Below are 57671 nucleotides of genomic sequence, written 5' to 3' on the forward strand. Positions count from 1 at the left end.
AACGAATAACGAATAACGAATAACGAATAACGAATAACGAATAACGAATAACGAAATTTAAAAAATCGCCCGCTAAAAAGACTGATTACCGCTATTATTTATGAATAGTTATAACCTAATTTCAACAACTCACAATTCTTACCTCGTAGAAACAAACAACTTAACAACAAACAACAAACGCCTACTTCAGTTTCTCATTATTGTGATGCCTGTCGTGATCGCGATTTGTTTTCAGATCCATTTTTTTGTCAAATGCAGCTTGAAGATCAATTCCGGTTTGGTTGGCCAAGCATAAAACGACAAAGACCACATCAGCAAGTTCCTCGCCCAAATCCTTGTCTTTATCACTTTCCTTTTCACTTTGTTCGCCGTAACGACGTGCAATAATTCGGGCAACTTCGCCAACTTCCTCAGTAAGCTGCGCCATATTGGTCAACTCATTAAAGTATCGGACACCATGGGCTTTGATCCAGTCGTCTACGGTTTTTTGCGCGTTTTGAAGTTTCATTTTATATTTTTTTAAGGACTATTTTTTTATCTAACTTATAATCATCAATCTTATATGAAAAAATTAATGTAACTATTCTACATTTTTGGAATCTATAATGATGGTCACCGGACCATCATTTATAAGTTCAACTTTCATATCTGCACCAAACTGGCCTGTTTGTATTTTCTTACATAATTCTACTTCCAATTGCATTATGAAACTTTCATATAAAGGAATGGCAATATCTGGTTTTGCCGCTTTTATATAACTTGGTCGATTGCCTTTTTTGGTCGAAGCGTGAAGGGTAAACTGACTGACCACAATAGCATCACCGTTAGTGTCAAGAAGTGAAAGGTTCATGACGTCACTGTCATCTTCAAAAATACGAAGATTGGCAATCTTTCTTGCAAGCCATTGGATGTCCTCTTGAGTATCTTCATTAACAATGCCCAACAGAATGAGCAATCCTGAGCCAATAGCTGCGACTTTTTTATGGTCAATGATAACACTTGCTTTTGAAACTCTCTGGATGACTGCTTTCATGATCTTTCCCCTAAATCCCCGAAGGGGACCTTTAAATTGTTAATATTTTTTTAAAATCTGAATGAATCTCCCTAATATCGTTGACTTTTTTTAGGTTAATTATTCATTATTAAATCTAAGATCGATGTCCTTTGTGGCGCTTTGTTTCTCCTTTGCGTAACTTTGCGTCACAGCCTTTTTGAGTGTGGAGCTATTCTCACTTCATGTTTTTTCTCGCAGATATTAACCTGACCGTTTTATAACACGCTCTCCCTCATTTATGGAACGCAGATGACGCTGATTCTGCTGATTTTCACTGATTTTTCACCTTCATATCAATTCACATTTGCGTACAGATGACTACTACCCACTAAAAACTCCCTATTACTAACTGCTTGCCCGTCCGAAACTATTGCGGAGGCGGGAAGACTGCCGACTGATGACTGCCAACTGATGACTGCCAACTGATGACTGCCAACTGAACACTTACTTAACCCACTCCTCTGTTCTGTAATGCTCATCGTCGCCTTCTAAGATTTGCAGATAGCTTCGATAGCGTGAAAAAGAAACTTCATCCTTTTCCAAGGCGTCTTTAACCGCGCATTGAGGCTCTTCAACGTGTATACAATTATTGAATTTACAGTTTTGTTTTAGAGCGAAAAACTCTGGGAAATAATCGCCAATTTCTTCCTTATCCATGTCTACGACTCCAAATCCTTTAATACCTGGAGTATCGACTATTCTTGCACCAAAGCTCAAATCGAACATTTCGGCAAAGGTCGTGGTGTGCTGTCCTTGCATATGTTGCATGGAAATCTCTTTTGTTTTTAAGTCCAATCCAGGTTCAATGGCATTGACCAAAGTAGATTTCCCAACTCCCGAATGTCCAGCGAACATACTCGTTTTATCTTTCATCAAAACTTTTAAGTGATCAATATTTTGCCCAGTAAGCGCCGAAACCTCAACACACTCATATCCTATTTTTCGATAAATAGAAGCCAAATATTTTACTTCCATCGCATTTTCGTCGTCGTAAGTATCCATTTTATTGAATACCAAGACGGTTTTAATCCTATAGGCTTTGGTAGATACTAAAAACCGATCAATAAAACTCGTCAATGTTGGCGGATTATTAATGGTAATGAGCAAAAAAACGGTATCGATATTAGAGGCAATAATATGGGTTTGCTTGGATAAATTAACCGATTTACGGACAATATAATTTTCCCGATCCTGAATGTTATGAATGATTCCATTGGTCACATTATCCAATGTTTCGACATCAAAATCGACCACATCGCCAACAGCAATCGGATTGGTGCTTTTAATGTCTTTTATTCTGAATTTTCCTTTTATACGGCAATCGTACACGGCACCTAAGTCGGTTTTCACGGTGTACCAGCTTCCTGTAGATTTATAAACGGTTCCTGTCATTGATTAAATTTAAGCAACAAAATAACGATTTTTTGGTGTTTAAAAAATGTATATTGGCTTATTAATTTTAAAAACAACCTAACTATATGAAAAAATTATTACTTACAGGTTTGTTATTTACATTTATTGTAAATTTAAATGCCCAAACCAATCTTTATGAACATCCGCAATTTGACCAAATTTCTAAAGACCACAGAACCATCGCTATTGTTCCATTCAAGACAAAAGTTAAGCTAAGACCAAAGCAAATGAAGGACATTTCGAGCGAACAATTAGATCGCATAGAAAAAGCAGAAGGCGAAGGCATCCAAACGGCATTATACTCTTGGTTTTTAAAACGTAAAAAAAGAGGAGATATGAAAACTGTAGAAATTCAAGATTCACGTACAACTACAGCCATATTAAGTAAAAATGATATTAACTATAATAATATAACTAATTACACACCGCAAGAATTAGCTAAAATTCTAGGTGTCGATTCAGTCATTTCTGGTAACTTTGAAACCAACAAACCCATGTCAGAAGGCGCTTCGATTGCACTGGCATTTTTAGGAGCTTGGGGTTCAACAAACAGTGCTGTAATTAACATGAGTGTCCATAATGCAGAAGATGGCACCTTATTATGGAATTACAATAAAAAGGTAAAAGGAGGACTCGGAAGCAGCTCAGAAGACTTAATAAATGTCCTTATGAGAAAAGCCTCTCGAAGATTAAGTTATACTAAAAGTTAGTAGTTAATGAACTCCTTAAACTTATAAAATTAGTCTTATAATTTTCTGGAATATTTTATTGAAATAAAAAAAGAGGCTGCCTTAGTAAGATAGCCTCTTTTAAATTAACCGTTAATAATTCTCTCTTGATGGTTGATAGATTCTTGGTGAATCGCTTTAAACATTTTAAGGATAAACTCTTCGCTCAATCCGTTGCGCTCGCCTTCTAAAACCATACTCCCTAAGATTTCATTCCAACGTTTACTTTGTAAAACGGCTACGTTTTTCTGCTTTTTAAGGGCGCCAATACCGTCAGCAAATTTCATGCGTTTTCCAATCATTTCAATCAATTGATTGTCCACAATATCAATTTGCGCTCTCAAATTACTCAAGTTGGTGTTGTATTCCGCTTCAGGATCAGATTCTTTTCTGATGCGTAAATCCTTCATGATTTGAATCAAAGTCTGAGGCGTCACTTGTTGTGAAGCATCACTCCAAGCGGCGTCTGGATTGGTATGCGTCTCAATCATGAGGCCGTCAAAATTCAAGTCTAAAGCCGTTTGTGATACGTCAAAAATCATATCACGTTTTCCAGTAATATGGGATGGATCATTGATTAATGGCAAGTCTGGAAATTTGGTCTGCAATTCAATCGCCAATTGCCATTCTGGATTGTTTCTGTATTTCGTTTTTTCATAGGTCGAAAATCCACGGTGGATAGCGCCTAGTTTTTTGATATCGGCCGTAGCCAAACGCTCAATCGCACCTAACCACAATGGTAAATCTGGATTTACAGGATTTTTAACCAAGACGATTTTGTCGGTTCCTTTTAAAGCATCAGCAATTTCCTGAATAATAAATGGGCTTACGGTTGAACGGGCACCAATCCAAAGCAAATCAATATCATGCTCCAATGCCAACTCAACGTGTGCTCTATTCGCCACTTCAGTAGCGGTTTTCATACCGGTTTCTTCCTTAACTCTTTGTAACCATTTTAATCCCAAAGCTCCAACACCTTCAAACATTCCCGGACGTGTACGTGGTTTCCAAATTCCTGCTCTGTAATAACTGACGTCAGTATCTTTTAATTGGTGGGCGATGCCTAATACCTGCTCTTCTGTTTCCGCACTGCATGGACCTGCAATGACCAAGGGATGATCCAACTTTAAATCATCTAACCATGTTCTCAATTCTTTCTTGTTCTCCATAATTGTTTAAAATTTCCAAGTTTAAAATTCCAAATTCCAATCTTTAGACTACAGTTCCAAAACTATTGGAATTTGGAATTTTATTTTTTTGGTATTTGTTGTTATTGTATTCCGTTTAAAATTTCTTTGATATAATTCGTGTTTTTCATTTCTAAATAGATGGCGTCAAAGTCATCGTCATGCATAAAGCCTCTAAATTTTATCAGATTTTCAATGTATTCATCCAAGGTTTCGAGGACGTTGATTTTATTCTGTTTAAAAATTGGCGTCCACATTTCTGGCGAACTTTTAGCCAAACGAACGGTTGATGCGAATCCACTTCCCGCCATATCAAAAATATCACGTTCGTTACGCTCTTTGTCAATCACTGTTTTTCCCAACATAAAGGAACTGATATGTGATAAGTGCGACACATAGGCAATATGCTTGTCGTGTGCTTCAGGGTTCATATAGCGAATGCGCATGCCTATATCTGTAAACAATTTAAGTGCTTTTTCCTGAAGCTTGAAGGCCGTTTTTTCAACCTCGCAAATGATATTGGTTTTATTTTGGTACAGTCCTAAAATGGCCGCTTTGGGCCCAGAAAACTCCGTTCCCGCAATAGGATGGGCTGCCAAAAAATTACGACGCTTTGGATGATCCTCTATCGCTTTGCAAATTACCGCTTTAGTTGAACCGACATCCATAACCAAGGCATCGTCAGAAACCAGGTCCAATACTTTGACCACTTCATTAACTGCCGCGTCAACAGGAATGGATAAAATGACCAAATCAGCATTTTTTAAATCTTCATATGTGGCTTTAGCATCAATAACATGAAGTTCTATGGCTTCGTTCAAATGATTTTCATTATGATCAATTCCGAAAATCTTTACTTTAGGGTCGTGTTTTTTAATGTCAAGAGCCAAACTCCCACCAATCAATCCAACCCCTATGATGTATATATTTTTCATTCTATTAATATATCGCCCTCCTGGGGCTTTTCGTTTAAAACGAATTATTTTATAAATATGTGGCTACGAATATGTCGTTCAAATGGATGCTATAAAGATGTCGCCCTGATGGGGCTTTCTTACTTACTATAAATCCTACTGTTTACTGTTACTGCAAACTGTTACTGAACACTGCAAACTCAATTGACTCTAGATATCGCGTCTTGCAACTCTTCCAATGGCGCACATAACGAAAATCGGATATAACCTTCGCCGTTGCTACCAAATATGGTGCCTGGCGCAATGAAAATGGAATGTTCCTTCAACACTTTGTCAATAAAGATCTCTGAGGTTAAATGCGCTGGTAATTTTGCCCACACGAATAATCCTGTCGCGTTTTCATCATAAGTACAGTTTAAGGCACTTGCTAATTCCCATACTTTTTGACGACGTTCTTCGTAAACGCTGTTCAAACTGGTAAACCACATTTTTGAACATTTCAACGCTTCAATCGCTCCTTTTTGAATTCCGTAAAACATCCCGGAATCCATATTGCTTTTCACTTTTAAAATCGCATTGATATATTCTGTATTTCCCAACACCATACCAACGCGCCATCCTGCCATATTAAAGGTTTTGCTTAACGAATTAAGTTCCAAACAAACATCTTTTGCGCCTTTGTATTTCAAAATACTTCGCGGATATTCGTTCAAAACAAAACTGTACGGATTATCGTTGACGATTAAAATGTTATGACGTTTTGCAAAGGCGATAATAGACTCAAAAACCTTATTGCTGGCCGTTGCTCCCGTCGGCATATGTGGATAACTAACCCACATCAATTTAACTTTTGACAAGTCACTTTTTTCTAAAGTTACCAAATCCGGACACCAATCATTCTCCGCCACCAAATCATAAAAAACAGGCTTTGCACCTACTAATTTCGTGACTGAAGCATAGGTTGGATAACCAGGATTTGGAATCAACACCTCATCCCCCGGATTTAAAAATGCCATAGAAATATGCATAATCCCTTCCTTACTTCCCATTAATGGCAGCACTTCCGTCAATGGACTTAAGGCGACGCCATAATGTTCCTTATAAAAATCGGTCATGGCTTCCCTTAACTCTGGCAAGCCTTGATAACTTTGATACTTATGCGCAACGGCATCATTCATGCTTTCTTTAATAGCTGAAATGACACGCGCCGGCGGTTCCAAATCTGGGCTCCCAATTCCTAAATTGATGATAGGTTTTCCTTGGGATTTTAGCAAGTTCACTTCTCGCAATTTTTGGGAGAAGTAGTACTCTTCAACAGTGTTTAATCTATCTGCAAAAGTGATCATTGTCGTGAATTTTTATATTCGCCCAGAACTTTAAATTCTTGAGCCATTATTTCCATTATTGATTTTGCTTTTTTATAATCTTGGTAATCTTCAAAAGTAATATCCACAAAAAAGGCATACTTCCAAGGCGTTTCTATTTTTGGTAAGGATTGGATTTTAGTAAGATTCATTCGGCAATCACTCATCACATTTAAAATAGACGCCAAACTGCCACGTTTATGATCCAATGTAAATTTTAGTGATGCTTTATTGATTTCATTTTCAGGTAAAACGCCATTGCTTGTTTTTGCAATGACAAAACGAGTTTCATTCTGTTTGATGGTTTGGATACTCTCTGAAATGATTTCCAATTCGAACAGTTCTGAAGCCAATCGGCTTGCGATGGCACCGACGTTTTTTAATTGTTTTTGCTGAATGCGTCGTGCTACCTCAGCCGTATCTTTATCTTCCACCAACTTAATGTGCGGGTATTTTTTAAAAAACTGCTTACACTGCAACAAAGCCATAGGATGCGAATATACTTCGTGAATATCCTCCATGGACTGCCCTGGCAATCCCATCAAATGATGCTGAATATCCAAATAATGCTCGCCAATAATGTGCAATTGATTATCGTCAATTAAGGCATAATTAGGGATGATGGAACCAGCAATAGAGTTCTCAATCGCCATAATAACGGCATCCGTTTTATGCGTTAGAACACTCTGTACAGCGCCATCAAACGTCATACACTCATCAATTTCATCTAGCAAATCATTAAAATACTCGAGGGCGACGATATGATGAAACGACCCTTTAACTCCTTGTATGGCAACAGATTTTATCATGTTATATCTTTGGAATTTCCGTCGAAACGGAACTAATTTTAAATGTTATTATTCATTTTCACAAACTCTCAAAACCTATTAAAACAAAAAAGTCCCGATTTTCATCGAGACCTTTATATTAAATTTATAGTGAATAAATTATACATACGAAGCCTCGTTCCCTTTGCTAAAAAAGAAATAAAAAAAGCTGTGATATGTGTAATTGATTGTTTTCATAATTTGATTTCGCTAAAGTAAATAATAAATTGGATAAACAAAATGTTTTTTCAATTCTTTTTTCATTACAACGATTTCGTTAATTCATTGCATGACTAAAATGCTTACTTTTGAGCAAAAATCTTGAATCATGTCAATTGAAGTCAATCATCTTACCAAGTTTTATGGGGATCAAAAAGCGCTGAATGCTATTTCTTTTAAAATTAATAAAGGAGAAATTGTAGGGTTTTTAGGTCCGAATGGCGCAGGAAAATCGACCATGATAAAAATTTTGACTACTTATATTGATGCTTCTGAAGGCGTAGCCAAAGTCAATGATTTTGATGTTCATAAAAATGCTTTAGACGTTCAGAAACTGGTAGGCTATTTACCGGAACACAATCCGTTGTATTTAGACATGTATGTGAAGGAGTATTTAGCATTCAATGCCAATGTTTATAAAGTTGGTAAAACACGGATTGATGAAGTGATTGAGCTTACAGGCCTCACGCCAGAAGCACATAAAAAAATTGGGCAACTTTCCAAAGGCTATCGCCAACGCGTGGGATTGGCCACGGCATTGTTGCACGATCCAGAAGTGTTGATTTTGGATGAACCAACTACGGGATTGGATCCAAATCAGTTGGTTGATATCCGAAATTTGATCAAATCCTTAGGAAAAGAAAAAACGGTTTTTTTGTCTACTCATATCATGCAAGAAGTCGAAGCCATTTGTGACCGCGTCATCATTATCAATAAAGGTCAAATTGTTGCCGATAAAAAACTATCAGAATTAAAAGCCGATCAGGAACAGATTATTGAAGTCGAATTTGATTATCGCGTGGAAGATGCTTTTTTGAATCGTTTAAAGCATATCCAAACCGTCAAAAATACACATGATTTCATCTACGAATTAACGTTTTCTACCAAAGAAGACATGCGTCCATCCGTGTTTGATTTCGCGCACGATAATGGTTTGAAAATCCTCCAACTGAATCAAAAGAACAAAAACCTAGAAAGTCTTTTTAGAGAATTAACGGCAAAATAAGAATCACTCCACAATTAATCGTCCCGAGTAAAACGTTTGCACATCAACAACAGGCGGTTGATTTACCAAAATGACATTCCCTGTACTTCTGATTTCTCCGATTAATGAAACCTGCGGATTCAGTATCATATCATTACTACTCCTTTGAAAAATACTGATGTTTTGGGCAATTAGATGCCGTCCTTCAAAGCGGGAATTTCCGGAATAAAATCCGATGGTCAAATTCTCAACCGCTCCACTCAAAAATATATGAGACAAGTTGTTAGTGGTTACTTTCAAATTCGTGCAATTGACTTCCAATCGAAAATCGCCAACGGTATGATATAGTCCTTCTGCCCCAAAATCTTCTGAAATTAAAGATAGATTAGGATAATTTAATACACCATCACTTAAAATTGGCAATCCTGTGCTCGACCTGATGCTGGTCATATTGGGCGCACTGACGTAAATTTTAGTAATTCCATAATCTCTAGTAAGATTGCATCCATTTTCATCTTTCAAAATGAGTTGTCCATTTTCTACTTTGACCACAATCTCATCCATTAAATACTCGCCCGTTTCTACGATAATCTTTTGCTCTGGCGCATCCTTGAGAATGAGCTGTACACGTTCAAAAACAATAATTTCATTGAAGTCTGCCACCGTAAATTCCTTTTGAACAATAGCTCCGGAATTCTGAAAACAATCGGGCACATTCTTGCCATTGCAGGATAGCAATACCGTGGCAATAAGGATGTATATAAATTTTTTCATTCTAAATTTTTTGGATAATTTTTAAACCCTTAGCTTAAAGCATTAATTTCCAAAACTTACAGTGATTTGAAAACCTTCAACAATTTTGAAGAATAAAGGATACTAAATAATTTTTGAAAGTTAATCTCAGAAAGCATTTTATGATTCTGTTCGAATTTTAGAAATAACATCGGTCGATAAAATCCAATCTATTCCTTTTTTCGCTAACCCTGTGATTAGCTTCTTATCTCCTGTCCAAAGTGGCGCATCTAATTCTAGCGCTAGAGCAATGAACGGCGCATCAAATTCGTCCACATTTTCAGTCAGTTAGATGGCCTTTCGCCAAGTAGTTTCTTTAATGAATTCCAAATTAATCAAATCTATCTTTTTAAAAATATTGCGCTGAAGAAACTCCAAATCACTCTCCGAAAACCCGCTGATTCTCAAGAATTTATCCTTGTGATTTTCAAGTTCATCTATGAGATAAGTTGGTGTGTAAAAGTTAAATATCTCTGAAGAATTTAGCAAAAGATCGCTTATCGTCCCGTTGGGGCTTAAAAGTCCACTAAAAATGATATTAGTATCAACTACGATGTTCACTTTACAAACCGACTTTTATTTTTATTCCACCAAGAAGATTTAGATTCGGAGGAAAGTTCGTCAATTTGCTTTTGGGAGACCTTACTTTTTGATGCGATTTCGCGGAACTTTAGATAATCTATAATCCACTGAAGCCCAATCAAGTCGATTTCAGAAGATAACCGAATTAAAATTTCCTTATTTGTTCTTTCAATTTGCATATTTAAATGTAGTCAAAATTTTCAATCACTCCAAAATTTTATCTCAAAATGCACACTTATGTCTTTGCGCCATCAAAACGACATTTCGATAGCATTTGAAACATGTTCTTCAACTTCATGCTTCCAACTCCGTGCTCCATGCTTCCTAAAGCCTCACGCCCACACCAAACTCTACGGCCTCCGCTTTCGCACCATGCGCTTTAAGCGTTAGCGCACTAAAAAAGGTATCTCCAAAATAGCGCTTTAAACCTATTCTTTCATACACGCGACCTTCAAAATCGTATGGATAATAAGCGTAATAGCCCAATTGGGTAATAAAAGACATCTTATTAATGAACAATTCATGTCCAACAAAAATACCCACACGCTTATAATCGGTATCAGGATCCACATGGCGCTCAGGATAAGCTACCGAATAATAATAAATCAATTCCTTTAAAAAATGTGCAAAAAACACATCGGCTCCCACCTGAAAGGCACTTTTTCTATTGATGCGCTTATCGGCATAAATGGAGAAATTATAAAACGGATATTGCCCCATGCCCACAATATCACTTTCATTGACACCCGTTCTAAACGCAATATTATATTTGATTTTTTCTGTGAATTTTTTATTTTCGGTAGAAGGCTGAAAGTCGGGCTCGCTCTTATAATCGAACATATAATTGGCACCTACATTAAAAACAAAAGTATTTGTAGAGTTATTTGGCGCTTTCACATTGGCGTTTGAATAATGAATCACAGAAATGCCTGCCTGAAACCCCAATCCTTTATAAACATTCTCCTTTTTATAATTGAGCATGAAATAGGTACTACTCAATAAATCGGAGCCGTAGGCACCATTCGTATAATTGGTCTCTTTATGATATGGATTTGTCGTGTAGGCAAGACCTTGACCAATTCTGAAATTTAGGTTACGATTCAGAAAATAGAAATTGTAATGCGCATATAAACCGTAGTTTTTACCCAAATACTCGTTTTTCATGTCTTGATAAACAAAAGAAAATCCCCAATCTGGATAGTTGAAACGACTTTCCCACGGCTGAAACCCGTAAGTTTTTTTGTTGTAACTTAAGATTAAGCCCGTGGGATGGTCCGTGATCAAATGTGCAATATCAGGATTGTGCTCCAATAAGGTTCCGTAGAAATAATTGGAATCTACAGTGAACAAATTTGGATCTTCCTCTTGAGCGAACAGAAACGAACTCGTTAAACACAGTAAACCTATTATTAATTGCTTCATCCCGTTTAGTTATTCAGCAAATTTAACAGAATAATCAAAACTCCAACCTTTGTAGGAATCTATCTTGATAAATTAACGATCTGATTATCTTTCCGCAAATTTTAAAAAACCTGTGAAGCAATGGTTTGAATATTGTCACTTTTTCCCATAGAATAATAATGCAATACTGGAATTCCAGCTTTTTGTAACTCTTTTGACTGCTGAATACACCATTCAATGCCCACTTGTTTGACCTCAGCATTATCCTTGCATTTAATGACTTCGGCAATTAAAGCCTCAGGCAAATCAACATGAAAGCGATGTGGCAATAAATTCAGTTGTTTTTTAGTGGCAATAGGTTTTAAGCCCGGAATAATAGGAATGGAAATGCCTTCTTTTCGGCATTTTTCAACAAAATCAAAATATTTCTGATTATCAAAAAACATTTGGGTCACAATATATTCTGCTCCACTTTTGATTTTCTTTTTCAGAAAATGGATGTCACTATCCAAACTTGGTGCTTCCATGTGTTTTTCAGGATAGCCTGCAATACCAATACAGAAATTGGTTTTTGAAGTATTCAGGAGTTCATCGTCTAAATAATGGCCATCATTTAGTGCTTTAATCTGTTTTACCAAACCTTCGGCATATTCATGGCCATCCTTTTCTGGTGTGAAGTACGTCTCCGTTTTAACCGCATCGCCTCTCAAAGCCACGACATTTTGAATGCCCAAAAAGTCAAGATCAATCAAGAAGTTCTCAGTATCTTCCTTTGTAAAGCCACCACATAATATATGCGGAATGGCATCCACTTTATAGCGGTTTTGTATCGCCGCACAAATCCCTACCGTTCCCGGACGTTTCTTGACCACCTGTCTTTTAAGCAGGCCGTTGGCTTGCTCTTTATAAACGTATTCCTCACGATGGTAAGTGACGTCAATAAAAGGTGGTTTAAACTCCATCAACGGATCAATATTATCAAAAATAGATTTGATATGCTGTCCCTTTAATGGTGGTAATATTTCAAACGAAAACTGTGTATTTCCGTTGGCTTGTGCGATATGTTCTGTTACTTTCATGTTTACTCCCCCTAAAGTGGAAATCTCTTTTTGCCACGAATACACGAATGTATTCTATGACATCATATTAATATTTATTTTATTTTGGCGTTACCTAAAGGTCGCGCTGTCACTACTCGCTCTCTTCGAGGAGCTCAAACAGACCGTTCCATCGCTAACGCAGCTTCCCGATTTCCTATTTATCAAATAAGAATGAATGAGTCATCGCTAACGCAGCTTCGTCAACTTCATAAAGCTTGGTCGTTGATATTTAATTATCGCCTCTAGAAACGTGGGTGAAATAATTTTTTTTAAGTAGCTCGACTACTGTTTTTTATTATTTCTCTGCGTTCCTCTGTGCCAACTCTGTGAAACTCTGCGTCACAGCATATTTCACAGAGACACACCGAAATTCACGGAGAGATATAGAGTAATTTAACTCTAGTCTGCTAGATTAGGACTCAACCATTTTTCCGCTTGTTCATTGCTGACACCACGTCTTTTGGCGTAGTCCTTTAATTGATCATCCGTAATTTTTCCTAATCCGAAATACTTGGCTTGGGGATTTGCAAAATAATAACCAGAAACACTTGCAGCTGGCCACATCGCCAAACTATCAGTTATCTCTAAGCCTATATGTTCTTTGACCTGCATTAATTTCCAAATTGTTTTTTTCTCCAAATGGTCAGGACAGGCTGGATAACCCGGCGCTGGACGAATGCCTATATAGCTTTCTTTTATCAATTCGTCATTGGACAAATTCTCAACGGAGTCATAACCCCAGTAAATTGTTCTCACTTCTTTATGCAAATATTCTGCGAAGGCTTCAGCAAGTCGGTCGGCGATGGCCTTGATCATAATGGAGTTATAATCGTCTAACTTTTCTTCAAAATCCTTTGCCAACTCTGCCGTTCCAAAACCTGTAGTCACAGCAAAACACCCCATATAATCTTGCTTTCCGGAATCTTTCGGCGCTACAAAATCTGCTAGGGCAAAATTGGGGATACCTTCACGTTTATCAAGTTGCTGACGAAGCGTTAAAAACGTAGCTTTTACATTCCCTGATTCATCATAAATTTCGACATCATCATCATTTACGGTATTCGCAGGAAACAATCCAAAAATAGCTTTTGCTCCCAACAGTTTTCCCTCTATCACTATTTTCAGCAAGGCTTTAGCATCTGCAAATAACTCAACAGCTTGTTCGCCTACAACCTCATCGATTAGGATATCAGGATATTTCCCATGTAAATCCCAACTTCTAAAAAACGGACTCCAATCGATAAAATCCACCAATTTTGAAAGGTCAAAATCTTGAATAATCTGAATACCCAATTGGTTGGGTTTGACAATTTCTGAAGTATTCCAATCAATTTTAAATTTCCGTTTCCGAGCTTCTTCAATCGTCACAAAATTCTTGGTCTTGCCACGTTTTAAAAACTGCTCACGGAATTTCTCATATTCTTCACGAATCTGTTCCTTATAAACCTGATTGTCCTTTTTAAGTAAATTCCCTACTACGGTTACCGCTCTTGAAGCATCGTTGACATGCACAACAGTATGGGCATAATTTGGCGCAATCTTCACGGCGGAGTGCGCTCGTGAGGTGGTCGCACCTCCAATAAGCAAAGGAATAGTGATGTTTTTCTTTTCCATTTCTTTGGACACATACACCATTTCATCCAAGGAAGGTGTGATGAGTCCACTCAATCCAATGATATCTACATTTTCCCTGATCGCAGTTTCGATGATTTTTTCTGGTGGCACCATCACGCCCAAATCTATGATTTCGTAGTTATTACAACCTAAAACCACGCTGACGATATTTTTACCTATATCATGCACATCACCTTTTACCGTGGCCATTAACACACGACCAGCAAAGGCTTGCTTGCCATCTTTTTCGGCTTCAATAAATGGTTGAAGATAAGCGACGGCTCTTTTCATCACGCGCGCCGATTTTACCACTTGCGGTAAGAACATTTTTCCACTTCCAAACAAATCGCCAACCACACTCATCCCAATCATTAAATGACCTTCAATGACTTCAATAGGTTTTTGACTTTCTTGACGTGCTTGTTCGACATCTTCAATAATAAAGGTTTCGATACCTTTTACTAAAGCGTGCGTAATGCGTTCTTGAAGTGGATCATTTCGCCATTCTTGCACAGTTTTTTCAGTTACGGACAAGTCGCGACTTGTCCTTACTGTTTCGGCAAAATCCAACAAACGCTCGGTGGCATCCTCTCTTCTGTTGAACAATACATCTTCAACATGCTCCAATAAATCTTTCGGAATTTCATCATAAATCTCCAACATGGTTGGATTGACAATTCCCATCGTCATACCATGCTGAATGGCATGATATAAAAATGAGGAGTTAATGGCTTCACGAACCACATCATTCCCTCTAAAAGAAAAGGACACGTTGCTCACACCGCCAGAAACATTCGCATATGGTAAGTTTTCACGAATCCATTTGGTGGCATTGAAAAAGTCCAAAGCATTCAAACGGTGCTCTTCCATTCCTGTAGCCACAGGGAAAATATTGGGATCAAAAATGATATCCTGAGCTGGAAAGTGGACAATGTCCACCAATATTCTATAGGAGCGCTCACATATCTCAATTCGGCGTTGATAAGTATCGGCTTGTCCGTCTTCATCAAATGCCATGACAATCACAGCCGCACCATAACGTTTTACCAATTTAGCGTGATGAATAAAAGTGGCTTCGCCTTCCTTTAAACTGATGGAGTTAACCACCGATTTCCCTTGCACAACTTTTAAGCCCGCTTCAATGATTTCCCATTTGGAACTATCAATCATGATCGGTAACTTGGCAATATCTGGCTCAGAGGCAATCAAATTCAAAAATTTGGTCATAGCAAAAACGCCATCCAACATGCCTTCATCCATATTGACGTCGATGATTTGGGCACCGCCTTCCACCTGATCACGCGCTACATCTAAGGCTTCACTGTACTTTTCGTCTTTTATAAGACGTAAAAACTTACGTGATCCTGTGACGTTGGTGCGCTCGCCGACGTTTATAAAATTACTCTCAGGAGTGACTATTAATGGCTCGAGACCTGAAAGTGTTAAGTATTTGTTTTGTTTCTTCATTTTCTTTCTATTCATAAGATTTAGCTTCGCTGAAACTAAAGGGTTCCATCTTTCACAGGAACTTTTCAAGACCTAAAGGTGTTAAGAATTATTCATTTTGATCTTTTAAAACAACCCTTCCGTCTTCATCCCGATTTCGCGGGATGAATTCACCTTCCCTTCATTTCGACAAGCTCAATGCAAGAGGGAAGGAATTATTTACGCTAGCACATTGACTCGTCGTGGTTTATAATTCTTAGCGGTATCCGCAATCAGCTTTATATGCTCTGGCGTCGTACCGCAACAACCGCCAATGATATTGATCAAACCATCTTTGAGGTATTCTTCTATCAGCACGTTCATTTCTTTTGCTGTTTGCTCATACTCTCCAAAAGCATTTGGCAAGCCCGCATTGGGATGCGCAGAAGTATAAAATTCGGTTTCGTTGGATAAACGTTGTAAATAAGGTTGTAATTGGTCAGCTCCAAGCGCACAATTAAATCCGACGCTTAATAAAGGAATATGGGAAACGGACATCAAAAAAGCTTCAACAGTTTGCCCAGAAAGTGTTCGTCCTGAGGCATCGGTAATCGTTCCGGAAACCATGATGGGAATGTCAATATTTCGGTCTTCTTTGACTTCTTCGATCGCAAATAAAGCGGCTTTTGCATTTAAGGTATCAAAGATAGTTTCTACCAAAAGCAGATCAACACCACCGTCAATCAGAGCTTCCACTTGCTGTTTGTAAGCAATGCGCAATTCGTCAAACGTAATGGCACGAAATTCCGGCTTATTAACGTCTGGCGATAGACTTGCAGTTTTGTTCGTTGGTCCAATACTTCCCGCCACAAAACGCGATTTTTCAGGATTGGCTTTGGTAAATTCATCTGCAATTTGTTTGGCAATTTTAGCGGATTCAAAATTCAGTTCGTAAACCAAATGCTCCATATTATAATCTGCCATGGCAATGGTAGTACCGGAAAATGTATTAGTTTCCACAATATCAGCACCGGCTTCAAAATATTGACGATGTATATCAGCAATAGCTTGTGGCTGCGTCAATGACAATAAATCATTATTGCCTTTAAGCGAACTTGGATAATCTTTGAAACGCTCCCCGCGAAAATCTTCTTCCGAAAAATTATAGCGTTGTAGCATAGTGCCCATGGCGCCATCTAAAACTAAAATACGATGTTGTAATAAATTTTGTAAATCTGACATTTTGTAAAAAAAATAAAAATGTCATCAGGAAAGTGAGAGGAAAATACACTTTGGTTATCTGTCTAAATCCTGAAATAACTTCAGAATAAAGTAGAATTTAGCACCTTCTTAAAGATTCCCGTCTACGCAGGAATTAAGGGTTGCTAAGGCTTCAATGGGTCTAATCCCTCTGCCTTTCGTGATAACAAATATTAATAATAAGAACTTAGGCGAATTTAGGTCATAAAAAATGGTTCACCAACTTTAATCAAATAAATTTGAAGATAAATAACGGTCCCCAATATCGCAAATAATGGCAACAATAATTCCGTGGTCTAATTTTTCAGCAATTTTCAGAGCCGCTGCCACGCAACCGCCACTGCTCATTCCCGCAAATACACCTTCTTCCTTAGCTAATCTGTTAGTCATGAGCTTTGCCTCCTCTTCGCTCACTTCAATAATTTCATCTACTTTAGACCGGTCAAAAATTTTGGGCAGATAAGCTTCAGGCCATTTTCTAATCCCAGGTATTTTTGCCCCATCTTTTGGTTGTGCACCAACAATGTTGATATTTTTATTATGCTCTTTCAAAAAGGTGGAAACCCCCATGATGGTTCCAGTCGTTCCCATCGCGGATACAAAATGTGTGATTTCGCCATTGGTATCTCGCCATATTTCAGGCCCTGTAGTTTTGTAATGAGCTTTCCAATTGTCGTCATTAGCAAATTGATTCAGCATAAAGTAACCTTTATCATGCTCCAATTGCTCCGCGAGATCGCGAGAGCCTTCAATACCTTCATCAGCCGAAGTCAAAATCAGTTCGGCCCCATAAGCACGCATCGTTTTAATGCGCTCTTCCGTAGAGTTTTCCGGCATAATCAAAACCATTTTCAACTCCAATAATTGAGCAATAAATGCTAAGGCTATTCCCGTATTCCCACTAGTGGCTTCCACCAAAGTATCGCCCTTTTTTATCTCACCACGTGTCAAGGCTTCAGAAATCATGTTAAAAGCAGCTCGATCCTTGACGCTTCCGCCAGGGTTTTTTCCTTCCAACTTCAGGAATAAGCGCACTCCGTTTTTTGAAATTAAGTTTTTAACTTCAATGAGTGGTGTGTTTCCAATTTGATCGATTATTGATTGACTTCTAATCATTTGTTGCGCGTACTAATTTGTATTTCGGTTTGATAGGTGACTAAGGAATTTGCAGGAATAGATTGGGTTATCCAAACATTGGCTCCAATAATACTATTCGCACCGATTACAATATCTCCGCCTAATATGGTTGCATTGGCATAAATAGTGACATTATCTTCAATAGTTGGGTGTCGTTTTGTTGCTGACAAACTTTTTTTAATTTGAAGGCCACCCAAGGTCACACCTTGATAGATTTTTACGTTGTTTTTGATGATTGCAGTTTCGCCGATGACAATCCCAGTACCGTGATCGATATAAAACGAATCACCGATGGTTGCTCCAGGATGAATATCAATACCAGTTAACCCGTGAACATGCTCGCTCATCATCCGAGAAATAACAAATGATTTCAGATTGTATAAAGCATGACTTAATCTATGGATGGCAATGGCATGAAAACCTGGATAAGCCAAATAGACTTCTGTTAAATTCTTTGCCGCTGGATCTCCTTGAAGTATAGCAAGCGCATCTAAATCAAGCTTTTTTCGAATACTGGTAAACTGGCTTTCAAATTGACGCCATAATGCTTCTCCATGATCTAATTGAAGTTTTGAGGTAATCTCAAGAAATGTATCCTCAACAAACTGACTTTTATGCTCTCGATATTCCTCATCGAATAGCATATAAAAAAGAGCTTTGCTAAAGGTTTCTACAGTATCTTTTAGACAAATATTATAACTCGTAAATGAATTTCGATAATTAGATGTTGCGCTCATACCTTCAATATTACGCATTATTAAGGAGTAGCAAAAAGATATTAAAGTAAAATTAACAAGAAAACTCCAACTTAAAAGAACGTCATTACAGAAAGACTCTCTTCAATTCCTTGATGATATTAAGCGCTCTCAAGTGCCTGTTTTAAATCGGCAATAATATCATCAACATGCTCCAATCCAACTGAAATCCGAACTAATCCATCAGAAATTCCAGTTTCCAAACGGTCAGCTTCGCTCAATTTGCTATGGGTTGTACTTGCAGGATGCGTGGCTATGGAACGTGTATCGCCCAAATTGGCAGAAAGCGATAACATTTTCAAATGATTCAGAAATTGACGGCCCGCTTCCATGCCGCCTTTCACTTCAAAGGCCACAACATTGCCACCTTGTTTCATTTGTTTTTTGGCCAACTCATATTGTGGATGCGATTTTAAGAATGGATATTTCACCAAAGCAACCTTATCATGAGCTTCCAAAAACTCAGCAACTTTAAGTGCATTTTCACAATGTCTATCGACGCGAACTCCTAAGGTTTCTAAACTTTTTGAAAGAATCCAAGCGTTGAATGGCGATAAGGCTGGCCCAGTATTTCTTGAAAACAAATAAATTTCTCGCATTAAATCCGCTCTGCCGACAGTCACGCCTCCAAGAACACGGCCTTGCCCATCAATCAATTTTGTAGCCGAATGAATAACCAAGTCCGCACCAAATTTTATAGGGTTTTGCAGATAAGGCGTTGCAAAACAATTGTCAATAATGAAGATAAGATTGTGCTTTTTGGCAATTTTCCCCAATAATTCTAAATCTAAGATATCCACGGCGGGATTTGTCGGACTTTCCACAAACAAAATCTTGGTGTTCGGCTGAATAAGGCTTTCGAGGTGATCGATCTCCTCGACTTTAAAATAACTGGTTTCTATATCCCATTTTGGTAGAAACTTGGTAAATAAGGTATGCGTCGAACCAAAAACACTTCGTGCCGACACAATATGATTGCCCGCATTAAGTAAAGCGGCGAAGGTTGAAAATACCGCAGCCATTCCTGTTGCAAACGCATAACCACTTTCCGCACCTTCAAGCTTGCACATTTTATCGACAAATTCGGAGGTATTCGGGTTTGTAAACCGGCTATAAATATTACGTTCCTTTTCTTCAGCGAAAGACGCTCGCATATCTTCGGCATCTTCAAAAATAAAACTGGAAGTTAAATGTAAGGGCGCGGAATGTTCCATGAATTCTGAACGTTCCATTTGTGTTCTGATGGCGTCGGTTTCGAATTTGTAATTGCTCATCGATTATTTTTTAAGACCTGTCAGGTTTTGAAAACCTGACAGGTCTGGCCTGAAAGTGGCTCTTTTCTAATTAATATGTTTTGATAATCTTAAGATATCTCCAAAAACGCCTCTAGCGGTCACTTCTGCTCCAGCACCTGCACCTTGAATCACGATAGGTTGCTCGCCATAGGACTCTGTGAAAATTTCGAAAATAGCATCGGAACCTTTGATATGACCTAAAGTACTATCTAAAGGAATGGACACTAATTTGACCTCCAAATTTCCTTTGTCCTGTGATAAATCGCCCGACAAATCGCCAACATAGCGCAACACATGGCCTTCTTTCTGTTGGTCTTTTATCGCTTGGAACTTGTCATCTAAAACATCTAATTGCTTTAAAAATTCAGAGGTCGGAATTTCTCTATAAGCTTCTGGAATAAGATTTTCCACAGAAATATCATCAAACTCATTTTGCAAATCGAGTTCTCTTGCTAGAATCAAGAGTTTTCTTGCAACATCATTTCCTGAGAAATCCTCTCGAGGATCTGGTTCTGTAAATCCTTTATCAATGGTTTCTTGAATAATGGTACTAAACAATTGATCCTGAACCGAAAAATTATTGAACAAATAACTGAGGGTTCCAGAGAAAACACCACGAATACGTGTGATATTCTCGCCCGATTCATGTAATAATTTAATCGTATCAATCAACGGTAAACCTGCGCCTACGGTAGTTTCATACAAATAACTCTTTTGGTTATCGTCCAAATTTCGTCTGAGTTCGGTATAAAAATCGTGTGAAATCGTGTTTGCTATTTTATTAGAAGACACCAAGTCAAATCCAGCTTCCACCAACGGAATATAATTTTGATAAAACTCCGAACTTGCCGTATTGTCCACCGCAATTAGGTTTTCTAAATGATGGGTTTTTGCAAAGTCCATAATATCTTGAAGGGCATAGCCTTTCGGGGTGTTTTCTAAAGCGTTCTGCCAATCAGAATCGGCACCTTTTTTATTTAATAGCACTTGTTTTGAATTGGCAATTGCAAAAATATTCAAACTGATACCTTTTCGCTTTTCGATATCGGCCTTCGATTTTAGAATTTGGTTGATTAAAGCACCACCAACTCCGCCATGTCCAAAAATCGCAATATTTATTTTCTTGGAAATTCCGAAGACTTCGCCATGAATCACGTTTACCGCTTTATGAAGCTGATTTTTTCTGACCACCAAACTTACGTTTCGGCCCGTAACCGTATTATTGAATAATAACGGGGTAATCTGATTTTTTATCAACGCATTGAATGGCTTATGAAACGAGCCTAACTCAATTCCGATAATCGAAATTACGGACACGTCATCAATTACGCTAATTTTACTCACGTCTTGTGAGTAAAAGTCATTTTCAAACTCACGCTCCAAAGCAATTACGGCTTGGGTTGCCTTATCGGCATCAATGACCAAACCAATGCCACGCTCGGAAGAACCTTGCGAAACAATGCTTACGCTAATATTATGTTGGCTTAAGGCTTTAAAAATTCGAGCATCGACACCAACTTTCCCTAGCAATCCGCGGCCTTCAAAGTTGATCAACGCCACATTGTCCAAAATGGAAAGCGAGGTCACTTCCTTCGTATTTGCTTTGGCAGAAATTAAAGTGCCTTCATCATCAGGATTAAAGGTGTTTAAAATCCGAAGTTTGATGTTTTTCTCTAATAATGGAATGATGGTTTTAGCATGTAAAACGTTCGTTCCAAAGTTGGCAAGCTCATTGGCTTCAGCAAAAGATAATTCGCGAATTTTTTGAGCATCGGCCACCAAATCAGGATTGGCCGTATAAATTCCGTTGACGTGCGTAAAGTTTTGAAGCTCTTCAGCATCTAAATAATTCGCCAATAAAGAAGCGGAATAATTACTCCCGTTTCTACCTAATAAGGTCGTTTCATTTTTAGAATTCGACCCAATAAAACCTGTAACCACATTCACTGTGGTGCCATTGAAATTCTTGAAATGTGCCAAAACATTTTCACGAGACGCTTTTTCAACAGGTTGTGCATTCAGATAATCGCCTTCTGTTTTAATCAATGTAGTCGCATTGGTTGCATTGGCATTGATATGCTCAGCTTTCAGTAAGGCTGTAATCAATTTAGACGAAATGATTTCGCCAGCGGCCAAAACCTCAGCTTTTATTTTATCGCTGTAATCGCCCAAAAGCGCTACGCCTTTGAATATATTTTCCAACGCTGAAAACTCAGGTGTAAAATCAACAGATTTTAACGGTTCAGATTGATATGTTTTGAACGCTTCAAAATCATCTTGATAAGCTTCTCGATGCGATGCTTTGGTCAAAAGAGCTTCCAATTCATCCGTAGCATTCCCACGTGCCGAAACAACAACGGCAATTTTTTCATGGTCTTCTACTTTTTTCTTTATGATAGATAGGGTTCGTTGTAAACCTTCGCCATTGGCCAAAGATTTCCCCCCAAATTTTAATATTTTCATTTTTTTATGTGCTGTATCTGGTCTAAAAATGGGTTCAATGATTTTTTCTAATTGATCAAATTCAATTAAAAACGCATCGTGACCGTGATCGGAATTGATTTCACTATAGGTTACATTCGGATGGATTAAGGCCAATTGCTTTTGAGTTTCGCGATTTTCTTCCGCCGTAAAAAACAAATCTGAATCGACGCCAACAATGGTAATATTTGAATTGATCGCATTTAAAATGTTAGGATCGTCTCCATTATTTTTGGTAACATCAATGGTTTTCAGCAACTGATTCATCAATTTATAAGCCGATAACTGAAAACGTTCCTGTAATTTATTGCCGTGGTGCAACAACCAACTCTCTACATTAAATATTTCCGAATCGTCCTTTTTACTGCGTTGAAAACGTTCCTTAAAAGATTTTGGCGTTCTGTAGCACAACATGGCGTGCATTCTGGCATCGTGAACTGGATTACTGGAATTGACTAAAAATTGTTCCTGAATTTGACAATTGGCAATCAACCAATCGGTCGATTTCCAATCGGTTGCTACAGGAATAAGGTGTTCTGCTAAAGTTGGTGCTAAAAACGCCATTTCCCAAGCAATTCCACCGCCCAACGAACCACCAATCAAGGCGAAAACTTTCGTGATTTTAAGCTCTTTCAAGCCTTCTAAAAATAATTTGGCAATATCTCTGGCTATGAAATCTTTGTAATTCTCAACAGTAAAACCGTCATAGCCATTCCCTGGAATGTTGAATGACAAAATGGTATACACATTGGTGTCAATCACTTTATCAGCGCCAATAAGATCCAGCCACCAACCACCTTCGCCGGCCACATTGCTATTACCGGTCAACGCATGGTTGACCAACACAATCGGTGCCGTGCCTAAAGGTTTACCAAAAAGTTGGTAAGACAATTTTATAACAATTGTCTTACCACTTTCTAAGGTATAATTCGGAATTTGGATGTAATTTAATTGTGACATCTATTGAACTGCATATTGTTTTTCCACACTCACCTTTACAGGCGTAATGTTGGTTAAATTATCTTTTACTGGACATCTATCTTGAACAATTCGCAGCCATTCGGCTAATTTTTCAATAGAAGCATCGGTCTCAGGAATTAACTTTAAATCTATTTCCTTAAAACCTGCTCTTTCAGCATTTGAAACTCCAAATAATTTATCAGGATTAATGTTTCCTGACACTTCTATATGTAATTTCTTAATTGAGAATCCCAATTCTTTCGCTACCAAATGCCCAACTACGTTGACACAGCCTGCTAAACCAGCCAAAATATATTCAACCAGATTTGCATTTTCATCAGTACCTCCTAAACCTTCAGGTTCATCTACCACCAGTTTAAACTGTCTGGTTTTGGCAATAAATTTGGCCTCAGAAGCACTGTGTCCTTTTACACTAAATGTTAATTCGCTCATGATTTAGGGGTTTATTAGTTAGCTGAATTCTGCAAAACAGATTCACTAACTAGTTTAAACGCCTGTTTTAAATCAGCTTTTAAATCGTCGATATCCTCTAGACCGACCGACAAACGAATTAAATCTTTTGTAACTCCAGTAAGTTCCTGAGCTTCGTCCGGCAACTGTTGGTGCGTGGTGCTTGCTGGATGAATGATGAGTGATTTGGTATCGCCGATATTAGCGAGCAATGAGAACAACTTGGTTTCATCTGCAATTATTTTAGCCGCTTCATAACCTCCAGTAACACCGAAAGTAACCAAGCCACTTTTGCCTTCCGGCAGATATTGATCAGCCAACGCTTTATAAGGACTTGATTCCAAACCTGGATAATTTACCCAAGTGACTTCCTCTTGCTCTTGAAGCCATTTGGCCAATTCCAAAGCATTTTTACTGTGTTGTTTGATACGTAATTCTAAAGTTTCCAAACCTTGAATGATTTGAAACGCATTAAATGGACTTAACGCCGATCCGTAATCACGAAGACCTTCCACACGAACTTTTGCGATAAAAGCCGCATTTTTCAATACTTCTGAATATACTAAACCGTGGTATCCGGCAGATGGCTCTGTAAATTCTGGAAATTTACCATTGGCCCAATCAAAATTACCACCGTCAACAATGGCGCCTCCGATAGCAGTTCCATTACCATTTGCGTATTTTGTTAACGAGTGAATAACGATATCCGCACCATGCGCAATAGGCTTTAGCAAGTAAGATGTTGCTACGGTATTGTCAACAATTAAGGGGATTTTATTCTTTTTTGCAGCATCAGAAATCGCTTTTATATCCAACACATCCAATTTAGGATTTCCTAAAGACTCAATGAAAATAACACGTGTATTTCCCTGTACGGCTTTATCAAAATTATCAGGATCTGACGGATCGACAAATGTGGTGGTAATACCATGTCTTGGCAAAGTCACATTTAACAAATTGTAAGTACCTCCGTACAAACTGCTTGACGCCACAATATGATCGCCCGCTCTTAAAAGCGTGAGCAAAGTCGTAGCAATGGCAGCCATTCCTGAGGCTGTGGCCACTGCTGCAATTCCACCATCAAGTGCTGCTACTCGCTGCTCTAAAATGTCAGTTGTTGGATTGTTGATTCGCGTGTAAATGTTTCCAGGCTCAGCAAGTGCAAATAAGTTTGCAGCATGATCAGAGTTTTTGAAAACAAAAGCTGTGGATTGATAAATTGGCACTGCTCTAGTACCGCCATTGGATTGAACATCGTGTCCTGCGTGCAACGCTTGGGTTGCGAATTTTTGTGTACTCATTTTTCTAGTTTTTTTGAGTTAATAAATGAATTAAAACAAAAGCCAAATACGCCATCACTGACGGACCAAATAGAAAAATGTTAAAAAGAAAAGAGTAATCACAGATGAGTAATTACGTTTAGTTATCTATCCAATTACCTGATAAATGAATCAGTAATTAAGTAGAATTTAGCACCTTCTTAAATGAGATTCCTGTTTGCGCAGGAATTTTAAGGGTTGCCAAGGCTTCATCGGGTCTAATCCCTCCGCCTTTCTTGATAACACTTCAATAAGTTTTTGAACTTTGTGAACGCAAATATTGCAACACAAATGTTACAATTCCAAATAAATTATAAAGTTTTTTAAAAACCAGCTGTTTTACAATTCCAAAAAACCTCACTTTCTTCAAGCAGGCAAAGGATACTTCATTGAAATTTAAGCTCGAAAAAAATCTTGTGAGTTTAATTTCAGACGAAATCAAAATAAAAGGATTTGCCATCCATTTAATTTTTTTACTTTTGCCTATTAATAATTGAGAGGAAAGATTTGACTGATTGCAACCTCTTCTGAATCGGGAAACCCTGAGGATGAGACTCTGTATCAACAACAGAGTTAAAAATGCTAAAGGCAGTGCAAACTACCTTCGACGTTTTCCGTCAAATCTTCCGTAAACCTATAATAAAGAAAAGGTTATGGCATATTTATTTACCTCAGAAAGCGTTTCTGAAGGACATCCAGACAAAGTAGCAGATCAAATCAGTGATGCTTTAATTGACAACTTTTTAGCGTTTGACAAAGACTCTAAAGTGGCTTGTGAGACCTTGGTGACTACTGGACAAGTCGTCCTTGCAGGCGAGGTCAAATCAAAAACCTATTTGGACGTTCAAAAAATAGCAAGAGATACCATCAATAAAATTGGTTACACCAAAAGTGCCTATATGTTCGACGGCAATTCTTGTGGTGTTTTTTCAGCCATCCATGAGCAATCTGAAGATATCAACAGAGGTGTTGACAGAGCTAACAAGGAAGAACAGGGTGCAGGAGATCAAGGGATGATGTTTGGTTACGCCACTAGCGAAACTGAAAATTATATGCCTCTGGCTTTAGATCTTTCACATCGTTTGATGATCGAATTGGCTGCTTTACGCAGAGAAAACAAAGACATCACTTATTTACGACCAGACTCCAAAAGTCAAGTCACTATTGAATACAGTGATGACAACGTACCGCAGCGCATTGATGCCATTGTGATTTCCACACAACATGACGATTTTGTAAAACCAGCATCTAATTCGGCAGAAGATATCATTGCTGCGGATACTGAAATGTTGGAGAAAATCAGAAAAGATATTGTTGCCATTTTGATTCCGCGAGTTGTTGCTGGACTTCCGGAGCAAATTCAGGTGTTGTTCAATGATGACATTACGTACCATATCAACCCAACTGGGAAGTTTGTTATCGGTGGACCACATGGCGACACCGGACTTACTGGACGAAAAATTATAGTAGACACCTATGGTGGTAAAGGAGCCCATGGTGGTGGGGCTTTTTCTGGAAAAGATCCAAGTAAAGTAGATAGAAGTGCTGCCTATGCAACACGTCATATTGCTAAAAACTTAGTCGCAGCAGGCATTTGTTCTGAAGTTTTAGTTCAAGTAAGTTATGCTATTGGCGTGGTGCAACCTACATCCATTTATGTGGACACTTACGGTACGTGTCCATTTAATTTAACGGATGGCGAAATTGCAGATAAGATATTCGAAATTTTTGACATGCGTCCAGCAGCCATTGAAGACCGCTTAAAACTGCGTCAACCGATGTACAGCGAAACTGCAGCTTATGGCCATATGGGAAGAGTTAACGAAACCGTTACAAAAACTTTTGAACAATTCAATGGCACCACTGTAACCCTTGATGTGGAATTGTTCACTTGGGAAAAATTGGATTATGTGGACAAAGTCAGAGCGGCGTTTGAAATTAATTAGAATAAAGACCGCTTCGCTTTTAGAATTAAGTACAAAGACTTTATAAAATACAAAAGAGAACCTTCAGTAGAAATGCTGAAGGTTTTTTGATATCATAATGTATAGTCCTAAAAAATAACCCCGAGCTTTAGCTCGGGGCATGAAAGTGTAGAAAAGCAAAGGGCTTTAGCCCAAACTGTACCCGAGACGACAGTTTGGCTAAAGCCCTTCACTTTTTATCTTTTAACCCCCAGATAAAGCTGGGGTTACTCAAAATTTAATTGTAAGAATAGCGTTGGATTAATCCAATCCACCTTTACGCTCTGGAGAACGTTGTATTGGCCATTCCATTTGCTTGCCAGTTCGCTCGTTAATTGGCAATACTATTTTTTCTTTCGATACTCTCTCAGGATCTTCACTGGCTTCATAGGCTAATATAGCAGTCAAGATCGCATTGCTTCTCACATCGTCAAAAACGATTTTATCATAGGTATCTCTGTTGGTATGCCAAGTATAATTCCAGTAGGACCAGTTTAAAGAGCTCAAGTTAAATGAAGGTGCTCCTGCAGCCACAAAAGAGGCGTTATCTGAACCTCCACCAGCTGGAGAACCAGGGAAATTGGTTTTGATATGACTTGATATATCTTTTGGAACCGCACTTAACCAACGGGTTAAATAGTCATAAGCATGCAAATATCCTGCACCTGATAAATCAACCACACGTCCGGTACCGTTATCTTGATTGAATACCGCTTGAATATTTTTCACAATTTCTGGATGGTCTTCCACAAAAGCACGTGAACCATTCAATCCTTGCTCTTCGCTACCCCAGTGACCTACTAAAATCGTACGTTTTGGGTTTGGATAAAACTTTTTCAACAAACGCATTGCTTCCATCATAACCAAAGTTCCAGTGCCATTATCAGTTGCTCCTGTACCACCATCCCATGAATCGAAATGCGCAGAAAGAATCACATACTCTTCTGGTTTTTCAGTACCTTTTATTTGCGCAACTGTATTAAATGTTGGTGCCATACCTAAATCTTTAGACTCCGCAACAATTTTAATTCTTGGTTTGTCGCCATATTCAGCTAAACGATAAAGCATGGTGTAAGACTCCAACTCGATATCAACCGTTGGGATCTTTTTGGTACGTGCGCCAAATATTTTATTCGCTCCAAAGGCTTTCGACCAATATGAAGATACAATACCGGCAGCACCGGCATCTTCTAAAGCATTAATGATGGTCCTTGCATCATATCCTGTTCTGCTGATGTTGTCGCGAAAAGCTTTTGAAATCGAATCACGAGTCTTTTTCATTTTCTCAAAAGATTCTGGAGTCGCAAATTCTTCCCAGTTATAATCAGGTCTTCCTGTAATTTGATATTCAGAAACCATCACAAATTTTCCTTTGGCATTTTTAAGCCAATTTTTAAACTCTGCCGCATCTTTCACGGTTGGAAGCGTAATCACTTCCGCAGTCACACCTTTTGGACCCGTACTTGGGCTCCAAGACAATTGAATACCTGCTAAGGTTTGCACACGTGGATACACCATATCGATATGGGTTACACCGCGCTCCCAAGCTTTCCACTCACCGTATTGTTCATTTTGTGCAGGAATGCCCCATTTTTCATATGTAGCTACAGCCCAATCATGAGCTTTTTTCATCTGCGGTGTTCCCACCAATCGTGGGCCAATGACATCCATTAAATGATGTCCTAAAATTTCCAATTGGGAATTCTCATTGGCTTCTTTAATCATGTTTTCAATAACCGCATTTTTCTGCTGTGCAGTCACTGTAAACACAGAGCATATCAGGAATGCCCCTAGTAAAATTCTTTTCATTTGTTAGTAGTTTTGTTTAGTAAATTAAGGGTCTCAAAATACAACTTATATCTAAGATTAGAAACCAATAGTCTTCAAAAAAGAATCAAAACCCTTCGACAAGCTCAGGATCCGCCGCTTCGCTTTTAGAATCAAGAATATAGACACAAATCATAAAGGGTTGAAAACATATATGAAATCACTATTGTCCGATAAAGGAACCAAGACCACTGCGTTGAAAGAAAATAGAATATAAACTTATGCCGTAAAGCATTGAAATCATTGGGCTTAAAACTGAAAAGCTCGTCCAAATTCGTGATTTTTTTAAGCGTTTGTAACAATGAATAGAAGAAGTGTATCGTTGAACAAAACTTTAAAAACCTCTATTTATAGAAGGGTACGCGAAGTACTGCATCGGACCACAATAATATGAAATCAAATATTTGACCGGTTATTATTTTTTTTTCAATTTCAGAAATATGAAAATAATCCTTACTCGAGCAATCATCTTTCTAAATGACAAAAACCATTAGAACTATCCGAAGAAAACCCCAAAAATGTTTTAAAAATTTAAACCTCTTTAAGGCAATTATATTTTATTCAGACGTCATAATTAGAAACCAAAAAAGGACAACTTCTTCTGAAATTATCCTTTTTCAAGATTAAATCTTTTCTATTATTAAAGCGAATAAATAACTCTAAAGGTCACAAAACGGGGTTGAATAAAATATTCGGTTGCACTTACTGAAATGCTGCTGGTGTTACTTTGGCTTTGTGATTTTGTATTCAATAAGTTAGTCGCTTTTACCGCATATTCCAATTTGGCATCCTTATTTGTTCTATAGGCTAAAGACGCGTTCCAGAACTCGTATTTGTTGAGCGTTCGGTCATTATTACTAAAATTATTATAAGCGAAATCTGTTTTAAAAGTGAATGTTTTTAAAATTAGTGCGTCCACTTCAATAGATGGTGTCTTCGTATAGAATTTATTTCTGGTAGATCCTTGATCACTGTCTTGAATTCCATAACGATAACCCACAGTAACGTTTGGCGCCTGTCTGAAATTTGTTCTTAATTCCGCACCATAGGTTTGCGAATAATTTTCGTTAACTGAACGAATGCCTTGGATGAATTGATTAAACTTTGAATAACTGAAATTACCATTCACTGAAGCTTGCCACTTCCCAAACCGTTTTTGAAAACGTCCGTTTGCGTTGACGGTCTCATCTGCAAAATCAGAATTGAATGGCGAATTGGTACGAATGACGCTTTCGAAATTGGTCAAATTACGAATTTGATCTATCTTTTTGCTGTAGCTAATCCCTCCATTCACATTGGTATAATTGAACATATTGAAGCTGAAATAATTCAATCGCACGTTATGAGACAAAGCGTTGTCCAAACTTTCATTTCCTGAGAAAATAGAGTTGTAATTGTTGAGCACAATCCCTCTTGCCAAATTGGTCACATCGGTAAATTGCGTATTCATGGCATAGGTCAAGGAAATAGTCTCACTTTTTTTCAACTGGATACGCATATCAAAATCAGGAAGAAGCTTGAAGAAATTATTTTTATATTCCTCACCAAACTGTACATTTTTCGAAGTGTAGGCATGCGCTGAAAGTCCTGGAGTAATCGTAAAAATCCCAGTTTTGAATTGGTAATGCGCACCTAAATAAATATCGCTGAAATTATAATCGGTGTTGTTCGTATCCAAACCATTGTTAAACGTTGGCGTCGGATCAAAAATGGTGTCATCATCTAAAAACTGGAAGATTTCAGAGTCAAAATTCTGCTTACTCAAAATGGTTCCTAAAGTGAAATTGATATTACTTTTGGCATTCAACACCTTCCAATAATCCAATTTCGCATCCAATTGATTCGATTTGATACGTTTGTCCTGAGCCACATTATAATCCAATTGGTTAGGATCCAATCCTAAATTAGTCGCTGTTTTTTCATAATTGGCTTTTTCTTCAATAATCGCATTATAAAACGGATCCTCATCCTGTAATAAATGCTGCGCTTCAAAAGCAAAAATATTCGTCTCGTCCAACGTATAGTAATAACTCAGGTTTTGGTTGATACTAAAAGGCTTGGTCTTTTCAAACTGATCGATATTTCCAATAACGGATGACAGATAATTTTGATCTTGAGATTCTTTTGAAAGACGGCCCAAAATATCATAATCCAATTGATTACTTGCGTTTGGCTTGTATTTCGCACTCATTTTTAACATCCCCAAATCACTACGCTGTCTGGTCGTACTTTGAGTGTCTTCATCGGGAATTCCCAAATCGGAATTGGTATATTGTACGGAGTTGTTCTCTTGCAAATCGGTTCTGTTGCCTGATATAATAGCAAAACCGCTTAAATCCAATTTTTTATTGGGCGAATAGCTAAAATTTGCCGCCCCAAACTTGGTATTGATATCTTTTGCTCGATTATTCTGCATGGATAAAAACCCAAGATTATTACTTCCTAAATTGATAGAGGTGCCACTATTACGACTTGGGGATCTGAAACCACCCGAAAAATTGAAATAATCACGACGTGTAAAAGCGATTTCACCAATATTATTCAAATCGCCAATCAAATTCACACTGTATTTTGGACTGTAATAAAATAACTTTGGTTGGGCCAGATACAATCCATTATTTTCCGAAACACCACCACCGGCAGTGATATCTCCAAACCAGAAATTGGATTTCCCTTTTTTTAGTTTAATGTTGATGGCAATATTATCCATATTATTGGTCACCCCACTCAATTGTCCAACCTCTGCATAATTTTTAAGAACCTGAACTTTGTCCACTGCACTCGCAGGAATATTTTTAGTGGCCAATTTGGAATCGCCATCAAAAAAATTCTTGCCGTCGATCATGACTTTACCTACGACCTTGCCTTCTATCTCAATTTCGCCATCGGCATTGACTTCAACTCCTGGCAAGTTTTTCAATACATCGCCCAATTTTCGCTCAGTACCTTTGTTAAAAGAATCCGCATTATATATCAAAGTATCGCCTTTGATGGTCACTGGCATTTCATAGGTCAAATGAATTTCAGCCAGACTATTATCTTCCTTTAATGTCAAATTTTTAATCAAGTCCGACTCCTTAATACTTAAGGTTTCATCATAGGTTTTCATACCAATATAGCTCACTTGAATGGTGTAAGTCATGTTTTTGGTCAACGCCAATTTGTAGCGTCCTTGATTGTTAGTAATCCCGTACGACTCCAAGCCTTTGGTTTGTTGATTTATGGCGATGACGTTGGCTAATTCCAACGGATTGCCTATACTATCTTTAACGACGCCTTCTACTTTAATTTGCGCAAAAGAATTTCCTACTACACAAAGCAGTATCAGCGTTATGAAATGTCTCATTATAAGTTTTTTGATTGATTGTTTATGTTATGGTAGTCTTATGTTAGAAACGTGAACCACGACCTCTACCGCCGCCCATGTCCTGCATTTCTTTCATTTTATCTTTTACGATTTCGGCGTATTGTGCTTTGGTAACTGCTTTGCCTTTTGTTGGTGCTTTGATTTCAACTTTATCCTTAGGATTGATTTCAATTTTTGTACATAAAATAGTTGTACGACCAGAACTCACTTCCAAAATCAAGCCCGGAAGTCCCCAATATTCTCCCGGACCTTGATTGACCGGGATTTGTGGCGTGTACCACGCAGTAACGAGGATTTCCTTTGGAACTTCAATTTCGTCCATTGGATTAGTTGATTTATCTCCTTCCTTTTTTGTTTCCGCATCTCTGTTGCGTCGTCGCATATTGCCGAAATCCATCTCCTCGCCTTTTTTCATGGCCGTAGCTTTAAAAGCTAAATATTGGCCGATTTGCTTGGATTCATTCTCCATTTTCCATTCTAATTTCGGGATGGAATCTTTGATTAAAAACTGCTTCCCGAAAAACTCTTGGTCTTGGATGAGTTGATGGTCTTTCACGTTTTTATATTGTGCACCAGCGGTAAAACTACCCATCATAGCCCATCCGCCGCCACCTGATCCTGGAGTGGCTAATTTCTCTTCCTCTTTGTAAATGGATTCTGTCCTGTTAAAACTTAGAATGTAGGTTTTCTCCAACATGTTTTTCATGCGTTCGGCCATCATTTTTTTCTGTTGGTCGCTCATTTGATTACCACCAAGATTATCCATGTCCATGGTCGTCTTTGATTGGTAATAGGCTTTCCCTTGAAAATCCTGCGCCATCAATGCACCAGAAAACAAAAGGATAAAACAGCCGAGAAATTTAATAGAGAGTGATTTCATTTTTTACGTTTTATTATGAAGTGGTTGTTCAAAACAGACATCGGTTCAATTTGACTGTTAAAAATCCAGTTAGTTAAACCATAAAACGTTAAATTTTTCTTAAAACTATCTGCCAGACCTAAAAATTACCGTGCCGCCGCTGTTGCCTCTGGAATTCATTTGATCCATCATTTCTTTGTTTTTCTTTTCCATGATATCATTAAATTCTTGTTGCGTAACTACCTTCCCCTTTTTAGGTTCATTAATGGTGATGACGTCTTCTGGGTTAATGATAATTTTACTGCAAATCAAAGTCAACTTACCATCATTGATTTCCAAGATTAAACCCGGAAGTCCAAAAAACTCGGCGGGCCCATTACTAACTGGGATTTGAGGGGTGTACCAAGCGGTGGTTACCTTTTCCTTCATGACGGTTTCAATGCCCTTATCTTCCGTCATGGTTTGTGTTTTGACCTGTTCTGTAATCTGCGCTTTAAAACAGGTGTATTGACCAATATTTTTGGTTTCATTGAGCAATTCCCATTGTTGACCTTTTAAGGAATCTTTGATGAGAAACTGTTTCCCGTAAAATTCGGTTTGATTGGTAAACCTTTGTTCCTTCAGATTTTTATATCTCACATCTGCACCATCAGAAAAGTTAATTGTGATACCGCCACGCGATGGCATCGGCGCTGCCAGTTTTTCGTTTTTCGTATAGATCGATTCGTTGCGATTAAAATTTAAGGTGTATTCCTGTTGCGATTGTTGCCTAAGCTGATCTTCAATTTGTTTCTGCATTTCAGGACTTACTTTAGAGTCCTTTTTAAAGTTTTCATCATTAAAATCAAATTTCCGATGGGATTTATAAGTGGCGACCCCTTGAAAATCCTGAGCATTTACCATCATAACCGTAAACAAGGTTACAAGGACTGATAGTTTTTGTTTGTACTTCATAATTGAATGATTTTTGATTGATTATTTTTACCATTACAAAGATTAGCCATTAATAAACAGCATTGCGTTAATGAGTGTTAACGAGTGTTAACCGATACAAATTGAATGCATCCAACTCCCTATCTTTGACCTATGACGACAAAAAACTACTTGTGGATTTTATATGCGATTACCGCGACCATCGTCATTACCATTAGCGTACAGATTTATTGGAATTACAATAATTACCAACTCAACAAACAGCGCGTTAGCAACGAAATTCAGTTAAGCATCGACAATGCCTTGGAAGAATATTATGCGGAAATCGCCAAATCAAACTTTCTAACCATTATTAAACCTGATGACACTGCTGACTTTGGCACGAGTATTTCAGAAGAAATCGCCAAATTATCCAACACCCGATCGAAAGCTAATAAATTGAAGTCACTCAATATTGCTTCTGTCAGTTTTAAATCGAATTCATCCAAAACAACGGATTCTTTGCTATCCAACGAAAAAAGGGAATTGAATAAAATACTCCTATCGAAAGGCAGAAACCCTTTGGACAGCATTATTGCCATCACACAATTGACGACTAATGATTCGGGAATACATTTCGAAAAAGGCAGCCAAATCAAATCCGTTCAGGTAATAAAAGGAAAAAAGGCTTTTGACAGTTTAAAGGTTATAAAAAGCATAAACACCATTATGATCTCCATGGATCGCGATACTTTAGAATATGGTCAAGTCGATTCCTTATTAAAAATCCAGTTTAAACAGAAACACATTTCCCCTAATTACATTATCAAACATTTTAAGAAAGACACGCTTTATCATAGTGTCAACTCCGAATTGAAAGGCAATGATATCATGTCAGTCACTTCAAAATCCACTTATTTAAAACCAAAAGAACGTGTTGTTTTGGAATTCGAAAACCCACTAAAAGACACTTTAAAGTTAAGTTTTACAGGAATTCTGACATCTTTCTTGCTGGCAATTGCCATCATCTCGTGTTTATTTTATCTCCTCCGAATTATTCGGCAACAAAAACAATTGGCGGAAGTAAAGAATGATCTGATTAGTAATATTACCCACGAATTTAAAACTCCTATTTCAACCATTGGCGTTGCCCTTGAAAGCTTAAGAAATTTTAATGCACTTGAGGATAAAGTGAAAACGCTAAACTATTTGAACATTTCCAAAGATCAATTGGGAAAACTCAATGTGATGGTCGAAAAATTATTGGAAACCGCAACCTTAGATAGCGACAACTTAGAATTGCATAAAGAACAAATTAATGTGGTGGAACTCGTGCAACATTTGGTGGACAGACATTATGTACAAAACGATGCCAAAAAGATGGATTTTGAGTATCCTTCTGATATGGTTTTTGCGAATGTGGATCCGTTTCATTTTGAAAACGCCATCAATAACATGATTGATAATGCTGTGAAATATGGCGGAGAAACCATTATGATTAGTCTAACACAAAATTCATTCGCCACCACAATTTCCATATCCGATAACGGCAATAGCTTGAAACAAATCAACAAAGGCAAACTATTTGAAAAATTCTATCGTGTCCCAAAAGGAAACACGCATGATATTAAAGGTTTCGGAATTGGCTTGTATTACACCAAGAAAATTATTGAAAAACACGGTGGCACCATTCTTCTGAATGTAGATAATCAACTGACCACTTTTAAAATCAGCGTCCCCAATGCATAAACCCATTACCATACTTTTAGCCGAAGACGAACCCGCTTTAGGACAAATCATAAAAGAGAGTTTAGAAACACGAAATTTCAATGTCTTGCTCTGTGATAATGGCGAAAAGGCTAAACAAGTTTATTTAGAACAACACCCAGAACTCTTGGTTTTGGACGTTATGATGCCCAAAAAAGACGGCTTTACTTTAGCCAAAGAAATCAGAAGTAAAAATGACACAATTCCGATCATTTTTTTAACGGCAAAATCCCAGACCAAAGATGTCGTGGAAGGCTTTACCATTGGCGGCAATGATTATCTAAAAAAGCCTTTTAGCATGGAGGAATTGATCGTGCGGATCAATAATTTATTGAACCGATCGAACCTTCAAAAAGCTTCAGAAACTCTGACTTTCGGCGATTTTACCTTTGATTTCCCAAAACAGACCTTACAATTTAAAGAGGACGATACCACACAACTCACACATCGCGAAGCCCATTTATTATTTCATCTTATAAAAAACAAAAACCAGGTATTGGATCGCTCTCTTATTCTCAATAAACTTTGGGGAAATGATGACTTTTTCAATGCACGAAGTATGGACGTTTTTATTACAAAACTTCGAAAAAAGCTGAGTGCCGATGAAAACATTCAAATTTTGAACGTTAGAGGTTTTGGTTACAAGTTAATATGTTGATTGTGGTTTGTTTTTGTAATTTGTACCGAATTGATAAGAAACATCCAAATAAGATGGAACGGTTAGAGAAAAAGAAAGCACTTGTTGAATGGCTAATGGCTTTAGAAAACGATGTTATTTTGAATAAAATCAGAGAATTAAAAGATAAAGAATCCTCTGACTTTCAAGACAATTTTGAGAATGGTCTAACATTAGAAGAATTCAGAATTGAAATCAAAAAACGAATAGGGACATATAGATAATGTCGTCAATAGCATTCACAATCTAAAATGAAAAACCTGCTCTACATTCTCCTCTTTGCCTCCGCATCACTCTTTTGTCAAGAAAAGATGATTGCAATTGCCTTGGATGAAATCCCAATAAATGCAGATCATTTTATAGCCATTGATAATTTCGGAACACAATTTTACACCAACGGCAACACGTTTTATAAAGAAGATCCACAGCAAATTTTCAATTATACCAATGTACAATTGGGGAATATCACTTCGGCCAACGCATTCAATCCTTTAAAAATTAATCTGCTTTATAAAAATTTCAATACCGTTGTGGTTTTGGATAACCGGCTATCTGAAATCTACAAAATCGATTTCAATACCATCCAACCCTATAAAAACGTGACTCATATTTCTACCGGATTTGACACTACACTTTGGATTTTTAATCAGGATTTACAGCAATTGGAACTCTTTGATTATAAAACCAATAAAACAAGGACCACGGCAATGCCTGTAGAATCGAATGTTTTAGATCTTGAAAGCAACTATAATTATGTTTGGTTATTGACTGAGAAATTCCTGTACAAATACAATTACTTCGGAAGTATGATTTCTAAAATGGAAAATGATCATTTCATTCAAATTTCTGAAGACAACGGAAATCTTGTCATCCAAAAAAACGACGGTCTCTATTTTTTGGCCAAGGACAACGACCAACTCATCGCCATCAAACTGCCTAATTTGTTAATAAAACAGTTTTTACTAACCAATGAAAGCTTGTATATTTGCACCGATGAAACACTTCATCACTTCCAACTAAAAATCAGATAAATATGCATGTAGCAATCGCCGGAAACATTGGTGCAGGAAAAACCACGCTTACAAAATTACTAGCAAAACATTACCGATGGGAGCCACAGTTAGAGGATGTGGTTGACAATCCGTATTTGGATGATTTTTATAATCAAATGGAACGTTGGAGTTTCAATTTGCAGGTGTATTTCTTGAACAGCCGTTTCCGTCAGGTCATGCAAATTCGTGAAAGTGGAAGAGACATCATACAGGACAGAACCATTTATGAAGATTCGCATATTTTCGCGCCCAACCTTCATGCCATGGGTTTGATGACCAATCGCGATTTTGAGAATTACCGTGCGCTTTTTGAATTGATGGAAACCTTTGTGCAAGGCCCTGATTTATTGATTTATTTGCGCAGCTCCATCCCTAATTTAGTGAAGCAAATCCACAGTCGCGGTCGTGAGTATGAAAACTCCATCAGCATCGACTATTTAAGCCGTTTAAATGAACGTTATGAAGCTTGGATTTCGGGTTATAACAAAGGAAAATTGCTGATTATTGATGTTGATAATTTAGACTTTGTTGCCAATCCTGAAGATTTAGGAAGTATCATCACGACGATTGATGCTGAAATTCATGGATTGTTTTAGCACCTTATCCTTTTTCTAACATTTTTTTGCGTTTAAAAGTGTACTTTTCGAATCTAAAATTCATTAAATAAATTTTAGATTCGAAAGGCAGATAGACTATTGATATAATTTATGACACCACTTTATAACTCTAAATATTACCACCGTGACCTCTCATGGTTACGCTTTAACCATCGCGTTTTGCAGGAAGTTGCCGATAAACGCAATCCCCTTTACGAACGCATCAAGTTTATGGCGATTTTCTCATCTAATTTGGATGAGTTTTTTAGAGTCCGGGTTTCAGATATTCGACAGGTTAAGGATTTAGACAAATCTATCCGTAAAAAATTAGTTACCAAACCCAATCAGGTTCTTGCCGAAATCAAAGTACAAGTCGATTTACTTCAAGATGAATTTGGACAGCTTTTTCAGAACGAAATCATTCCCGATTTAAAACAGGAAAGCATCCATCTTATTACCTATAGAGACTTTTCAGAAACCCAGAAAAAAGTGGCTGAAGCTTATTTCGAATCCACTTTAAAATCTAAAATTGATTTTGAAAACTCTGTTTTTTCGACTAAAGACTCCGTTTTTGTTGAGAATGAAAATTCCTATATTACTGCATTGATCTCCAAAGATAAATTTCAAGTGGTTCAAATTCCAAAAGATGAACCTCGATTTTATGTATTCCCATGTGAGAACGACACTCACTACATCACCTTTATCGATGACATCATCAAGTATAATCTCTACAAGTTGCAACCCGAATTGGATTTATCCTATTATGCGATAAAAATTTCCAGAGATGCCGAATTATATATAGAAGATGAGTCTTCTGGCAACCTGATGGAAAAAATCAAGGAATCACTTCCTAAGCGTGAAACGGGTCAGCCTACGCGTGTTTTAATTGACCAGCGGATGCCCGAAAGTTTTCAGAATATCTTGAAAAAGGCACTAGATGTTACCAAAGTCGATATTGTTTTAGGAGGCACGTATCATAATTTCAAGGACTTTTTCGGTTTTCCAAATCCCACAAGCAAGTATTTATATTTTGAAGAATTACCACCTATTGACCATCCGGTAACTCTAAAGTATGCGTCCATGTTTGAAGCGATTAACAACAAAGATCAGTTGATACATTATCCCTATCAGTCGTTCGAGCCGGTTATTGAATTACTGGAAGAGGCCGCCAATGATCCAAACGTAACGACCATAAAAATGACACTTTACCGCGTGGCAGAAGAATCGCGTTTAAATAACGCCATTAGCAAAGCCGCCAAAAACGGAAAGAATGTCATTGTATTTATTGAAGTCAAAGCCCGTTTTGATGAGCAGAACAATTTAAAATGGGGCGAAATCTTTAAAGATAGTGGTGCTCAGGTTATTTACAGTTATCCTGGAATTAAAGTGCATTCAAAAATCATCTATATCGAACGTCAATTTGGAGAGGACATTAAGCCGTATTGCTACATTGGGACGGGGAATTTCAATGAAAACACTGCCACGCTTTACACGGATTTCGGCTTGATGACCAACAACAAGAAAATCGCCGAAGATCTCAATAAATTATTCTTGGTGCTTGAAGGCACTTCTATTGTACCTAAAGCTAAAAAACTTCTGATTTCTCCATTTTCCATGCGCAACAAATTTGTGAGTTTATTGGAGAAAGAAATCCATTTGGCACAAGCAGGCAAAGAGGCTTATCTCATTTTGAAGATGAACAGCCTTGAAGACAAAAAGATGATCAAGTTACTTTATGAAGCGAGCAATAAAGGCGTCAAAATCCGATTGTTGGTGCGCGGGATGTGCAGTTTAGTGCCTGGAATTAAAGGACAAAGTAAAAACATCAAAGTGATCAGTATTTTAGATCGCTTTTTGGAACATGGGCGTGTGTATATTTTCGGCAATGGCGGCGAAGAAAAAATGTATATCGGTTCTGCCGATTGGATGACGCGCAATTTAACGCATCGTATTGAGGTAGTAACGCCAATTATGGATCCTGACAATTTCAAGATTATCAGAGATGTGATTGACATTCAATTGGCTGATAATGTCAAAGCCAGAATCATCGATGCCGAACAGAAAAACGACTACGTTAAAGTGGGCAAAAAACCAGAAATCCGTTCGCAATATGAGATTTACGAGTATTTTAAGCGATTGAAAGCGAAGGTTTAAGAACGAACGATAGAACACTGATGACGCTGATTTCTTATGATATTCACTGAAATCTATATACTCAGACCTGACAGGTTTTGAAATGCTTATGTGTTGAAACGCTTTCCAAAAAAAAATCTGTGTAAATCTGCTTAAATCTGTGTCATCTGCGTTCTATTTTCCTATAATTGGGACACTGATGACGCTAATATATTATGATTTTCTTTGATTCTTATTTGATTGAAACTCAATCTAAACACATATACGTACAGAAAGAAATCAGTGACAATCTGTTAAATCTGTGTCATCTGTGTTCTATTGCTTACCCTACCTAATCATCTTAAAAAGAAAAGGCCACATCATAGAGACGTGGCCTTTTATAGCATTTATTTGAGAAAGAATTATTTCTTGTATTTTGCTTTCAATTCAGCAATGCCAATTTTCACTTCTTCTAAAGTTCCTTCCAGAACCGTTTTTTCTTTCATCAATTTATCACCTTCAATAAACGTTCTTGTAACGATAGCCTTCGCATTATCAGGATTTTCTGAAATCATTTCAATATTCAATGAATTGTTGACAGTATCAGTAACTTCAATCACTTCGGTATTTTTAACTGCAGTTCCAACAGCGTGGCCACCTAAAATAGGCGCAATCACCAAACCGATCAAACAGGTCAATTTAATCAAAATGTTCATGGATGGACCTGAAGTATCTTTAAATGGATCTCCAACAGTATCACCAGTTACTGCTGCTTTATGCGCTTCAGAGCCTTTAAAGGTCATTTCGCCATTGATCAACACACCAGCCTCAAAAGATTTTTTAGCGTTGTCCCAAGCACCACCAGCGTTGTTCTGAAAAATAGCCCAAAGCACACCACTTACGGTAACTCCAGCCATATAACCACCCAACATTTCAGCAATAGCCAAATTATTCATTCCATAAATCATCGGCACGAAAGCAATAATCAATGGGAAACCAATAGTCAATAGTCCGGGAAGCACCATTTCTTTTAAAGACGCTTCGGTCGAAATTGCCACACATTTATCATATTCTGGTTTTGCAGTGCCTTCCATGATACCTGGAATCTCACGGAACTGACGACGTACTTCTTCCACCATTTGCATGGCTGCTTTACCTACCGCGTTCATCGCTAAAGCAGAAAATACGACGGGCACCATGCCTCCAACAAATAACATGGCTAAAACAGGCGCTTTAAATATATTAATTCCGTCAATGCCTGTAAACGTTACATAAGCCGCAAATAAAGCCAAAGAGGTCAACGCTGCCGAAGCTATCGCAAATCCTTTACCTGTTGCTGCTGTTGTGTTACCAACGGCATCCAAGATATCCGTACGCTCTCTTACAATAGGATCTTGTTCACTCATTTCAGCAATACCACCTGCGTTATCAGAAATAGGTCCGAAGGCATCAATAGCCAACTGCATTGCTGTAGTGGCCATCATTGCTGAAGCAGCCAGTGCTACACCATAGAATCCTGCAAAAGCATAAGACGTCCAAATTGCAGCAGCAAATAACAATACCGATGGAAATGTAGAAATCATCCCTGTAGCTAATCCCGCGATTATATTGGTTCCCGCACCAGTACTTGATTGTTGTACAATTTTTAAGATTGGTTTTTTACCCAAACCGGTATAGAATTCGGTAATCGATGAAATCACAGCACCTACAACCAATCCCACCAAAGTGGCATAAAATACACGCATAGAAGAAATTTCTTGAAGTCCTTCGCCGAAGAAATTCATTTTCATGGTTTCTGGCAACATCCAAGTTACTAAACCATAACAAGATACTGCAACCAATGCGATGGCAACCCAGTTTCCACGGTTCAAAGCACCCATAACCTGAGCTTCCTTAGCATCATTACTATTGATCTTGACCAACAAAGTTCCAATAATCGAAATGATAATTCCGACACCAGCAATCGCCATAGGCAATAAGATTGGACCAATCCCGCCGAAGGCATCATTAAGAGCGCCGCCCATATCCTTAATCACATAATTCCCTAATACCATCGCTGCCAAAACCGTTGCCACATAAGACCCGAATAAATCGGCGCCCATACCAGCAACGTCACCAACATTATCACCAACATTATCTGCAATGGTTGCAGGGTTACGGGGATCATCTTCAGGAATACCGGCTTCTACTTTACCAACTAAATCGGCACCAACATCAGCTGCTTTTGTATAGATACCGCCACCTACACGCGCAAATAACGCAATAGATTCAGCACCCAATGAAAAACCAGCCAGCGTTTCCAACACGATAGTCATATCCATAGTGTTCGTCCAAACACCACCCATAAACACATGGAAGAAAATAATAAAGAATACGGTTAAACCTAAAACCGCTAATCCAGCGACGCCTAGACCCATAACGGTTCCGCCACCAAAAGATACTTTTAGGGCATTTGGCAAACTTGTTTTCGCTGCCTGTGTGGTTCTTACGTTAGTTTTGGTCGCGATTTTCATCCCAATATTTCCAGCGAAAGCCGAAAATACAGCTCCAAAAATAAAAGCGATCACGATTAACCAGTGTGTTGTTGGCACTATAAAAGAAACAATCGCAAGTAGCGTACTCACAATCACCACAAAAACGGCCAATAAACGGTATTCTGCATTTAAAAAAGCAAGGGCGCCTTCATGGATGTAATCTGAAATTTCTTTCATTCTACCATCTCCAGCGTCTTGTTTCATGACCCAGGATTGTTTGATCAGCATGTAAATTAACCCTAGGGCTGCCATGGCAATTGGCATATAAATCATCATTGATTCCATATTATTATTTTAGTTTAAAAATGTTAAACGAATGTTAAACGGTTGCTAATGTAATAAAATCAATGAGAAATAAAAAACCCCTTATAGTTTATAAGGGGTTCATGTTTTTATCAATGGAGAATTATTTTAGATCTTAAAATTCCCATTAGTTTTATGTTCACTTTGCTCATAACGCTCTACGCATTCATCAACAATTTTATAAGCAGTTTGCGCCGTTCCCCAGCCACCAACATCTACTTTTTTCTTTTCCAAATCTTTATAAACTTGAAAGAAATGCTCGATTTCCTTTATTTGGTGAGGGTTAACGTCCTCTAAATCGTTAAGTGTATTCCAAATAGGATCTGAAACTGGTACACAAATTATTTTTTCATCGTTGCCTTTTTCATCTGCCATGTGGAAAACACCAATAGGTTTTACTTCCATAACACACATTGGAAAAGTTGGCTCTGTTCCCAAAACCAAAACGTCTAATGGATCACCGTCCAAAGCAAAAGTTTCTGGAATAAAGCCATAATCGGCAGGATACATCATAGACGAAAACAACAAACGATCAAAACGAATTTTCTTTAAATCAAAATCGTATTCGTATTTGTTACGGCTTCCTTTTGGTATTTCAATCAATACGTCAAATGTGGTTTTTCCTTTAGGACTCATGTTGTGATTTATTTTTAGTAGCCTTTTTATTAGCGGCTTATGTTATATAATTTATGCTTTTTTAGGCGTGCAAAGATACAGAACTCTTTGTGATTTGCAATTTTATCCAACTCTTAATTTTTTGGGGAATTTAAAAATGTTAAGATGATTTCCAATTTCGCTTCTTATTCAGATTTTACATAACCGATACACCAGAATAAAAATGTAAAATTACTCACTATGATGTTAGTGTTGTGGATGATTTAATTCAAGGAAAGCTTGGAATTGCAACAGAATTGTTTTACATTCACAACAAATCCACTGCAATGACTGTTAAAAAGAAAAATATATCAACTAGAACCAAAGCGATAGATCCCAAAAAAAGCATTGATCGTGCACGGATGGGAATAACCAGAAACCCCAAATGGAGCCTAATCGTTTCAGAGGAAAAATACGCATGGACCTCAAAAATGGAAAGAGTTGAAATTATCAGAAGCGGACTTCCATATGAATCAATTGAAGTCATAAGTTCAAGATCAAATTTACCTATCAAACAGTTTTTACATCTACTGGGAATACCACAAACCACTTATAATAAAAAAAAGAAAGATAAAGACTTACTTACAAACAGAGATAGCGAAGTAATTCTAGTACTTATAGAATTGCTAGATTATGGGCTGGAGGTCTTCAATAATGAAAAAGAAAAATTTCAACGTTGGCTTAAAAAGCCGAACATTTCACTGGGCGGTGTCACACCTGAAAGTCTTTTCGACTCTTTGACCGGCATTCAAGAAGTAAAGAACGGTCTTAATAGACTCGAATATGGAAATATGGCCTAATGAGAGTCTATAGAATTGAAAGAGAAAAATACTTAGAAACCACCTTAAAAGGAGTCGGCGCGGCCTTAACAGAAGGATATCGATGGAACAGCCTCAACACCTATTTAGTTTACACATCTGAATCGAGAGCATTGGCAACTTTAGAAGTCTCAGTTCATTTAGACTTCAGTGAAGATTTACCAGTTGACAGGTACTATGTCGAGATTGATATACCTGATGACATTGTGATCCTAGAATTAAGAACCGAGGATTTACCAAATGATTGGGACATAAAGCCACCATCTATAGTAACACAATATATTGGAGATGATTTTGTAAAAGACAACGAGGCTGCAGTTCTCAGAGTTCCAAGCAGCATTGTCCCTCCAGAACATAATTACTTAATAAATCCTAATCATCCAGAAGCTAAAAAAATCACAGTTATTTCACGTAAAAGAATAACTTTTGATAACAGATTTAAACAGGCCTAATAAGTTTCCAAAAGAATCCATTAAACCATAGCTCACTTGCTCTAGCGCTCAGGATAATTGCGCACACCCTTGCTAAGGTTTAGAAATTAATGAGCCAATAAACCTGAATTGGAAACCCTCGTCTCTTTAAAAGTTAAACCCAAAAGTCCCCGTTACCCCAAAATTTCGTGCGTCTGGATTTTCAAAATAATTGCCTCTAAAGTTAAAGTCGATGCGGAATACTTTAAAGATGTTCCCCACGCCAACGCTGTATTCATAATACACTTTATCGGAAGGTGCCAAATAGGTCAATCCCGAAGCATTTAAATCTCTATTGGCTTGCGAAACATCTCCCCAAACACCTCGAATTCCGACAATCTCGCGAAGATTGTATTTGCGCAAAAACGGAATTCTTGAGAAGAACCGTCCGTTAAAGTTATGTTCTAAATGTAAGGAAGCGTAGGTATCGGTCACGAATTCATAATAATCCAATTGTGAGAAGCTATTATAAATAGAAAAATACGATTGGTTACCAGGCACCACATTCAAAAGCCCTAAAGGCACATCGCCAAAAGTCTTCCCTGCCTCAAGTGTGGTGGTCAATCGTCCATATCCACCTACATGCCAAGGTTGGATATATGAAAACTGAACCTTCGTATAATCAAAATCACTATTAAAAATCGCTTTATCTCCACGAGTAACCTGTGCAAATAAACTAGGATAGCCATCATTGGCATGACGACGCTCCACACCAAATCCAGTCATTTTACGTCCTGGAAAATAAGAAACGGAGAAGGCATTTTCGTATTGTTTGACTTCCGATGCGGTAGTCGTATGTGTAGCATCGGTATAATAATCCAAACTAAAGGTATCGGATGCCGAACTTAAAGTCCGGTAGGCACCACTTAGTCTAAACTCTAAATTTCTTACCGGCTCCAATTCCACGGCCATTGTGGTCAAATTAACATTGGTCAACTTATCATTGGTACTGGTTCCTATAATGGAAGAGGATGCAAAACTGCGTCCCAAAATATCAGTAGAAGCCGTTAAATTGACTCCAATCTGTTCCACATCACGCCTATTCCCAGCCGAGATGATGAAGCGGTTCTTTTTATCGATCAGCCATTTTCCTGATATGCCATATTTGACTTTATCATCACGAAATCCGTAAGCCAAAAAGCCTTCCAAACGCCAAAGATCGTTAGGTCCAAAATACGTCCTTCCCCCCGTTCTGATCCGGATCCCTTCCACTTCATTATAGCCAAATGTGGAGAAGATAGGTCCATAATCAAAATTAATATCTGAAAACTCAATATAGCCAGACCCCAAAATACTGCCCAAATTATAAAGTCGCTTGAATTTCTTTACGGTTTTTAAAGTGTCCAACATTTTATAGACACCCTTTTCGTCTTGACTTAGAGATTCCATTCGGTTTTGTTCCCAAAACGCATCATCCCTATTATATACGTCTTCATTATAGCTGTACACTTCATTGCTATAAAACTTGTCTTCCTTAGGAATATCAAACTCATAATTATCATAAAGCGTGGTGCGTTTACCGTAAACCCCGCGGGACTTCTCCTTTTTGTTGAAGGCAAAATCAGACATAAAATAATCGCGTTTGATCAAGAATATAGAATCACTCAAGACTTCAAATTCCTGTTCGATATAAATTTCCTTAACCCAGTTGATGTTGGCACTTTTGGAAGCCTGCAGATTAATTTCCTTTATGGCATAAGTGGTATCGTTGACCCAAAAATCGCCTTTAAAGGTCAATTCATTTTTTCGTCGCGGATAATAAATAATATTATAGCACCATTTATTATCGATGAAGGCACTATCGGATAGCACGTAATTATAGGTATTGATACCGGTTTTAGATAACGGACTCACGAAGCTTTTATCAAAAAATTTGAGATAGTTATCGTAAATATCAAAATCAGAATACAGATCATCCACAAAATCAATAATGATCTGGTTATTGCTAAAGCCAGAGTTTTTATTTCCCTTTAAATCTTCCTTCTCCTTTTTCTTCAGATTGTCACCAAACACTTTACTGCGCGCTTCATTAATGAAAATAGGCAGATACGTTTTTCCGGTCACTTTACTGGTATCCACCTGATTAAAGACGAATTCCATCCCCCTAAACAACTTACTTTTAATTAAGGCGCTGTCGATGGTATTGATATCAAACTCTACCTTTTCGTATTTGTCGTATTGGTATTGCTTGAATTGGCGCAATCCGTTTTGGCGTTTGCGCTCCCAGATTTTCTTTAAGATGGCAATTGCAGGATTTTCACTTTCTTTTTTGGATTGCTTTCCAGTGACTATAAAAACTTCGTCCAATTGGCCTGCCGATTCTTTTAAGATGAGCTTCATCTCATAATTGACTTTCTTGGTCAATGGAATTTCCAAAGTTTCATAGCCAATAAAAGAGACGATAAGCCTATCATAAGTATTGGTTGATTCCAAATAAAACTTCCCTTCCTCGTTGGTAATCGTACCTACGGTTGACCCTTTAAACAGCACATTGGCATAGGCTACGGAAACATTATTTTCATCATACACATAGCCGCTAACTTTAGTTTGGGCGTAGGCGGAACAGATTCCGAAGAAAAAAAATAAGTAACGTAGATTTAGGTTCATAAGACAAAAAACTTCATCAACACAAAGGCCGATGAAGTCATGATAACACAATCCCGATAGCTATCGAGAGCGATTTATTTATATAATACTTTTTTAACCGCTTTAACCACCTCATCACTATTAGGCAACCATTCTTTAAAAAGCTCTGGCGAATATGGTGCAGGTGTATCTGCTGTATTGATTTTCACAACAGGCGCATCTAAGTAATCAAAAGCTTCAGACTGTACGATATAGGTTATTTCGGTAGAAATGTTTCCAAAAGGCCACGCTTCTTCCAAAACAACCAATCTGTTAGTTTTCTTAACCGATTTCAAAATGGTTTCCTTATCCAACGGACGGATGGTTCTCAAGTCGATGATTTCACATGAAATACCTTCTTTCGCCAACTCATCAGCTGCCTTGTAAGCCTCTTTTATAATTTTACCGAAAGAAACGATAGTCACATCCGTACCTTCACGCTTAACTTCAGCAACACCTAATGGAATGGTGTATTCCCCATCTGGCACTTCACCTTTATCGCCATACATTTGCTCACTTTCCATAAAAATAACAGGGTCGTCATCACGAATGGCGGCTTTTAAAAGTCCTTTGGCATCATAAACGTTAGATGGCACAACTACTTTTAATCCAGGAGTATTAGCAAACCAATTTTCAAAAGCTTGCGAGTGTGTTGCTCCCAACTGACCAGCTGAAGCTGTTGGGCCTCTAAAAACGATCGGACATTTAAACTGCCCACCTGACATTTGTCTGATTTTGGCAGCGTTGTTTATAATTTGATCAATCCCAACCAAACAGAAGTTAAAGGTCATATATTCTACAATCGGGCGGCATCCCGTCATGGTCGAACCGATAGCTACCCCTGCAAACCCAAGTTCTGCAATAGGTGTGTCAATGACGCGCTTGGCTCCAAACTCGTCCAACATCCCTTTTGATGCTTTATAAGCGCCATTATATTCAGCAACCTCTTCACCCATCAAATAAATGCTCTCATCACGACGCATTTCTTCGCTCATCGCTTCACAGATAGCTTCTCTAAATTGAATTGTCTTCATTTCATTTCAAAATTTAAATCGATTAGCAAAAGTAAGAATAAAACGAAAACTAAATCGAAAAGAATTATTTAAAATTTATTATGCACGCATAGCAAATATATCATCTAAAATAATTAACTTCGTATCCTCTTCAATAGAAGACAGTTTGCAGTGTAATTTGAGGCTTAAGTTTGATATCGCTTCAAATTCTCCCAAAAAACTAATAATATAATAAATTATAAAAGCATGAAAATACTTGTATGTATTAGTCACGTACCTGATACGACTTCAAAAATCAATTTCACGGATGGAGACACCAAACTCGATACGAACGGCGTTCAATTTGTGATCAACCCGAATGACGAATTTGGCCTGACCCGTGCCATGTGGTTTAAAGAGAAACAAGGTGCCACTGTTGACGTTGTTAATGTTGGTGGCCCAGAAACAGAACCTACCTTGCGCAAAGCATTAGCTATTGGTGCCGATAGTGCCATTCGTGTAAACACCGCTGCCACCGATGGATTCGCCGTGGCCAAACAATTGGCCAACGTGGTTAAAGCTGGTGGTTATGACCTCATCATTGCTGGTCGTGAATCTATTGACTATAACGGCGGAATGGTTCCAGGAATGTTGGCAGAATTGATAGGTGCCAACTTTATAACCAATTGCATTAGCCTTGAAGTGGACGGCACAAATGCGAAAGCCGTGAGAGAAATTGATGGTGGAAAAGAAACGGTCACTACTACTTTACCGCTTGTTATTGGTGGTCAAAAAGGATTGGTGGAAGAAAGTGATTTGCGCATTCCAAACATGAGAGGAATTATGATGGCACGACAAAAACCACTAAGTGTTGTGGAACCTGTTGCGGCCACTAAAGAAACATCAACACTTAAATTCGAAAAACCAGAACCAAGAGGCGCCGTGAAAATGATTTCTCCTGACAATTTGGATGAATTGATTCGCCTGCTTCATAATGAAGCCAAAGTAATATAAATTCCAATAATCAAGCACCAAATACCAATAATTGGAATTTGGAATTTTTAATTTGAAAATTTAGAAAAATATGTCAGTTTTAGTATATACAGAATCAGAAGGAGGAAAACTCAAGAAGATCGCTTTTGAAGTGGCTTCTTACGCAAAAGCCGTTGCTGACCAAATGGGAACGACGGTAACTGCAATTACTATCAATGCCGATGACGTTTCAGAATTGGGAACTTATGGAGTGGATAAAGTATTAAAGGTAAAAGATTCAAAATTGGATACTTTTAATGCCAAAACCTATGCCAACATCATCAAACAGGCTGCCGAGAAAGAAGGCACTAAAGTGGTCGTAGTAAGCTCAAGTGAAGACAGTAAATATTTAGCGCCAATTCTGGCCGTAGGATTGGATGCTGGTTACGCTTCCAACGTGGTTGAAGCGCCAACAAGCGCAGCGCCATTTACCGTAAAACGTAACGCTTTCACTAATAAAGCTTTCGTTTTTTCAACCATTGACACCGATGTGAAAATTGTTGGCGTTTCGAAAAACACGTTTGGATTAAAAGAAAAATCGGCTAGTGCGACGGCTGAAGATTTTTCCCCATCGATTCCAGAAAATGGCGTGCATGTGGATTCGGTTGAAAAAGCAACCAACACGGTAACCATTGCAGATGCTGAAATTGTGGTCTCTGGTGGTCGCGGATTGAAAGGCCCTGAAAATTGGGGAATGATTGAAGATTTAGCAAAGGTTTTAGGTGCGGCAACAGCCTGTTCAAAACCAGTGTCCGATTTAGGCTGGAGACCTCATGGCGAGCACGTGGGACAAACAGGAAAACCTGTAGCGGCCAATTTATATATTGCCATTGGTATTTCTGGAGCTATCCAACATTTAGCGGGAATCAACGCTTCTAAAGTAAAAGTAGTCATCAATTCGGATCCTGAAGCTCCGTTTTTTAAGGCTGCAGACTATGGTGTCGTTGGTGACGCTTTTGAAGTGGTTCCAAAACTTACAGAAAAATTGAAGGAATTTAAAGCTCAAAACGCTTAAATTCCTTAACTTGTAGCAGCAACGCGACTGGTACATCAAATTGTTGCCATAAATACATGACTAAAATCTAAAAAAGGTTTCATGTATTTGTGGCAAAATTTTTCAAAATTCTTTTTTCGTTTAGGGAACTTCCCAAAAAATATGATGAACACAGTTGGTAAAGTCCTAATTTAAACTGTTATTTGCCTTTTATTTTATATGAGTTTAGTCCGATTGAACATAAAGGGAATATCCTACAGCCAAACACAGAATGGCGCCTATGCCTTGATATTAAATGAGGTTGATGGCGACCGCAAACTCCCCATTGTGATTGGTGCATTTGAGGCACAATCTATTGCCATAGCTCTTGAAAAGGAAATCCGCCCACCGCGTCCGTTGACCCATGATCTTTTTAAAAATTTTGCTGACCGATTTGACATTATTGTCAAGCAAGTCATCATTCATAAATTGGTGGATGGTGTTTTTTACTCTAGCTTAATCTGTGAGCGCGACAAAATTGAAGAAATCATTGATGCGCGTACGAGTGACGCGATTGCATTGGCATTGCGTTTTCAAGCCCCTATTTTTACTTATAAAAACATTTTGGACAAAGCAGGCATCTATCTGAAAGTCAATCCACATAAAGAAGACGAACAACAAGACAGTATTCTTTTGGATGATTTAGTTGCCGATGAAATAGAATCCACCATTCAAGATAGTTACAAAAACAAAACTCTTGAAGACCTAAATACCCTCTTGGAGCAAGCTGTAGAAAATGAAGATTATGAAGCGGCTGCTAAAATCAGAGACGAAATCTCTAAACGCTAAACGAACTATCAGATGAGACATTTTTTTTTAGCTTTTACAGCTATTTTTTTTGGAATAACAACAACAATAGCACAAAGCATAGAAAAGAAATGGCAGATTGAAGCTGTCCAAAATGATCAAGGTGTCTACCTGTATAACGTCAATCCTAAAACTGATGTTCTTAACCTTAAAGACGGCGAATTCAGCTTCTATCTAAAGGCAAAAGATAGTAGTGAAACCAAAGGAAACTACATTGCCCAAAACAAATTATTGGTATTATACTATGATACCCCTTATGAAGATGTCCAGCGATTTAAGATTCAAACCTTAACAGATTCGACGCTTATCCTTCAGAAAAAAGACATCCATTATATTTTTTCAACACCAATAGACAGCGCTTTAGCAGCGGCACCTGTTATTACAAGCGGCATCACACCAAGCAAAGGCTTTACAACGAACAGCTTGCTGCGTGGTGCTTTAGGTATGTTTGTATTGCTTTTGATCTCATATCTTTTGAGCGTCAATAGGAAGGCCATCAACTGGCAAACTATAGGTTTGGGACTTGCCGCGCAAATGCTACTGGCCATTGGTGTCTTAAAAATTACATTTGTGCAAAAAACTTTTGAGATTGTCGGAAAGATGTTCGTAAAAGTTTTAGAATTTACTCAAGCAGGAAGTGTGTTTTTACTTGGGGGGATGATGGACATCAACAGTTTTGGATTTATCTTTTTGTTCCAAGTATTGCCAACCATTATTTTCTTTTCAGCGCTGACCTCCCTATTATTTTATTTAGGGGTCATTCAAAAAGTAGTGGCAGGAATGGCTTGGGTGTTGACCAAACTCTTAAAGATTTCAGGTGCTGAAAGCTTAAGTGTTGCTGGTAATATTTTCTTAGGACAAACAGAAGCCCCTTTAATGATTAAGGCTTATCTGGAGAAGATGAGCAAATCTGAAATTCTTTTAGTGATGATTGGCGGAATGGCCACCGTTGCTGGTGGCGTATTAGCCGCCTATATCGGATTTTTGGGTGGCGAGGATGAAGCACTGAAGTTATTTTACGCGAAGCATTTATTGACGGCTTCTGTTATGGCAGCTCCTGGAGCTATTGTAATTTCAAAAATGTTATATCCCCAACAACAGGAAATCGATTCGAATGTTCAGGTCACACAGGACAATATTGGCTCTAATATTTTAGATGCCATTGCAAACGGTACTACCGAAGGTTTGAAATTGGCAGCCAACGTTGGTGCCATGCTTTTGGTTTTTATTGCTTTTATAGCCATGATCAACTACGGCTTTGGCAAAGTCGGCGGTGTAACCGGTTTAAATACCTGGATTGCAACTAATACACCTTATGCCGCGCTGTCCTTAGAATTTATTTTAGGCTATATCTTCTCCCCTTTAATGTGGCTTATTGGTGTTGCAAAAGAAGACATGGCACTTATGGGACAGTTGCTCGGCATCAAATTAGCGGCAAGTGAATTTGTAGGTTATATTCAATTGGCTGAACTAAAAAATGTAGCGAATGTGACCCATTTGAAGTTCGAGAAATCAATTATCATGGCCACTTATATGCTCTGCGGGTTTGCGAATTTTGCATCGATCGGAATTCAAATTGGAGGGATCGGCTCTTTAGCGCCAGGGCAACGTAAGACTTTATCTGAGTTTGGAATGAAAGCCTTGATCGGTGGGACGATTGCGTCGTTATTGTCTGCGACGATTGCGGGGATGATTATTGGGTAAAAATTCCTGCGAAGGCAGGAATCTTATAAATCAATGCTATCATTAGTTTAGATTTAAATTTAATCACCTTTAATATCAAGGCTCTTTATATTGCACTCTTTTAACTTTAGCCATCTTATACTTAAATAAGTTACTTACTTTTTTTAATTTTGGCTTTCTATCTAATTTCAATATAAATAAATGAGATTCCTGCCTTCGCAGGAATATAGGACTATGAAACAATATCACGAGCTTGTACGACACGTATTAGATAATGGCACTCAAAAAGGAGACCGCACAGGAACAGGTACTAAAAGCGTTTTTGGCTATCAAATGCGTTTTGACCTGAGCGAAGGTTTCCCAATGGTTACGACCAAAAAACTCCATTTAAAATCTATTATATACGAATTACTGTGGTTTTTAAAAGGCGATACAAATATTAAATACCTCAACGAAAACGGCGTTCGCATCTGGAATGAATGGGCTGATGAACATGGCGACTTAGGTCCTGTGTATGGACACCAATGGCGCAATTGGAACAACGACGACATTGATCAGATCAAAGACATTGTAGAAACGCTTAAAATTAATCCAAACAGCCGACGCATGTTGGTTTCGGCATGGAACCCTTCAGTGTTGCCAGATACTTCAAAATCATTTTCAGAGAATGTTGCCAATGGCAAAGCCGCATTGCCACCGTGTCACGCATTCTTTCAATTTTATGTGGCCGATGGAAAACTATCCTGCCAATTGTACCAACGCAGCGCCGACATCTTTTTAGGTGTTCCTTTTAATATTGGCTCCTACGCTCTGTTTACGATGATGATGGCGCAAGTTTGCGGGTATGAAGCAGGCGATTTCATCCACACCTTTGGCGATGCCCATATTTACAACAATCACATGGAGCAATTGGAACTGCAACTCTCAAGAGAGGTCAGACCGCTCCCAAAAATGATTATAAATCCTGAAGTCAAAGATATCTTCAACTTTAAATTCGAAGATTTCACTTTGGAAGATTACAATCCGCATCCTCATATTAAAGGGATTGTTGCAATTTAAAACAAGCAACATTAACTTTATGACTATATAAAAAAAGCGTTCTCCATTAGGAAAACGCTTTTTCTTATTTAACAAACAAAGGATATCTTACAGATTCATAACTGCATTTTCGGCTCCAAATTGGTTGGTAACATAAGCATCGGCATGCGCATCATTTACAAAAGTGCCATCCACAAGATATCTGAACTCATAAGAGTCATCTTTCGCTAAATCAACAGTCCCTTTAAATGTTCCATTTTTTAATTTCTTAAGCTTTACAGCTTTTTCTGCATTCCATTCATTAAAGCATCCTAATACCGATACTTCTTTAGCTTCTTCAGCAGGGACTGAAAAAGTTACTTTACAAATAGGTTTACTTTTCAAGTATTGTTTTGTAATTGCCATAGTTCAAATTAATTAATTTTGTTACAAATTTAAAAAGATTCCAACTTCGACAATCATTTAAACACCATAATATCAAATAATTACGATTTTCATAAAAAAATCTTTGAAATTTTTTAAACTTCCAAATCAAAGACAGATAATATTATTGTATTGACAACTTTTGAACCACTACTTCTCATTGATTCTCAACACCTTTGCCTCTATCTCGTTTTCGAATGTAGGATTTTTCAAAGAACGGAAGTTTGCATTACTGATTTCATCAAAAAAAGCTAACTTTACCTAAAATTTCACTATTATGTTTGGAAAAAAGAAGCTGGTAGATAAAATCGACAGAGAACAGTTGCAGCTTATTGAAAATGCGCAACGACGCATCAAGCAAAAAAAACGCTTGTACTACCATTTTGTGATTTTCTTAATTGGTGCCATTTTCCTCATCATTTTAAATACCGTCATTGGCATAGGCGAACAAACCAAAATATTAGGATTGGAATGGTTTGTATTTGCCATTTTAGCTTGGTTATTCCTTTTCTTCTTTCATCTATTCAATGTATTTGTGACGCATAAATTTATGGGCAAATCTTGGGAAGAAGCACAACTACACAAACTAGTTAGCAAACAAAAAGAACGTATTTCACAACTTCAGGCCGAAGTGGAAAAAACACCTTCTGTGGCACCATCTGCAATGATTGAAAAAAAAACGAAAGTTCATAAAAACTTAACGCTTATTGTCGCTGCCGCAGAAAATGATGTCATCGGCAAAGACAATCAATTAATTTGGCATTTGAGTGACGATCTCAAACGTTTTAAAAATCTGACCTCAAATCATTGTATGATTATGGGCAGAAAGACCTTTGAAAGCTTTGGTAAGCCACTTCCTAACCGAACACATATCATAATTACGCGGCAACAAAATTACCCAGTTCCGAGCGGCGTGATTGTAGTTCATAATTTAGAAGACGCTTTAATCGCTGCAAAAAATGACAGCCAACCGTTTATCATCGGCGGCGGCGAAATCTACAAGGAAGCCATGGATTATGCTGATAAAATAGAATTAACCAGAGTTCACGAACGTTTTGATGGTGATACCTTTTTCCCCCAAATAGATCCTTCTGTTTGGAAAGAAACAGAGCGCAACCTTCATCAAAAAGATGAAAATCACAACTATTCGTTCTCATTCATCACTTACCTAAGAAGATAAAAATCTGAAGCGTAAAGCTTAAAAGATTACGAAAATTAGTCACCTATCTTAATATTTTAGATACCCATTCAATTTAATCTCTTTTTATTCAGTCGAAAATTTCTTTTATGGATCTTTTTGAAGGCGTTATAGCTGGATTATATTGGATCGTATTAGAGTTTTTATCATACCAATGGGCTTGATTTTAGGGTTGGTTAGTGATTCCAACCATGGCTGTCTGTGGCCTGTTGATGGGATTAATAATTCAATTTATTGGCGATTTTGACGGGTTATTTCTTAGATGCCAATTCTTTTATTTCTTCGCAGATGGAGCATGAAAAGAAAAACACTTCTCCAGCGAGCTAATAGTCATTCAGATATTGGCATAAGAATTTAATTTTCCACAGACGGCCCTATTCTCATCGCTTTTTAATTAATTTTGCATCATGATAAAAGACATTCAGCTTCGGGTTAGTCTCCTGGAAGAAAAACAACCTGATATTTTAACGCGCAAGGCAGCGAAATTTCTTGGTATTCCTTTAGATAAAATATCAGGTATTAAGGTGCTCCGCAAATCAATTGATGCCCGAAAAAAGCAGATTATTTTCAATTATAAAGTCGCGGTTTACATCAATGAACCCGTTTCCCAAACCTCTGATTATCATTTTGATTATAAAGATGTATCCAAAGGAAAACCCATTCATATTATTGGCTTTGGCCCTGCAGGAATGTATGCCGCCCTGCGTTGTATTGAATTGGGATTTAAGCCGATAGTTTTGGAACGCGGCAAGAATGTTCAAGAGCGACGTCGGGATTTAAAAGCCATCAATCGGGATCATTTTGTGAATGAGGATTCTAATTATTGTTTTGGCGAAGGTGGCGCGGGGACTTATAGTGACGGCAAACTATACACCAGAAGTTTAAAGCGTGGCGACGTGCGTCGAATTTTTGAAAACCTCGTGTTTCATGGTGCTACGGATCAAATTTTAGTGGATGCCCATCCGCATATTGGCACTAACAAACTCCCTAAAGTGGTTCAGAATGTTCGTGAAACAATTCTGAATTATGGCGGCGAGGTACATTTTGATACCCGAGTTACCGATTTCACTATTAAAGACCATAAAATAACAGCGCTTCAACTTCAAAACGGCGACGAATTGAAAGTCGATCGTGTCATTTTAGCTATGGGACATTCGGCGAGGGATATTTTCTATCTCCTTCATGAAAAAAACATTGCCATGGAGGCAAAATCTTATGCCATGGGTGTGCGTGTAGAACATCCGCAACACATTATAGATTCCATCCAATACAGTTGTAGTGGCGAACGCGACGAACTATTACCTGCAGCATCTTATAATTTAGTGGATCAAGTGAACGGAAGAGGCGTCTATTCGTTTTGCATGTGTCCTGGTGGTTTTATTGTACCTTCTGCTACAGCCAATGGCGAAGTAGTAGTTAATGGTATGTCGCCTTCCAAACGCAATAATCCGTTTGCCAACTCAGGGATTGTTGTTGAAATCAATGTGGATAAGGATTTACATAAATACGAGCATTTTGGCGTTTTAAAAGCCTTGGAATATCAAAAAGATTTGGAACGCTTGGCCTTTACAGCTGGTGGACGAAGTCAAGTGGCACCGGCGCAACGCTTGACGGATTTCGTTGAAGGCAAGCTCTCAGCAAGTCTC

At 37.9% G+C, this 57671-nt stretch carries 45 protein-coding genes, 1 pseudogene and 2 riboswitches (1 of these 48 running past the window's edge); of the genes and pseudogenes, 18 read left to right on the forward strand and 28 right to left on the reverse strand.

Annotated features, from left to right (window positions below):
- Positions 1–181 precede the first annotated feature (181 nt).
- The 3 genes from ACOH2D_RS07385 to rsgA form a co-directional block, all read right to left on the reverse strand.
- Complete coding sequence (locus ACOH2D_RS07385) at positions 182–508, reverse strand: nucleotide pyrophosphohydrolase (protein ID WP_348036482.1); 327 nt, start codon at positions 506–508, stop codon at positions 182–184.
- A 72-nt stretch (positions 509–580) separates the two neighbouring features.
- Positions 581–1033 carry a D-aminoacyl-tRNA deacylase gene (gene dtd, locus ACOH2D_RS07390; RefSeq protein ID WP_348036481.1) on the reverse strand — a complete coding sequence of 151 codons (453 nt, stop codon included), beginning with the start codon at positions 1031–1033 and terminating at the stop codon, positions 581–583.
- Positions 1034–1498: 465 nt separating this feature from the next.
- Positions 1499–2446, reverse strand: a complete 948-nt coding sequence (gene rsgA / locus ACOH2D_RS07395; RefSeq protein WP_348036480.1) for a ribosome small subunit-dependent GTPase A — start codon at positions 2444–2446, stop codon at positions 1499–1501.
- Positions 2447–2532: 86 nt separating this feature from the next.
- Here rsgA and ACOH2D_RS07400 point away from each other — a divergent pair, with 86 nt between their 5' ends.
- Entirely contained in the window at positions 2533–3177 is a 645-nt protein-coding gene (locus ACOH2D_RS07400) for a hypothetical protein (protein WP_348036479.1), read from the forward strand.
- A gap of 104 nt (positions 3178–3281) precedes the next feature.
- Here ACOH2D_RS07400 and ACOH2D_RS07405 read toward each other — a convergent pair whose 3' ends face one another.
- From ACOH2D_RS07405 to ACOH2D_RS07420, 4 genes are all read right to left on the reverse strand, one after another.
- The gene (locus ACOH2D_RS07405) at positions 3282–4364 is read right to left on the reverse strand and encodes a chorismate mutase (protein ID WP_348036478.1); all 1083 of its coding nucleotides are present in this window, start codon (positions 4362–4364) and stop codon (positions 3282–3284) included.
- A 101-nt stretch (positions 4365–4465) separates the two neighbouring features.
- Positions 4466–5317, reverse strand: coding sequence for a prephenate dehydrogenase (locus ACOH2D_RS07410; RefSeq protein WP_348036477.1), 852 nt, complete (start codon positions 5315–5317; stop codon positions 4466–4468).
- Positions 5318–5496: 179 nt separating this feature from the next.
- On the reverse strand, positions 5497–6642 hold the full coding sequence (locus tag ACOH2D_RS07415) for a pyridoxal phosphate-dependent aminotransferase (RefSeq protein WP_449534847.1): 1146 nt from the start codon (positions 6640–6642) through the stop codon (positions 5497–5499).
- Positions 6639–7469 carry a prephenate dehydratase gene (locus tag ACOH2D_RS07420; protein WP_348037976.1) on the reverse strand — a complete coding sequence of 277 codons (831 nt, stop codon included), beginning with the start codon at positions 7467–7469 and terminating at the stop codon, positions 6639–6641. Before ACOH2D_RS07420 ends, ACOH2D_RS07415 begins: the two co-directional genes overlap by 4 nt.
- 346 nt (positions 7470–7815) lie before the next feature.
- Here ACOH2D_RS07420 and gldA point away from each other — a divergent pair, with 346 nt between their 5' ends.
- Positions 7816–8712: a gliding motility-associated ABC transporter ATP-binding subunit GldA gene (gene gldA / locus ACOH2D_RS07425; RefSeq protein WP_348037978.1), complete on the forward strand. Its 897-nt coding sequence runs from the start codon at positions 7816–7818 to the stop codon at positions 8710–8712.
- A gap of 3 nt (positions 8713–8715) precedes the next feature.
- On the opposite strand, the gene ACOH2D_RS07430 is transcribed toward gldA, so the two are convergent.
- The 12 genes and pseudogenes from ACOH2D_RS07430 to ACOH2D_RS07485 form a co-directional block, all read right to left on the reverse strand.
- A complete protein-coding gene (locus ACOH2D_RS07430; protein ID WP_348037982.1) occupies positions 8716–9465 on the reverse strand; it encodes a head GIN domain-containing protein in 750 nt (249 codons plus the stop codon).
- Positions 9466–9603: 138 nt separating this feature from the next.
- A pseudogene (locus ACOH2D_RS07435) lies at positions 9604–10044 on the reverse strand (PIN domain-containing protein).
- A 345-nt stretch (positions 10045–10389) separates the two neighbouring features.
- Positions 10390–11487: an acyloxyacyl hydrolase gene (locus ACOH2D_RS07440; protein WP_449534848.1), complete on the reverse strand. Its 1098-nt coding sequence runs from the start codon at positions 11485–11487 to the stop codon at positions 10390–10392.
- A gap of 101 nt (positions 11488–11588) precedes the next feature.
- Complete coding sequence (metF, locus tag ACOH2D_RS07445) at positions 11589–12545, reverse strand: methylenetetrahydrofolate reductase [NAD(P)H] (protein ID WP_348037984.1); 957 nt, start codon at positions 12543–12545, stop codon at positions 11589–11591.
- Positions 12546–12965: 420 nt separating this feature from the next.
- Positions 12966–15662 (reverse strand): methionine synthase, encoded by a 2697-nt coding sequence (gene metH / locus ACOH2D_RS07450; protein ID WP_449534849.1) that lies wholly within the window; start codon positions 15660–15662, stop codon positions 12966–12968.
- A 183-nt stretch (positions 15663–15845) separates the two neighbouring features.
- Positions 15846–16847 carry a homocysteine S-methyltransferase family protein gene (locus ACOH2D_RS07455; protein ID WP_449534850.1) on the reverse strand — a complete coding sequence of 334 codons (1002 nt, stop codon included), beginning with the start codon at positions 16845–16847 and terminating at the stop codon, positions 15846–15848.
- Positions 16848–16898: 51 nt separating this feature from the next.
- Positions 16899–17035, reverse strand: a riboswitch (SAM riboswitch).
- Between the two features lie 55 nt (positions 17036–17090).
- Positions 17091–17981 (reverse strand): cysteine synthase CysM, encoded by an 891-nt coding sequence (cysM, locus tag ACOH2D_RS07460; protein WP_449534851.1) that lies wholly within the window; start codon positions 17979–17981, stop codon positions 17091–17093.
- Positions 17978–18757: a serine O-acetyltransferase EpsC gene (gene epsC / locus ACOH2D_RS07465; protein WP_449534852.1), complete on the reverse strand. Its 780-nt coding sequence runs from the start codon at positions 18755–18757 to the stop codon at positions 17978–17980. Before epsC ends, cysM begins: the two co-directional genes overlap by 4 nt.
- A 101-nt stretch (positions 18758–18858) precedes the next feature.
- On the reverse strand, positions 18859–20031 hold the full coding sequence (locus ACOH2D_RS07470; RefSeq protein WP_449534853.1) for a trans-sulfuration enzyme family protein: 1173 nt from the start codon (positions 20029–20031) through the stop codon (positions 18859–18861).
- Between the two features lie 66 nt (positions 20032–20097).
- Positions 20098–23493 carry a bifunctional aspartate kinase/homoserine dehydrogenase I gene (thrA, locus tag ACOH2D_RS07475; protein ID WP_449534854.1) on the reverse strand — a complete coding sequence of 1132 codons (3396 nt, stop codon included), beginning with the start codon at positions 23491–23493 and terminating at the stop codon, positions 20098–20100.
- The gene (locus ACOH2D_RS07480) at positions 23494–23946 is read right to left on the reverse strand and encodes an OsmC family protein (protein WP_348037252.1); all 453 of its coding nucleotides are present in this window, start codon (positions 23944–23946) and stop codon (positions 23494–23496) included.
- 14 nt (positions 23947–23960) lie between these two features.
- On the reverse strand, positions 23961–25265 hold the full coding sequence (locus ACOH2D_RS07485) for an O-acetylhomoserine aminocarboxypropyltransferase/cysteine synthase family protein (protein WP_449534855.1): 1305 nt from the start codon (positions 25263–25265) through the stop codon (positions 23961–23963).
- A 119-nt stretch (positions 25266–25384) separates the two neighbouring features.
- Positions 25385–25529: riboswitch (SAM riboswitch) on the reverse strand.
- A gap of 407 nt (positions 25530–25936) precedes the next feature.
- Between ACOH2D_RS07485 and metK the strand changes: the two genes are divergently transcribed.
- Positions 25937–27229 carry a methionine adenosyltransferase gene (gene metK / locus ACOH2D_RS07490; protein WP_348036522.1) on the forward strand — a complete coding sequence of 431 codons (1293 nt, stop codon included), beginning with the start codon at positions 25937–25939 and terminating at the stop codon, positions 27227–27229.
- 279 nt (positions 27230–27508) lie between these two features.
- On the opposite strand, the gene ACOH2D_RS07495 is transcribed toward metK, so the two are convergent.
- From ACOH2D_RS07495 to ACOH2D_RS07510, 4 genes are all read right to left on the reverse strand, one after another.
- A complete protein-coding gene (locus tag ACOH2D_RS07495; protein ID WP_449534856.1) occupies positions 27509–29056 on the reverse strand; it encodes a M20/M25/M40 family metallo-hydrolase in 1548 nt (515 codons plus the stop codon).
- Between the two features lie 658 nt (positions 29057–29714).
- On the reverse strand, positions 29715–32420 hold the full coding sequence (locus ACOH2D_RS07500; RefSeq protein ID WP_449534857.1) for a carboxypeptidase regulatory-like domain-containing protein: 2706 nt from the start codon (positions 32418–32420) through the stop codon (positions 29715–29717).
- Between the two features lie 43 nt (positions 32421–32463).
- Entirely contained in the window at positions 32464–33321 is an 858-nt protein-coding gene (locus tag ACOH2D_RS07505; RefSeq protein ID WP_449534858.1) for a GLPGLI family protein, read from the reverse strand.
- A 105-nt stretch (positions 33322–33426) separates the two neighbouring features.
- A complete protein-coding gene (locus ACOH2D_RS07510; protein WP_449534859.1) occupies positions 33427–34254 on the reverse strand; it encodes a GLPGLI family protein in 828 nt (275 codons plus the stop codon).
- A 132-nt stretch (positions 34255–34386) separates the two neighbouring features.
- On the opposite strand from ACOH2D_RS07510, the gene ACOH2D_RS07515 reads away from it, so the two are divergent.
- From ACOH2D_RS07515 to ppk1, 6 genes are all read left to right on the forward strand, one after another.
- A complete protein-coding gene (locus ACOH2D_RS07515) occupies positions 34387–35961 on the forward strand; it encodes a sensor histidine kinase (RefSeq protein WP_449534860.1) in 1575 nt (524 codons plus the stop codon).
- Positions 35954–36637 carry a response regulator transcription factor gene (locus ACOH2D_RS07520; protein WP_449534861.1) on the forward strand — a complete coding sequence of 228 codons (684 nt, stop codon included), beginning with the start codon at positions 35954–35956 and terminating at the stop codon, positions 36635–36637. Before ACOH2D_RS07515 ends, ACOH2D_RS07520 begins: the two co-directional genes overlap by 8 nt.
- Before the next feature lie 53 nt (positions 36638–36690).
- A complete protein-coding gene (locus tag ACOH2D_RS07525; protein ID WP_449534862.1) occupies positions 36691–36879 on the forward strand; it encodes a hypothetical protein in 189 nt (62 codons plus the stop codon).
- A 27-nt stretch (positions 36880–36906) separates the two neighbouring features.
- A complete protein-coding gene (locus tag ACOH2D_RS07530) occupies positions 36907–37686 on the forward strand; it encodes a hypothetical protein (protein WP_449534863.1) in 780 nt (259 codons plus the stop codon).
- Positions 37687–37688: 2 nt separating this feature from the next.
- A complete protein-coding gene (locus ACOH2D_RS07535; RefSeq protein WP_449534864.1) occupies positions 37689–38303 on the forward strand; it encodes a deoxynucleoside kinase in 615 nt (204 codons plus the stop codon).
- A 111-nt stretch (positions 38304–38414) separates the two neighbouring features.
- Positions 38415–40457 (forward strand): polyphosphate kinase 1, encoded by a 2043-nt coding sequence (gene ppk1, locus ACOH2D_RS07540; RefSeq protein WP_449534865.1) that lies wholly within the window; start codon positions 38415–38417, stop codon positions 40455–40457.
- A gap of 380 nt (positions 40458–40837) precedes the next feature.
- Here ppk1 and ACOH2D_RS07545 read toward each other — a convergent pair whose 3' ends face one another.
- Both ACOH2D_RS07545 and ACOH2D_RS07550 read right to left on the reverse strand, forming a co-directional pair.
- The gene (locus ACOH2D_RS07545; protein WP_348035040.1) at positions 40838–43234 is read right to left on the reverse strand and encodes a sodium-translocating pyrophosphatase; all 2397 of its coding nucleotides are present in this window, start codon (positions 43232–43234) and stop codon (positions 40838–40840) included.
- A gap of 126 nt (positions 43235–43360) precedes the next feature.
- Positions 43361–43888 carry an inorganic diphosphatase gene (locus tag ACOH2D_RS07550; protein WP_348035041.1) on the reverse strand — a complete coding sequence of 176 codons (528 nt, stop codon included), beginning with the start codon at positions 43886–43888 and terminating at the stop codon, positions 43361–43363.
- A 233-nt stretch (positions 43889–44121) separates the two neighbouring features.
- Here ACOH2D_RS07550 and ACOH2D_RS07555 point away from each other — a divergent pair, with 233 nt between their 5' ends.
- The gene (locus ACOH2D_RS07555) at positions 44122–44706 is read left to right on the forward strand and encodes an Xre family toxin-antitoxin system antitoxin (RefSeq protein WP_348035042.1); all 585 of its coding nucleotides are present in this window, start codon (positions 44122–44124) and stop codon (positions 44704–44706) included.
- The gene (locus tag ACOH2D_RS07560; RefSeq protein ID WP_348035043.1) at positions 44706–45176 is read left to right on the forward strand and encodes an RES family NAD+ phosphorylase; all 471 of its coding nucleotides are present in this window, start codon (positions 44706–44708) and stop codon (positions 45174–45176) included. The genes ACOH2D_RS07555 and ACOH2D_RS07560 overlap by 1 nt, the downstream gene beginning before the upstream one ends.
- Positions 45177–45302: 126 nt before the next feature.
- Here ACOH2D_RS07560 and ACOH2D_RS07565 read toward each other — a convergent pair whose 3' ends face one another.
- A complete protein-coding gene (locus ACOH2D_RS07565; RefSeq protein ID WP_449534866.1) occupies positions 45303–47801 on the reverse strand; it encodes a DUF5686 and carboxypeptidase-like regulatory domain-containing protein in 2499 nt (832 codons plus the stop codon).
- 74 nt (positions 47802–47875) lie between these two features.
- Positions 47876–48853, reverse strand: coding sequence for a pyruvate dehydrogenase complex E1 component subunit beta (locus tag ACOH2D_RS07570; RefSeq protein ID WP_348035045.1), 978 nt, complete (start codon positions 48851–48853; stop codon positions 47876–47878).
- A gap of 225 nt (positions 48854–49078) precedes the next feature.
- On the opposite strand from ACOH2D_RS07570, the gene ACOH2D_RS07575 reads away from it, so the two are divergent.
- From ACOH2D_RS07575 to ACOH2D_RS07595, 5 genes are all read left to right on the forward strand, one after another.
- Positions 49079–49825 (forward strand): electron transfer flavoprotein subunit beta/FixA family protein, encoded by a 747-nt coding sequence (locus tag ACOH2D_RS07575; RefSeq protein ID WP_449534867.1) that lies wholly within the window; start codon positions 49079–49081, stop codon positions 49823–49825.
- 70 nt (positions 49826–49895) lie between these two features.
- The gene (locus ACOH2D_RS07580) at positions 49896–50858 is read left to right on the forward strand and encodes an electron transfer flavoprotein subunit alpha/FixB family protein (RefSeq protein ID WP_348035047.1); all 963 of its coding nucleotides are present in this window, start codon (positions 49896–49898) and stop codon (positions 50856–50858) included.
- 198 nt (positions 50859–51056) lie between these two features.
- Complete coding sequence (locus tag ACOH2D_RS07585) at positions 51057–51665, forward strand: bifunctional nuclease family protein (protein ID WP_449534868.1); 609 nt, start codon at positions 51057–51059, stop codon at positions 51663–51665.
- Positions 51666–51677: 12 nt separating this feature from the next.
- On the forward strand, positions 51678–53387 hold the full coding sequence (locus ACOH2D_RS07590) for a nucleoside transporter C-terminal domain-containing protein (protein ID WP_348035049.1): 1710 nt from the start codon (positions 51678–51680) through the stop codon (positions 53385–53387).
- Between the two features lie 213 nt (positions 53388–53600).
- Positions 53601–54425, forward strand: coding sequence for a thymidylate synthase (locus tag ACOH2D_RS07595; protein ID WP_449534869.1), 825 nt, complete (start codon positions 53601–53603; stop codon positions 54423–54425).
- 87 nt (positions 54426–54512) lie between these two features.
- Here ACOH2D_RS07595 and ACOH2D_RS07600 read toward each other — a convergent pair whose 3' ends face one another.
- Positions 54513–54809 carry an isoamylase early set domain-containing protein gene (locus tag ACOH2D_RS07600; RefSeq protein WP_348035051.1) on the reverse strand — a complete coding sequence of 99 codons (297 nt, stop codon included), beginning with the start codon at positions 54807–54809 and terminating at the stop codon, positions 54513–54515.
- A gap of 295 nt (positions 54810–55104) precedes the next feature.
- Here ACOH2D_RS07600 and ACOH2D_RS07605 point away from each other — a divergent pair, with 295 nt between their 5' ends.
- Positions 55105–56007, forward strand: coding sequence for a dihydrofolate reductase (locus tag ACOH2D_RS07605; RefSeq protein WP_449534870.1), 903 nt, complete (start codon positions 55105–55107; stop codon positions 56005–56007).
- Between the two features lie 425 nt (positions 56008–56432).
- Positions 56433–57671: the 5' portion of an NAD(P)/FAD-dependent oxidoreductase gene (locus ACOH2D_RS07610; RefSeq protein ID WP_449534871.1), read on the forward strand. 315 nt of this gene lie beyond the right edge of the window; the window shows 1239 of its 1554 coding nt (coding positions 1–1239); its start codon is at positions 56433–56435; the stop codon falls past the right edge of the window.

It is taken from the genome of Gelidibacter sp. (assembly GCF_053579655.1).

Excerpts from the sequence above, each read along its gene's own strand:
- ACOH2D_RS07470 (WP_449534853.1), bottom strand. The coding sequence starts at position 20,031 with ATGAGCAATTACAAATTCGAAACCGACGCCATCAGAACACAAATGGAA.
- ACOH2D_RS07565 (WP_449534866.1), bottom strand. The coding sequence starts at position 47,801 with ATGAACCTAAATCTACGTTACTTATTTTTTTTCTTCGGAATCTGTTCC.
- ACOH2D_RS07530 (WP_449534863.1), top strand. The coding sequence starts at position 36,907 with ATGAAAAACCTGCTCTACATTCTCCTCTTTGCCTCCGCATCACTCTTT.
- ACOH2D_RS07405 (WP_348036478.1), bottom strand. The coding sequence starts at position 4,364 with ATGGAGAACAAGAAAGAATTGAGAACATGGTTAGATGATTTAAAGTTG.
- ACOH2D_RS07400 (WP_348036479.1), top strand. The coding sequence starts at position 2,533 with ATGAAAAAATTATTACTTACAGGTTTGTTATTTACATTTATTGTAAAT.
- ACOH2D_RS07525 (WP_449534862.1), top strand. The coding sequence starts at position 36,691 with ATGGAACGGTTAGAGAAAAAGAAAGCACTTGTTGAATGGCTAATGGCT.
- metF (WP_348037984.1), bottom strand. The coding sequence starts at position 12,545 with ATGAAAGTAACAGAACATATCGCACAAGCCAACGGAAATACACAGTTT.
- ACOH2D_RS07500 (WP_449534857.1), bottom strand. The coding sequence starts at position 32,420 with ATGAGACATTTCATAACGCTGATACTGCTTTGTGTAGTAGGAAATTCT.
- gldA (WP_348037978.1), top strand. The coding sequence starts at position 7,816 with ATGTCAATTGAAGTCAATCATCTTACCAAGTTTTATGGGGATCAAAAA.
- ACOH2D_RS07535 (WP_449534864.1), top strand. The coding sequence starts at position 37,689 with ATGCATGTAGCAATCGCCGGAAACATTGGTGCAGGAAAAACCACGCTT.
- ACOH2D_RS07485 (WP_449534855.1), bottom strand. The coding sequence starts at position 25,265 with ATGAGTACACAAAAATTCGCAACCCAAGCGTTGCACGCAGGACACGAT.
- ACOH2D_RS07600 (WP_348035051.1), bottom strand. The coding sequence starts at position 54,809 with ATGGCAATTACAAAACAATACTTGAAAAGTAAACCTATTTGTAAAGTA.
- cysM (WP_449534851.1), bottom strand. The coding sequence starts at position 17,981 with ATGATTAGAAGTCAATCAATAATCGATCAAATTGGAAACACACCACTC.
- ACOH2D_RS07505 (WP_449534858.1), bottom strand. The coding sequence starts at position 33,321 with ATGAAATCACTCTCTATTAAATTTCTCGGCTGTTTTATCCTTTTGTTT.
- rsgA (WP_348036480.1), bottom strand. The coding sequence starts at position 2,446 with ATGACAGGAACCGTTTATAAATCTACAGGAAGCTGGTACACCGTGAAA.
- ACOH2D_RS07580 (WP_348035047.1), top strand. The coding sequence starts at position 49,896 with ATGTCAGTTTTAGTATATACAGAATCAGAAGGAGGAAAACTCAAGAAG.
- ACOH2D_RS07575 (WP_449534867.1), top strand. The coding sequence starts at position 49,079 with ATGAAAATACTTGTATGTATTAGTCACGTACCTGATACGACTTCAAAA.
- ACOH2D_RS07590 (WP_348035049.1), top strand. The coding sequence starts at position 51,678 with ATGAGACATTTTTTTTTAGCTTTTACAGCTATTTTTTTTGGAATAACA.
- ACOH2D_RS07420 (WP_348037976.1), bottom strand. The coding sequence starts at position 7,469 with ATGATAAAATCTGTTGCCATACAAGGAGTTAAAGGGTCGTTTCATCAT.
- ACOH2D_RS07480 (WP_348037252.1), bottom strand. The coding sequence starts at position 23,946 with ATGAGCGAATTAACATTTAGTGTAAAAGGACACAGTGCTTCTGAGGCC.
- metK (WP_348036522.1), top strand. The coding sequence starts at position 25,937 with ATGGCATATTTATTTACCTCAGAAAGCGTTTCTGAAGGACATCCAGAC.
- ACOH2D_RS07570 (WP_348035045.1), bottom strand. The coding sequence starts at position 48,853 with ATGAAGACAATTCAATTTAGAGAAGCTATCTGTGAAGCGATGAGCGAA.
- ACOH2D_RS07430 (WP_348037982.1), bottom strand. The coding sequence starts at position 9,465 with ATGAAAAAATTTATATACATCCTTATTGCCACGGTATTGCTATCCTGC.
- ACOH2D_RS07560 (WP_348035043.1), top strand. The coding sequence starts at position 44,706 with ATGAGAGTCTATAGAATTGAAAGAGAAAAATACTTAGAAACCACCTTA.
- ACOH2D_RS07495 (WP_449534856.1), bottom strand. The coding sequence starts at position 29,056 with ATGAAAAGAATTTTACTAGGGGCATTCCTGATATGCTCTGTGTTTACA.
- ACOH2D_RS07545 (WP_348035040.1), bottom strand. The coding sequence starts at position 43,234 with ATGGAATCAATGATGATTTATATGCCAATTGCCATGGCAGCCCTAGGG.
- ACOH2D_RS07550 (WP_348035041.1), bottom strand. The coding sequence starts at position 43,888 with ATGAGTCCTAAAGGAAAAACCACATTTGACGTATTGATTGAAATACCA.
- ACOH2D_RS07585 (WP_449534868.1), top strand. The coding sequence starts at position 51,057 with ATGAGTTTAGTCCGATTGAACATAAAGGGAATATCCTACAGCCAAACA.
- ACOH2D_RS07385 (WP_348036482.1), bottom strand. The coding sequence starts at position 508 with ATGAAACTTCAAAACGCGCAAAAAACCGTAGACGACTGGATCAAAGCC.
- ACOH2D_RS07440 (WP_449534848.1), bottom strand. The coding sequence starts at position 11,487 with ATGAAGCAATTAATAATAGGTTTACTGTGTTTAACGAGTTCGTTTCTG.
- ppk1 (WP_449534865.1), top strand. The coding sequence starts at position 38,415 with ATGACACCACTTTATAACTCTAAATATTACCACCGTGACCTCTCATGG.
- ACOH2D_RS07515 (WP_449534860.1), top strand. The coding sequence starts at position 34,387 with ATGACGACAAAAAACTACTTGTGGATTTTATATGCGATTACCGCGACC.
- ACOH2D_RS07520 (WP_449534861.1), top strand. The coding sequence starts at position 35,954 with ATGCATAAACCCATTACCATACTTTTAGCCGAAGACGAACCCGCTTTA.
- ACOH2D_RS07410 (WP_348036477.1), bottom strand. The coding sequence starts at position 5,317 with ATGAAAAATATATACATCATAGGGGTTGGATTGATTGGTGGGAGTTTG.
- ACOH2D_RS07595 (WP_449534869.1), top strand. The coding sequence starts at position 53,601 with ATGAAACAATATCACGAGCTTGTACGACACGTATTAGATAATGGCACT.
- ACOH2D_RS07415 (WP_449534847.1), bottom strand. The coding sequence starts at position 6,642 with ATGATCACTTTTGCAGATAGATTAAACACTGTTGAAGAGTACTACTTC.
- metH (WP_449534849.1), bottom strand. The coding sequence starts at position 15,662 with ATGAATAGAAAGAAAATGAAGAAACAAAACAAATACTTAACACTTTCA.
- ACOH2D_RS07605 (WP_449534870.1), top strand. The coding sequence starts at position 55,105 with ATGTTTGGAAAAAAGAAGCTGGTAGATAAAATCGACAGAGAACAGTTG.
- ACOH2D_RS07455 (WP_449534850.1), bottom strand. The coding sequence starts at position 16,847 with ATGTCAGATTTACAAAATTTATTACAACATCGTATTTTAGTTTTAGAT.
- thrA (WP_449534854.1), bottom strand. The coding sequence starts at position 23,493 with ATGTCACAATTAAATTACATCCAAATTCCGAATTATACCTTAGAAAGT.
- ACOH2D_RS07510 (WP_449534859.1), bottom strand. The coding sequence starts at position 34,254 with ATGAAGTACAAACAAAAACTATCAGTCCTTGTAACCTTGTTTACGGTT.
- epsC (WP_449534852.1), bottom strand. The coding sequence starts at position 18,757 with ATGCGTAATATTGAAGGTATGAGCGCAACATCTAATTATCGAAATTCA.
- dtd (WP_348036481.1), bottom strand. The coding sequence starts at position 1,033 with ATGAAAGCAGTCATCCAGAGAGTTTCAAAAGCAAGTGTTATCATTGAC.